A 57,671-nucleotide genomic window follows, 5' to 3' on the forward strand; every position below is an offset into this window, starting at 1 on the left:
CTTTAATGCCTCTTCCACCGGGACACGACTGCTAAGCTTATCCACAATTGCTGATGCAAAAATCAGCAATCCGCCCTGGGTCAATTTTCAATCGGCAGGGTGGGTCAGTTTTCAATCAGCGCCGACACAGCAGAAGTCTATGTCGACGGCATCAGGTTCGATGACACTACGCCAAGTCGCCTTCTGAGCGAGGTTATTGGGGCATGGTTTGTAGATTTCCTCGTCTGTGTTGCAGAACACAAGAACAGTGCCTTCATGCAGTCAACCCAAAGAACGCTCGGACGACTTCGACGCGCGGCGCAGTCGTTAGAGGTAATTACCGGGCAAAAAATCCAAATAAAGCACGGCAACAAATGGGTAGCCATACCCTTTTCACTGCGTGGCTCACTTGTTCTTAATCGTGCATCTGGTCCTGTACTGATAGTCCAAGCTGAACAGGGCACGTTAACACTGGAGCATATTGCGGGAGCTTCGGGCCAGCTTGCAGTTGCTCTAAAGGTGCGAGATTTGGCGCACGGTCTCGACGCTGCTTTGTTACGCCTGGCATCCACGATGCGGAATGAGGACGAAGAGATACCTGATGACACGATTTTAGCGACTGCTCTAGGTATAGAACCGGAAGTAATCCGGCAAACTCGGCTCCTCGCAAGTGGTGATTTGATAGGCATTCTTGATCTTGCGATACCGCTTTCGGCCTGCAACGGTTCCACGCAGACCACCGCCAGGCTACAAGAGCTTTCGACGCAGAGCGAACCTCAGGATGAAGAGCTGCGTGCTGCATTTGAAGCTTTGGCCTTCGAGGTGGGAATCCCGCTTGCGACCCTTGAGGCGCGAATGATTCATCTAGCCGATTTGTTTGATCTGAAGACGGAGTTCCAGCTTCAGATCGGACAACTCAATCTGGCTATTTCTGCTCTTGGAGGTCGCTATAAATTCGTGAGCAACGAGCATATCCATCGCGAGGTCTGGACGCGTCATTTGCGCCTGCAGCAAGCGGCCACCGTTGAGCGGCTGCGAGAGCGCAGTGTTGGTATGTTCGACAGAAAGGAAAGACTGGATGCATACATCGCCGCAAGAGAGGGGATATTTGCTGTTGAGCCGCAGTCATCATGGTTCACAAAGTACGACGAACTACCCTCTGAAATGATGAATGCCCAAATCACTAGATGGATGGAGGGCGTGCTACCTGCTGGAGCTTCGGATGTACCGTTGGACCTTTCGTTGGCTGAATGTCGAGCGTCCAACGGCGCAATTCTCCGCACATTTTTGACACATTACGCACCGATACTTTCTGCCTGGGTACGTGTTGGCGGAGTCGTTGCGACCCCCTTGGTGCGCCAAATTTGGAGCAACCCAGAAACGGCGCGTGAATCCTGCATCTCCCATGCTCGTGACAGTGGCTGGCTCGACTTTCGTTTATTGGACGATGAACAGATCGTGCACTGGTTAACCCAAACCAATATCTGGCCTGTTGGAAAAGTCGCCAGCAAGGATTTGGCATATTGGGGACTATCGGCGGAGAGCATGATCAGCAATGAGGAGCGTGCGAAGGGTATTCGGCTCGAACAGCAGCGTCGGCGTATGCAAGTCGAGTTTAACGGCGTGAGCATGTCCGCGATCTCGGCAGGATATCTCGATATCGCCGCCGCTGTTGTTGCGGCTGCGGCCCAAGCCCCATCGTTGAGTCACGTTTCATCGAAAGAGGCGACCCTGCAAACGATGGATTTTTACCGGGCAAGTACAACCACGGGAGGTGGTGGGACCGTAGGTCTGCCCAAACTACCTGAGACGAGCATGTCTGATGAGCAGAAACTCGCAGTGGGTTTAATGGGGGAGCTATGGGCTCGGGAATGGCTACGCCGCCGGCACAAACTTGAGTCAGTTGACGAAAGCATGTGGGTATCCCGCTATCGTGATGCAGTACTAGACACGAGCGGCGGTTCGGACAGTTTGGGGTACGATTTCATTGTCGCGACGAAGAGCCGCACGTATTACTACGAGGTTAAGGCCAGTACCGGAAACCCGTTGAGATTTGAGATGGGTCCAACCGAAATCTTTGCTGCGCAACGTTATCGTGGAGATATAGAGCATCAGTATCGGATACTATACCTCGCCAATGTAGGCGACCCTTCGAGAATGACCCCTACGCTGCTTTCCAATCCTTTCTCGAATAAGGGGGCTGGAGCGTTTCGAGCGGTGGGGAAGGGAAGTGTGGTGTACGAATTCATTCCAAAATGAAACAACTACCACGGGCGACGTCCTCCACGACTTTTAAACGACGTCACATTGGCGGGTACCCATGTGAACCTCATCAGGTCCTAGGAGTTTTCAGCAACTGCCAACGTATGCTCTTGGGGAATGGCGCATGGAGTAAGTGGCTGACCTATCGCCAACGCCCCAAAGAAATCTGCCGTGTCGATATAACGCATGGCTGATTTCATGTCCTTCCAGCCGACATAAGCCATCAGTGCTTCGATATCCCATCCATTGGCAGCCGCCCAGGTGGCGAATCCTCTACGTAGCGAATGACTGGTGTAGAGATCACCAGACACGCCCGCACGATTGAAAATTCTCCGCACCAGTGGAATCAGGCTGTTGGCATTCAAGCCATCCTCAGCCAGATGCCTCCAACGATTGAGCTTTCTAAAAGATGCGCCATGCGCAATGCCGGCGACAGTAATCTAGTTGATGTATGCCTGGACAGGGCAGAGCTTCTTCAAGGCGGGCGTACGGTAGGTCGTGCGGCGCTGCTGGCGATCACCTTTGCTATGCGGTAGGTAAAAGGTTATGCCCACCCCGGCTTGCGCTTGGGTGTGCTCAACCTGCAAGCGGGATAACTCATCACCCCCGAAAGCCACGCCAGAATCCGATCAGCTCCAAGGCCGTGTCACGCCGACTGCGCAGCAGGGTGGCCAAGTCGTGTCGCGCAGCGGCCTGTTGTGCATCTTGCTCCAGCCACTGCACCGCCTGTTCCAGATACTGCGGTAGCAGAGGGGCCCTTGCTTCTCCTGAGCGGGATGCAAGCCAAGAATGCCCTTGATCATTTGGCGCACGGAGGGTGTCTTGGTGGGGTCAGGGAATCCTGGGTGATGTGTCATTGGGCGAGGGCAGCCAAACGCTGTTTGAGTGGAGTGATGATGTGCTGGTCGGCGTACTCGGTTAGCTAGCGCACCATATACTCGCTTCACGGTGTACCCGTAGCAAATGAGGTAGATAACAAATGGAGAATTCTCAGTGGTGATTTTTTGCGCGGTTGACTGAGATGCCTCTCGGTCAAAAGAGTCTGCCTGGGCGGCAAAGGCTCTGCTGCGTGATTTTACAGTGCCAACGAAAATGAAGGATTTCGCGATTGAGTATTGCCTGCTAGTACGATTGTGGGGAACGGCCACAATGGTCTCATTCTCCAACGCAGGTACAAGTGAGAATGTCCTCAATGCGGATCAGTGTTCCGACCTAGCCGGTAAAACGGCCCCTTGCTCCACGCCGAGACGTTAGTGGGCGATAAGGTGTTGGGAGACAGGGACGCATCCTGCTAAAGTGCACCCCATCGTTGTGTGCACTCGAAAAGATTCCTGGAGCATTATTTGTTTGATTCATTAATCATCGACTCGCCAAAAAGGAAAGTATCGGCTCAGTCAAAACTGAAAGATTTTTTCCCATATTATGCGGGTTTTCCTGAGTCGTTTGCCAAAAGTATAATTGGCTCGACATCGCTTAAAACAGGCGCGGTTGTTTTAGACCCCTGGAATGGAAGCGGTACAACTACAACAGCAGCTTTAAAACTAGGCTTTCACACATGCGGAATTGATATAAATCCAGTGATGGTTATGGTTGCAAGAGCGCGTAACTTGCAAGCGGCTGCTGTTGATCTGTTGGAGGCAGAGGCAAAGAAAATTTTTCAAAAGACATCGAGTATCAACCATCACGTATCGAGTGATGACCCGCTCCTGCAGTGGTTTGACATCGATTCGACATTGGTCATTAGACAAGTTGAACAGAAGGCTAGAACGCTACTTATCAGGGATTGTGGAACTCTCGAAAATATGGAGTTGAATAAGTACTCATGCCTCGCTTCCAATTTATATGTCGCACTCTTCAATGCTTGCCGTGTGTTGACAAAGCCGTTCCGCTCAACCAATCCGACATGGCTAAGACTTCCAAAAGAGAACGAGCATAGGCTCTCTGTAACAAAACTAGAGTTAAAACAGCAGTTTTTTTTCCAGCTTAGCAATGTAGTTGCTTCGCTGCGTGAATCTAATATTTACAGTGACGCATCCACAGAATCAAGCATTATTGTTGGAGACTCCACTACTTTCATAAGGGAAAATTATGCAGATTTAATTTTGACATCGCCGCCATACTGTACTCGAATTGACTATACGGCGGCGACTAGAATTGAACTTGCGTTGATTGCTCCGTTATTGGGTCAGAGTCGAGATGAACTCAGTAGAAAGATGATTGGTTCAATAAAGGTGCCGAAAATAGTGTGCGCACCTGATATTAATTGGGGTGAAACTTGCAATGCATTTATAGATAAGCTGAGAAACCATTCATCAAAAGCCTCGGCGGGGTATTACTACAAGTCGCATATTGACTACTTTAGCAAAATGGCAAGGTCTATGAGAGGTTTGGCCAAAAGTCTTAAAAGCGGAGGTGGTGCGGTACTCGTCGTTCAGGACTCGTACTATAAAGACATTCATAATGATGTGGCTTCAATAGTAACTGAAATGGCTCAATTCCAAGGATTGACTTTGTTTCGCCGGGAAGATTTTGCTCAACGAAACTCAATGAGCGGAATTAATACTAGGTCGAGGAAGTATAATAAGCCGACAGGCTCAGTAGAGTCAGTCATCTGCTTTTTAAAAAAAAATTAAGCTAAGGACGATATATGAAAGCTAACGCGTCGCCAATCTCAGTTGCAGACTACTGTAGCGCAATGCAAGAAAAGAAGATAATCGTAAACTCGGATTATCAGCGCAAAGATGGTCTGTGGAATGCGCCTGCTCGGTCATTCTTTATCGAATCTATTTTACTGGAATACCCTATTCCTAAGATGTTTGTTTATGCTAAATTGGATTTGCTTAGCAGGGCTGTTGTTAAAGAGATTGTAGACGGGCAGCAGCGGAGTCAAGCGCTGATGCTATTTTACGAGAACAAACTCGCTCTTTCGAAAAATATCGAGACTGAAGAGCTGCGAGGAATGAAATATAATAAGCTCTCAGACGAGTGGAAAACGAAATTTCTGTCTTACCAGTTGCCAGTAGATCAGTTCGCGGGTGTACCGGAAGACGAGGTCAGGGAAGCATTTCGACGCATGAACGCTAACAATGTGCCCCTGAACGCTGAGGAACAACGAAACGCTCGCTACCAGGGTGATTTTAAATGGTTTATAAACAGGACTGCCGAGCTGTATAAAGAACGGCTTCTTTCGCTCGGACTGCTTTCTAGACGAGACTTGATCAGAATGACTGATTTGCGCCTTTATGCGGAAATTGCGTTGACTCTTGATGAGGGTTTTATTACCGTTAAAGGTGTTCAGCTTGATAAGCTATATAAAAAATATAATGCAGATTTTGAAGATGCTGCTGTTTTCCAAGAAAAAATCACCTTTGGTGTTGATTTTTTCATAAACACTGACGTTCTACATGAAGATATTCTACTAAGGATGCATGTATTCCAGTCTATCGTGATGGCCGCTATATCTCTAAAGTACGACGAAGAGTACGAAAGGTTGGCGGTGGAGGCTCATACAGACATCGTCGATGCTATAAATCAACATGCTTACACTATCGACACACTAATTTCTGCACTCCGCGAGCCAGATGATTTCCCAGCCTTGGGGATGTTTGTCAAAGCGAACTCTGAAGCGACCAACACTGCCACGGCTCGAGCAATTAGGTTTCTTTATTTTAAGAAAGCTTTAACTCAATTGGTGTAATTACAATGCGCGCATCTATGAATCTAGGAAGATTAAATGACGCGACGCAGTATCGGCTTGAGCGGTTACACCGGCTTCACCGCTCTCTAGGAGCCTTGTCCGTTGACCAGCAGAGTATGCGACTGGCATACATATCAATTGAGTTAGACAACCTCAATATTTGCGCGCTTCGTGAGTTTACAATCAGCACAATGCGAGGAGCGAAGACTACTAAAGGCAACAAAATAACTGTTAATAACGTTCTAGGGGCAGAGGACGAAATTGGTGCTTATATTTTGTCAATTGCTAACAGTGTTAAATACAAAAACATGAAATTTCCAGCACGTGTGAAACGAACGGATGAGCCTACCATTCGTGATCCGAAGGAAACTGAAAAAATACTAGTAGCTTCAGGCGCGAGTAATGTCGTATCGATTCAGAACGCTTTGGCGTTGAACACCAATCTTTTTCGCGATTTGAAACATATACGTCACTTTTACGCTCATCGTTGTAAAGATACCTTTGGGAAGGCGTCGGCTAATGCCGCATCGTATGGTGTCCGAAACCCCAATCACCCGGATGATATACTCCGATACGTTGTAACCGGAAAGCCGCACTCCGTGTTAGAACAGTGGATAGTGGAGGCTAAGTTTTTCTACGATTTACTCATGGAATAACAAGTGGGCTTAAAGCGAATTCCGGAATGTAAGGCGCTCTAGGAACTCTTAACCATCCTGTATTTCAGTGTCATCTAGTCGTCTCGAATCTATGCGGCGGCTAGATCTACATCTCTTGGCTGTTCGCGATCGACGGATGTAAACCTTCCAGTCACGTTAGGTAAGAATCGAGTATTTCATACAGCAATGTAACATTCCCCGCTCGTGTACGGGTCACTCGACAACCAACTCCGCACCTCGCTTGCTGATTTTAGCTAAATCCTAACCTCTGTCCTTGATCCCGAACCCCTTAACTGACTTGGCACGATTCTGATCCAGCGAGTTGTAATAGGTATTCTGAGTTGTCGACATACTCTCGTGGCGTAAGTCCGCTTGGAGATCTTTGATATCGCGAAATGGCGCGTCAAATGTAGCCGCGGTGTGACGCAACCAATGTAGGGATGTCGACCGAAGCTTGTCCATCTCTAAGTCAGTTTGACCGTCGTCCTTCATGCGTTGAAGTGATTTATCGAACACCATCTGAATGAGGGCACGAATATAACGATCTGACAGGCCAGCTCGACCTCTGACCGTTGTGACTAGTGGAGTACTCTCCTTGTGAGACGGCAAGGGCGGAAGGGAGAGGGTGGTCCGATATCGCTTCAAGTAGGCTTCAATGTATTCGTCTCGTGCGCTAATTTTCGCGGCCTTGTTGCCCTTACCGACAACGTTGCACCACCAGTTTTCACCGTCGTACTCGAACGAACCCATTGTAGGCTTCCAGTTGTCCCGACCGACGAGATCATAGACTCGGAGGTAGTCTCGTTTTCACGCATCCCGACTGCCTTCCTGTTTACGATAATCTCAAAAAGCCTTCCTATGTATCAGTTGGTCTGGTAGTACGTCTAGAGTTGCTGACTCAGCATTTCTTTACAGACAAGGTTCGAGGGGTTGGCTCTTTAGAACCAAATGTGGGTCCGTGGCAGGTGAGAAAATGGTCATTTAGTGTCGCAACAATAATGCTGGACGCAGCGGGGCAGATGGATTTCAGAGCAGCTTTAGCCGAAGACTCCGGCTATCTGATAGTGGATGACCGATTTTGGCCGCTTTCTGCCTGTCGCGAAGGACTGAAATCGGCCAGGAGCGGACGGTCAAGCCGGTCAGCAACAACCGCTTCTACGGTGCAAATGCCCGCAGAACTTGCACCTTTAAAATCGGCCGCAAATCCAGACGCGGGGGCTGCTTTCAAGACGCTGGACTCTGAGTAAACCAGCTGGGAATTTAGGTTGTGCACCGGGGTAGGGCAGAGTTCAGGGAGATGGCGATGTATTGCGCTTCGGCTCCAGGACAATCGCGCCATCTACTACCTCGATGGTCAACTCGTCCCCAAGGTCTAAGCCTAATTTCGCAAGCAGTTCTGGCGGCAGATCTACGATGACGTCGCCAGTTCCATCTGCGGCTTCCTGGCATTTGACTGTCCAGCGTTCGCTTTCGCTCATAAACGTTTGACTCTCATTCCATCGTTGGAGACGTTTCATTATGCTCGTGCTGAGTTCTACTCGGACGAATATTACCCGCCGGTCATCGACGGTCGCTGCCTGTCGCGAAAGGTCCAAAGCAAATGCCGAATCAAGAGGGTGCCCTATGTTTGCTGAAATTCTGCGCGAGAATGCCTATGGTGCCTACCGGGTACGGCTGGAAGCACTTCTCTACATCCCTACGGACGCTTCAGATCAGGATATCCATGAACTGATCGAGGCGGGTTTCTCGGCTGGTAGTGTCAAAGCCCTTTGCGACCTTGGCGCAATAAGCTTGCTGGAGCGCGATCAGATCATTCCACTCAAAGCTCTCAAAACGAGGTTGGCGCACGGCCAGCGATTGACAGTCGAGGAGAGCGATCGCCTGTTTCGTGTTGCACACATCATCGCCATGGCCCAGACGCTCTTCGGGGACGACGATAAGGCCAAGCACTGGCTCTCCAAGTCCAAGGATTGCTTTTCGGGTAAAAGCCCAATTGCGATGCTTTCAACCATCCAGGGCACCCGCCGGGTTGAGGAGATGCTGATTCAGTTAGCAGAAGGGTTGGCATTCTGATTCTATGGCGCATTAGCACTTTGCAGATATGACAGGCCGCAGGGAGAGGCTGGTCAACGGCAGGTGACATATCGCCGGAAACCAGTCGCCTACCTGGCCAGCACGCCATCGGGACCATGCTGGAGATTCTCGTATACCTTGAGATTGACTAGGAGACTTCCCCGGAACCCTCAAGTTGCTCAAGGTCGATATGCCTGACTCAGTACGAGACGCCAGACGACGCTCCGCACTAATGCGACATCACCGGCTCCTCTCTAAGAGTTTTGGTCCGTATTGATCTCACGCCGAATACGTTCAAGCAGCGAGTCTAAATCTGTATCCGGATCGAGAAGCAAAAAACTCTCAAGGAGGAGGGTAAGCGGGTGCACACCCATTCTGTCGGCAAGCTCCGATGCCTTTTCCAATGTAACGTTCTTAAGGCCGCGCTCAAGCGTACTGAGATATGTCCTGCTACTGACGATTCCAAAATCTTCTTGGGTCAAGCCCCGGCGAAGCCGTGTGTTACGTAACGCAATGGCGAACGCTTCCTTCAGTTCCATTTTGCTTAATCCACAAAAGGAACGATGAAGCCTTTTTGAACTCTATAGAGCTACAATCTATAGTGTTCATTTTGAGAGAGTTTTATGCCCGCACTTCAGATTAGCGCCCGTCAGTTATCTGCGACGAGTAATGAGCACAGTCCTTCAACCATGCTGATGGTCGCGGTGGCGAACGTTGCTCAGCCGGAGCAGGGGATAGAGATATTCAAACGCTTCTCCGGCCAACATCTGATCGACCTGTTCAACGAAATGGATCGGCCTGATTCAGATAAGGCCATCGTTGGTGTCCTGCTGGCGATTCCTCCAAAACTTAACGGCTCTCCGCGATGGATCGCTGAGAATGTGTTTGATTTTGGCCGAGTCGAGCTAAGGTTAGCGGATGACGCTTGCTTGGATACATACGCCTACCGGCTTGCTTCAAAAGCTGTATTTAGAGACAACGCTAAGGTCGACCCAGCAGATATCCTGGGCTGGAGATCACTCTATGAAACGTCCAACGCGGATGGTGACGTTGATCCAGAGCTTGTCGCCCATCAAACCTGGTTGTCTATCGTCATCACTCGAATGGTCAACGCAGTAAATCTACCTGATGAGGAGGATGCCCCTGAGTAGTTGTCGACTCTCCATTGGTACCGTAGCTCAATCCCAAAGGAGACCTTTTTGTAGATCAAACCGGGGAGGAGGGTACGGATACCTCAGGCTTTCAAACTTATCGACCTCCACGCTAATCATCGCTACCGGCGATAGGCCATGACGAGCGCGACGAAAAAGCACGCTTACCCAACAGTGTTCACGAGAGGCGGCCATGAAAGGAAGACGTAAAGTCAAAACGTCTAAGTGGTTTTTAAAGGCTCAATTTGAGGCCGAAGCCCAGCGCATGATGGCAAATAGATCTAATGAAGCAGCACATAGATTTCTTGATGCGGCATCGCAATTCGGAATAGAACATGAACCTACTGGGCGCCTTGCGGGCGGCTAGCATAACCCTAATCCTCAAGGTGACCGCGGCTGCACACGCCTATTTTCGACCCATTACATGTGGTCAGATGATGCGCCCTGGATGCATAGACAAATCTGAATTGCCTAGCTGACAGCCTAACCCTAATCAAGCGTCCCAGTATTTCTTCCGATATTGAGAGCCCCATGCACAAATCAGATCTTCCAATGCTACTCACTCAGACTATCGAGGTAGTTATCCGCGCGGGGCAGCTACTTATTGCGGAATGGGCGAGGGTAAATGGACCACGAGGGAAGGGCGATAAGGCCATAGTAGACATAGAAATCGAACGCGTTCTACGCCAGCAACTTCTAGGACTTTTTTCTTGTGACTTCTGGGGCGAGGAAACCGGACATAGCCTCACGGGACATTCCTGGTGTTGGGTCGTCGATCCTAACGACGGTACGAGTGATTTTCTCAAAGGTCTCAAAGGGTCTGCCATTTCTGTCGGCCTTCTGCATAAGCAAATTCCGGTATTGGGCGTGGTCTACGCACCAGTCACTGTTGAGGGCTCGCCTGATTGCATCGCCTGGTCTGAGGGACTACCCGATTTGTTACGCAATGGACAGCCAGTAGCAAGAAAGCTTACTGGACTGGCGTTGTCGAGCAGCTCCTACGTGATGGTGAGTGCCGCCGCGATCATCAAGCCAGAGATCAATCGTGAGCTCTGCACCCCCAGCAGTTTTGTTGCGATGCCCTCAATTGCCTATAGGCTTGCAAAAGTCGCCGCAGGAGATGGCGTCTGCGGAGTTTCTCTGTACGCGGTTTCTGCACATGACGTCGTTGCAGGACACGCGTTGTTGCGAGGTGCGGGTGGCATTTTGCTCAATGAAAATGGTGAGTCAATTTACTATTTAACAGAAGCAAACATGCAGACGGTCTCAAGACGCTGCTTCGGGGGATCAGAGATCGCGTGTCGGACATTGGTGGTTCGAGATTGGAATCGTATTTTCACAGCGGATGGGAGCCAGGCTTAAACCGCAATAAGCCTTTGTTGCCATCTGGCAGTAGGCAACCACGCTGGCGCAGGGCGTGGTTGAACAATCACTAGCCGGCCAGCGCCAAGTGCTGGCCGAAGAGCGCGAACAGTTGGCGACCGTTGAAGCCCGGGCCCGACTGGAAGCCGCGCAAGCTCGCCAGCAAACGGCCGAGGCGTTGGCCGCCCGCAAGGCAGCCGAGACTCGACTCTCCGACCTGGAGCAACTGCTGACCCAGCGCTTGACGCAGATCGACGACCTACGTCAGCAGCGTGAGGAACTGCTCGGCCAGCGCGACGAGGTACGCCAGCAGTTGCAGGAAAGCCAGCAGCAGGCTGAGCAGACGCGCCTCGAGCAGCAACGCTACACCCGTGACATTGAGGACCGAGCATTTCGCGAGATCGATCGGGCCCGCGAGGAAAGCAAAGCGGCGAGCGCCCAGCTTAAGGAGGTCAATGGCCGCCTGCTGGTCCTGCAGCAGACATTGCTCGCAAGCCGGCGTGAACTAGCCGAGGCCCGCGAACAGCGCGCCACCGCCCAGACTGAAGGAAGGAGAAAGGAGCATATTAATAACTCAACTAAATAGATGTTTAGTCGAGCTGACCCATTATCCAAGTTAGAGAGCGGTGCGATTGGCAGCGCATCGGTCCGTAGACTATGCCCAATTGTATAAATCATGCATCAGTCTTAATGCTGCTTAGTTTTCGAGCGTTTAGGTCTCATCCACCAGAAAGCCGAAAATGCACACGTGCGTTCAGATTGAGATCGGTCTGTTAGAAGTGTTGTATGAGGAGGGTCGACTACTGCCAAGTCCAATGATGACCATCACGAGTGATAGCAATACGCGCGTTATATTAGATGTACAAATCTGAGGGGGCAACCTCGGACGAGGTCGGTAGCGCCACAAAAGCGCGATTATTTTCCGCTGAATACTGAGCATGATCAGAATTCGACGGAAACCCTTTGGGTGCGAAAATTTCGCTGCCGAAGCGGAACAAGCACCACAAGTAACTAAAAATCAATTCGTTAGCGCAAGACCTCGAATAAGCATTGGTCACTAATCCGTGGAATGCGGGCCAGACCTGGTCGTTATAACGCGGAAAATAGACATTTGAGTCACTGTTTTTCCGCTGATTGATGACTATTGGACGGGTTTCAACGCGGTATCGCTCGGGCATACGCTCAGCTTACCAGGCAGCAATAGACGAATAATCTTATGAAACTCATAGCGTTAGAGTGGTTTTCACTTGAGTGATGGTCATTGTTCGGCAGAAATATGAGCTCGCGCAAAATCGTTATTAAATGGAAAAGCCGAGAACGATGATCAAGAGGCTTGTAGAGAGTGACTTTCCGGCGATCTGTGACCAAACGGCTGGAGGCAAACGTTGGCAGTAAAAAATATAGCCAATTAAAACAGACGGTTACGGCCTAGCGGCGCTTTCCATTTATTAGTGGTTGCTGACACGAGCGCTACAAATCTGACCAACAGAGCCTCTCAAGTCAGTACGCACCATTGCGCATAATGTATATTATGTTAAATTATGTGTCAGACCGGGCCCTCCAAGGCCGGCTATCCAATTCCACCATTCACCGGATTGAATTTCAGCGTTCACCGGTATCCCTACGCATCAACGGCTTATCACAAAGCGGCCCTCGAAGAGCCCTTTTGTACTCAAACAAAAAATCACTTGGTCAGTCAGGACTCAATAGTGACCATCCGTTCAATCCGAACCCGTACCGCTAGGCTGACATCTTTCACGGGGGGCTCGCCCTTACTGGTCTATGCCTATTGACTCACATCGAACGCTTCTCTATCCAACGCCGGTATTGCCGAGTGCGAAATGCCATGGCGATCTGCTGCAAAATCAGCGCGCGCAACGGTGACACGTTCGGATCAGGCTTTTTCACCCGACTCAGTTTGCGCAGTTGAAACTTCACCACTGCCATGTTGGCCAGGGCTGCGATGGCCTTGTTTTTCCATTTGATCGGCGGCAATTGCGGGGAATTGTCCTTGCCCAGCAGCCAGTCACGCGGCAGATGCGGATCGATGGCCAACGCCGTTCCGATGCCCACCATATCCACACCACCTTGCACGACGCTTTCGGCAATCGGAAGGCGACGTATACCGCCAGTGACCATCACCGGCATATTGGCGACGGTCTGGATGTCCCGGGCAAACTCGACGAAATAGGCCTCGCGAGCCAGCGTGCGACCATCGCGCGCCTCCCCCTGCATGGCCGGGACTTCGTAACTGCCTCCGGACAATTCCACCAAATCCACGCCCTGCACGTTGAGCAGTTCAACGACCTTTTTCGCGTCATCGGCTGTAAATCCTCCGCGCTGGAAATCAGCGGAGTTGAGTTTAACCGCCACCGCAAATTCCGCCGAAACCACAGCCCTTACTGCCTTGACGATTTCGAGCAGCAATCGCGCGCGGTTTTCCAGAGAACCGCCCCACTCGTCTGTTCTTTGGTTCGTCAGCGGCGAAAGAAACTGGCTCAACAAATAGCCGTGGGCGGCGTGGATTTCCACGCCGGTGAATCCGGCTTCTTCGCCAAGACGCGCGGTGTGCGCGAAGCGCTGAATGACATCCTCAATCACGTTTTGAGTCATCGCGTGAGGCATAGCGAAACGCTTGGACATTTTGCCCAGCTCCAGCGGCACGGCTGACGGCGCCCAGGTCTTTTGCCCGAGGTTCGCCTGCATCTGACGCCCCGGGTGATTGATCTGCAACCAGAACTGGGCACCGCTGGATCGACCAATCCGCGCCCAGCGCTTGAACTTGTCCAGCTGCCGATCATCCTGCAACACCACGCCACCGGGCCCGGTCATGGCGCGACCGTCGACCATCACGTTGCCAGTGATGATCAGTCCGGCTCCCCCATCGGCCCACACCTGATACAGACGCATCAGTTCTGCGGAGGGTGCCTGGTCGGGGTCCGCCATGTTTTCTTCCATGGCAGCTTTGGCGATTCGGTTCTTGATGGTCGAACCATTGGGCAGCATCAGGGCGTCGAACACATTCACGGGGCAGTCCTCAAGTTGAGATGAGGCCACCATAAGATTGAAGTCAACTTTAAGGTCAATGGCTTTTTTCAAGGTCCTTCAATATTGATTGCATCTGACCCAGGCAAGTGTGTCACCAGATCGGCACCCAACAACCGCGCAGGCGTGTAGGCACCGCCGGGCGGACGCGTCTTCAACAGATACTCGACCACCGCCAACGCAGCGTCGATCGTCAGGCTGTAGACGTTCGCTGTGTGCACGCGGGCGACTTTGCATTCACCGCGAGCGTTACGAGCCTCGCCCCACACATAGGTGCCTTGATCGGCACGTTTTGCCCGATCCGGGCCGATAACCGTCTTGCCGATGCGCGCTTTGAGCAGCCGCTGTACAAACGACAAACCCAGCAACGGCCGAATCAAGTTGGCCAGCCTGGCGCCGCGAATCATCCCCGCCGAGCCGGGTATGAACACCTCGATATTGGCAATGCCGGTGGTGTGCCAAGCGGTAGAAACGTCGCCCCAGGGAATCGTCATCGCCAGTTTCTCTCCGGCACCGAAGTCGATACACCGTACACGATACGCCAGTGGTACCGAGATGATCTTGCCGTTACGACGAATCTTGCCGCCCTGCGCCAGGCCTTCGATAGATGTCTTGGCAGTGCCAGGCGAAAAGCTCGAGTGCGAATCGAAGCCCAGCGCCAGATGCGTCGCATCCGGCAGCGCGTTTTTCAGTGCGGCGGCGACGCAGTCGGTCGGGACGACATCGAAGCCGACGCCGGGGCAAATGACTACGCCCGCTGCCCGCGCCCGCTCATTCAGGGACTGGGCGTGTTCGAATACGGCAATCTCACCGGTGATGTCCAGGTAATGTGCACTGGCCCGCTGGCAGGCTTCGATCATCGGCGCGGCGGTAGCTGAAAACGGCCCTGCGCAATGCAGCACCAATCCGTGGCCCTTGATCTGCGCAAGCAACCGCGCTTCATCATCAAGTCCGAACACCCGGGCTTCAAGGCCCAGTTCCCGGGCCAAAGCCTCGACCTTGTCACGACTGCGCCCGGCCAGCACAGGCTTGAATCCACGCTTTGCAGCATCACGAGCGATCAACTCGCCCGTGTAGCCGTTGGCGCCATAAATCATCCATTTCATCTGGGTATCCGGATTGTCTTGCTGACTCATGCGCTGCTCCTAAATGGATTGATGACGAGCGTTATTGCCCTGCCCAATCAACTTCAGACGCTAGCTTTAAAGTCAGGTTGAGGGTCAAGCAAAAGTCCGGGAGCACCGGCGAAAATTATTTGCAGCAACAGGGTTGACCTTAAAGCGAGGTTTAAGGTGAGCATGCGCTGACTGCTTGAATGATGGAACCCGGATGAAGCTGAAGACCCTAGTTTCCTATGCCCTGGTATTGATAGGTGGTGCTTTCATGACGTTTGCAAATGCTGAGTCGACTGCTACCAGGGATCGCCAGATACTGGTGATCATGACCAATCACGCCAGCTATCCCACACGAACCGATACCACGGGACTGTGGCTTACCGAGTTGACCCACTTCACCGATGTGGTTGAAGCGGCCGGGTACACCACTGTGTTTGCCAGCCCCAAAGGTGGCGCGGTGCCTCTGGACGAACGCAGTCTGGGCTGGTTGTACATGGACAAGGCCGCCCGTGAACATTTGCAGTCCCCTGCCTTCCGCGCTCGCCTGCAAAATACGATACCGATCGCCGATGTCGATCCGTCCCGGTTCAGCGTCATCTACTTCACCGGGGGCCATGGGGTGATGTGGGACTTCCCTAACAATCCCGATCTGCGGCGTGTCGCCGAAACCATCTACAACCAGGGCGGCATCGTCTCCGCCGTGTGCCATGGCGTAGCGGGTCTCCTGGATCTGAGAGATGAAAAAGGCCAGTTGATCATCAAGGGCCGAAACATCACCGGATTCTCTGACCGGGAAGAGCTGTTTTCGGGCATGAAAAAGCAGGTGCCGTTCTACCTTGAGGACAGGTTGGTGAGCCAAGGCGCGCACTACCACAAGGGCTGGCTACCGTTCACTTCATTTGCCGTTACCGATGGAAGGCTGGTGACCGGCCAAAACCCTCAATCGCCCAAGGCCGTGGCTGAAGCCGTGATGGCCGTGCGCTCCGCCGACAACGCAGCTCGCAGCCCCCTCTAGTAGATCCCACCACCCCGGAGAAAGACCAATTGAAACTCGCAAGCGCCGTTTTAACAGGATTGCTATTCAATACGTTTGCCAACGCTGCGTTGGCGGAGACACCTGAAATACCGAGCCCGACCGTCACCACCACAATCGATATCGCAGGTCACCAAGTGCCCGTCGTCAAGGGCGGCCTCTACGACCGTTTTCGCTCCAACCCGCCGTTGTCAGTGATTGCCACCGAAATACCGGGCGTTGATTTGAGCTGGTTCAAGGGCTTGGCGAAGAACAGGGTCGACATTGGCTTTGAGTCGTTTTCGCCCAACTTCTACTATCAGAACAGTCGTGTCACGGCGGTCTATACGGCCGATCTGGATCGCCTCCGGGCGCTGATGCCGCCTGAGGTACTGGCAGCCGTGCAGCCGCTGCAAGTCTGGCCGGGCCGTGGCTTGATCGCGTTCACCGCATACACCTACGAACATTGCGATAACGATGCCTATAACGAAGTAGCCGTATCGATCATCACCAACAAACCGGGCAAAACCAATCTGGGGCCGATCACGTTGATTGGCCAGTCGATGTCAGAAGACTTCTGGGGTTATGTGCTCAAGTTGCCGGTCAACACTGAGCTGGCGCGGGTGCGCGGTGTCGTCGGTTACAACCTGCCGAAATGGCTGACCGGCATAGATCGCAAAGAGGATGCGCAATCGGTGATCTATGACATCACCGACAGTCAGACTGGCAAACTGGATGTGTCCTTCACCGCGAAGAAGCTCGAAAAATTGTCCCGCGACGAGGATATCGTCACCAGCAGTTTCACCAACCTCGATCATCAGGGCCAACTGGCCTACGGGTACGCAGTATCCCGCCAGCTCAGCCACGGCTCCAGCCGGGACGCGGATGCGGCCACGCTCACGCTGGGCAACGGTAGCCTGTCGAATTACCTCCGCTCCCTGAAGTTGGGGAAGATGATGAAATACGAATATGTGCCTGAATTCCAGAGTGCGCTCTATGCGCCAAAACCGCTCGTCACTCTGGTTGGCGAGCGCTGAAAACTATTCCGCCCATCAAGCCCCGAAAGCCTCACGGGCGGTTCTTTTCCTGGCCGCTCCTGCCGCACGCTTGCCAGAAGCAGGAGTCACGCCTTCTTCGCGCAGACGATTGATCAGCAGTTGCGCATTGTCCGCACACGCCATGCCCTCGGGTTTACCCTCGATGCCCTTGATGACCAGCAGCAATTGCTCCTTGTTCTGGGCCAGCCGTTGCTGCAGCACTTCGATTTCCTCAACTTTTTGCTTGAGGCCACTGAGCAACTGGTCGTGCTGCCAGCCACTCGCATTCATCGGCATCAATTGGCGGATTTCCTCCAAAGAGAAACCCGCCGCCTGCGCACCGGTGATGATTTCCAGCACCCACTCAGTGTCGGGGGCGTAATCACGATAACCATTGGCTTTGCGTTCGACCGACTTGATCAAACCGCTCGCCTCATAGAAGCGGATGCGCGACGGCGCTAAGCCGCTGATTTTCGCCAGTTCACCAATTCTCATATCGCGCCCCAAAAAACCTAATGACCTTAAAGTTAACTTTAAACCTAAAGTCATCAACCGGCCAAGCGGCTCAGTTTTAATACGTTGCTCCGCCGTCATGAAGCTCATGGGTACCGAAGCTCACACCTAATGTCGTTCCAGGATTTGGCAATCCCAAGGAGTCCTCTGCAGATAAACCAGAGGCTCCTCATGAACATAAATCTGTGAACATTTGGCTCCATACACCCGGAGAAAACCCGCTAGTGATTGGGGTTTCGATCGCTCATGAACAAAAAGCATCGCCCATAAGTTAAATGATGTGTCAGGCCGGACCCTCCAAGGCCTAACCTCGACCTCCTCCCTGTTCGACGATGCACAGATCGCAAGCTGCCCTGACGATCACAAGTCGCGCATCATGCTGCTGGGCGATCCGCGATCGCTCGCTCAGCCGCCTACTGGTTGAAGAATCCGCACGTCTGCAAGAAAACTTCGGCGCAGCGATCCGAATTTCACCCCCCGGGCTGCCACTGCCCGAATTCGCTTACATCTGGCGCCACTCGCACTCTGGTTCAACATGAGCGCAAATTGCCACCGAGGCCGGCCCCGACTCCTGCCATTCGAGCTCATCAAGAATGAGCCGTCCGGTGAAATCAGGAAACTGCCCCACCATAAGCTCGTTGGGTGGGGCGTTTTCTGACTTTGCTGGCCGGTGTTCCAAGGCCTGGCGCACTGGTGTCTCAGGTTGCCTTCATTGCAGGGGTCAAAGGCACATTTTACTGAACAGGTTTCATGGCTGTGATGCGCCAAACCTTGTTGCCCACGTCATCGGCAACCAACAATGCCCCACGCTGGTCAAGCGCCACGCCCACTGGACGCCCTTGTGCTTCGCCGTCGGCAGTTAGGAAACCAGTCAGAAAGTCCACCGGCAGCCCCGAAGGTTTGCCGTCGCTGAAAGGAATGAACACCACCTTATAGCCGGCCTGGGGATTGCGGTTCCACGAGCCATGCTCGCCGACGAACACGCCATTAGCGAAGCTGGCGGGCATGCCTCGGGCATCGGAGAACGTCAGGCCCAGCGGCGCGACGTGGGTGCCCAACGCGTAGTCCGGCGCGATAGCCTCGGCCACTTTGTCCGGGCGCGGCGGGTCCACGCGAACATCGACGTGGGCGCCGTAGTAACTCCACGGCCAGCCGTAGAACGCGCCGTCCTTCACCGAGGTCAGGTAATCCGGCACCAGGTCGCTGCCGATTTCGTCCCGCTCATTAACCACGGTCCACAATTGGCTCGAACCGGGCTTCCAGGCCAGGCCATTGGGGTTGCGCAGGCCACTGGCGAACAGGCGCTTATTGCCACTTTTGACGTCCACTTCCCAAATTGCCGCGCGCCCTTCTTCCGCCTCCAGGCCGTTCTCGCCGACGTTGCTGTTGGAGCCCACCGTGACGTAGAGCTTGGTGCCCTCGGGGTTGGCGATAACGTTCTTGGTCCAGTGGTGATTGATGCCGGCGGGCAGGTCGGTGACTTTCACCGGTGTGGCGCTGACCTCGGTCTGCCCCGTGTTGTACGGCACTTTGACCAGGGCATCGGCGTTGGCAATAAACAGCTCATTGCCCACCAACGCCATGCCAAACGGTGACGTCAGGTTACTCATGAACACTGTACGCACTTCGGCGCGGCCATCGCCATCGGCATCACGCAGCAGGGTGATGCGATTGGCACTCGGCACATCTGCCCCGACCCGGCCCATCACGAAGCCCATGACCGTGCGCTTGGCCCAGGCAATCGGTCCGCTGCCGCCGCCGGTCGCGCCTTCCGGCATCGGCGGGTGGTTGCTCTCAGCGACCAGCAGGTCGCCATTGGGCAGGGTGTAGACCCAGCGCGGGTGATCCAGATTCTCCGCCAGTGCGGTCACCTTGAAACCGGCGGGCGCCGTGGGCATGGCATTGCCCGGCCAGCCGATGGCCTTAGACACTTTCAACGTGGGGATCAGCGAGGTGGTAGGTTCCGGCAACTGCGGCGCCGGGCCGACACTGGCCTGGGGCGGCAATTTGGAAGACTCGCCACAGGCGCTGAGCAGTGCGGCGGCGGTGATCAGGAGCGCAAGTCGGTTGGACACATTCATTGTTCTAACCTCGCGGTGGCCATCCATGGGCCCGTTATAAGACAGACAAAATCCCGGCGGAGTATCGCGGCGCTGATCCCTGACAAACACCGCGTCTGGCTCAAATCACATTTGCCGTAATTGCACGAATGCGCGATTGCAAACCCCGTCAGTATTCCAACAGCCTCACACCGGGTTCAGCAACGCCTCCCGTAACAGCCGCGCGGCGGGCGAATCCGGGACGTTTTTGCGCGACACCAGCTCATAGGGTTCGCTGCGGGAGGTGATGGGCAGAGGGAGCGTGGTGGTAAAGCCGTAGCCGGAGCAGAACTTGGCCACGTCGGTGGACACCAGCGCGACCAGGGTCGGGTTTTCCTGCAACAGAGACAGGGTGGCGAAGGCCGAAGTGGTTTCCAGCAAGTGCACCGGGAAACGCAGGTCGGCCTCGTGGAACTCGCGCTCCAGCAGCAAGCGCATGGGCATGTTGGCGCGATAGACCACCCAGCGATAATCCACCAGGTCCTTGAGCGAGAGTTGCCGGGCGTAGGCGAATGGATGTTGGGTGCTGGCGATCACCGCCAGGGTTTCTTCGACGAAGGTCGAGCTCTCATACAAGTAAGGCGTGGTGCTGATGGTGGTGCGACAGATCGCCAGGTCCAGGCGTCCGGCGTCGAGTTGGCTGAGCAACGCGGCGCTGGTGTCTTCGACGATCTCGATGGACAGCTTCGGGTGGTCGGCGATGACCCGGCTGATCGCGGTGGTCAGCAGCGGCACGGCGCCCATGATGGTGCCAACGCACACGCGCCCGCCCTCGCCGCTCATGATGCCGATGATCTCTTCGCGCAGGTGTGCGAGGTCGGTCTGGATCAACCGGGCGTAGCGAATCACCGAGCGTCCGGCATCGGTGGGTTCCAACCCGCGGTTAGTGCGGGTGAACAACGAAGTGCCGAAGGTGGTTTCGATTTCCTGCAGGGCTTTGCTGGCCCCGGGTTGGGTCAGCGCAACCTGTTTGGCCGCGCCCAGCAAGGAGCCGTGGTCATCCAGGGCGATCAACAAGCGCAGTTGCTTGATGTGCAGGCGGGACATGATTGAGTTGAGTGAGGGCGTCATCAGGGTTAACTAATAGTTATAGAGGTATCGAAAGTTGTCAGTATCGGGTCGCGCCGCGACGGCCCTATAGTCCACCCCACAACCAGGCAATGCAATGGGTTTGACCCGAGAGCGAGAGCCCTCCTGCCCCGGACCGATTGCAACAATAACAATCCTGTATAACTTGTGGTGAATCATGTCCCTCATCAATTACGTCACCAAGATCCAATTCGGCTACGACAGCCTGGAGCATCTGGCCGCCGAAGCCGAGCGCGCCGGCATCACCCGGCCGCTGATCGTCACTGACATTGGCGTGCGCAATGCCGGCATCGTCGACAAGGTCATCGCGGCCCTGGGCGGCAGCCTGACGCCGACGATTTTCGACGCCACCCCGCCCAATCCCAACGAACATGCGGTGCGTGAAGCCGTCGCGCAATATCGCCTCGGCGATTGCAACGGCATCATCGCCGTGGGCGGTGGTTCGTCCATCGATCTGGCCAAGGGTGTGGCGGTCTGCGCCACCCACGATGGTCCGCTGCAAAGCTTTGCGGTGATTGAAGGTGGGCTGGATCGCATCACCGCCGCCACCGCGCCGTTGATCGCGATTCCGACCACTGCCGGCACCGGCAGCGAAGTCGGCCGCGGCGCGATTTTGATTCTCGACGATGGCCGCAAAGTCGGCGTGATCTCGCCGTATGTGGTGCCCCGCGTGGCGATCTGCGACCCGGAACTGACCCTCGGCCTGCCACCGATGCTCACCGCCGCCACCGGCATGGACGCCATCGCCCATTGCATCGAAACCTTTATGGCCCCGGCCTTCAACCCCGCCGCCGACGGCATTGCCCTCGATGGCCTGTGGCGCGCCTGGGAACACATCGAACGCGCCACCTCCGAGCCCGGTGATCGTGAAGCACGGATGAACATGATGAGCGCGTCGATGCAAGGCGCCCTCGCGTTCCAGAAAGGACTGGGCTGCGTGCACAGCCTGTCCCACGCCTTGGGCGGGATCAATCCGAAGCTACATCATGGCACCTTGAACGCGATCTTCTTGCCGGCCGTCGTCGACTTTAACGCCAACGCCCCGACCGTGCGCAACGAGCAAAAACTCGAACGACTGCGCCACGCCATGGGCCTTGAAGCCGGGGCCGATATCGGCGTCGCCATCGAAGACATGACCCGTCGCCTCGGCCTGCCAACCCGCCTGAGCGAGATCGGGGTCGATGAGAGCTTGTTTGCCAGGATCATCGAGGGCGCCCTGCACGATCACAGCCACAAGACCAACCCTCGGGAAGCCTCGCCGGCGGACTACCGGTCGATGCTCGAACAATCGCTGTAAGCAAGCGCTATCCAACAACAATAAATCAGGAGGCAACCGCGTTCTCGGCCCAGCTGAGGACAGCGGAACAATCATGAAGCCCACCGTCCTTATCGAACGGCAAGCCGCCATTGCCATCGTCACCCTCAGCCACCCAGGGAAAATGAACGCCCTGACCCTGTCCATGTGGCAGGACCTGAGGGACGTCATGACCGAACTGTCCGCTGACACCAGCGTGCGTTGCGTGATATTGCGCGGCGCCGGCGAGCAAGCCTTTGCCGCTGGCGCCGATGTCAGCGAGTTCCCCAGCGTGCGCGCCAATCAGGCCCAAGCTCGCCACTATGCCGAAATCACTTCGGCGGCCATGCGCGCCGTCGTCGAATGCCCGCACCCGGTGATCGCCATGATTCACGGCGTGTGCGTCGGTGGCGGCCTGGAAATCGCCGCGTTGTGCGACCTGCGCATCTGCGGCAGCTCCAGCCGTTTTGGCGCACCCGTGGGCAAGCTGGGCCTGGTCATGTCATACGACGAAATGGCCGGTCTGGTGGCGCTGGCCGGGCGCTCGACGACCCTGGAGATTCTGCTGGAGGGTCGCATTCTCGACGCCAACGACGCCTACGTGAAAAACCTCGTGACCCGGGTCGTGCCGGATGCCGAAGTCGAATCCGAAACCCTCGCCACCGCCAAACGCATTACCCAGGGCGCGCCGCTGGTCGCCCGCTGGCATCGCCATGCTGCGTTGCAGCTTGAGGCCGGCGTGGCACCCACCGCCGAGCAGATCGACGCGAGTTATTCCTGCTACGACACCGCAGATTTTCAGACTGGCCTGAACGCATTCATCGCCAAAGCCAAACCACACTTCGAGGGTAAATGATATGGGACCGCTGACAGGTATGCGCGTGGTAGAACTGGCTCACATCATGTCTGGGCCGGTGTGCGGGATGATGCTGGCCGACATGGGTGCCGACGTGGTGAAGGTTGAGAAAGTGCCCGACGGTGACGACTCGCGGCGCTTCTCGCCGATCATGGCCAGCGGCGAATCCGCCTCGTTCATGGTGGTCAACCGCAACAAACGCGGCATTGGCTTGAACCTGAAGACCGACGGCGGCCGCGATGTGTTGCGCCGGCTGTTGCTGGATGCCGATGTGGTCACGGAAAACTACCGCGCCGGCACCATGGAAAAATTCGGCCTGGGTTATGACACCCTGAAAACCATCAACCCGGGCCTGATCTACTGCGCCATCTCCGGCTACGGCCGCAGCGGCCCGTTTGGTGAGAAAGGTGGCTTCGACCTGATCGCCCAAGGCATGAGCGGCATGATGAGCATGACCGGTGAAGCCGGGCGTGAACCGGTCAAGGCCGGCTCGCCGGTGGCGGACATCAACTCCGGCATCCTCGCTGCTCTAGGCATCTGCGCCGCCTACGCCGCGAAGCAGAAAACCGGTCTTGGGCAAATGGTCGACACCTCGCTGTTCGAGGCTGGCCTGCAACAGATGTACTGGCCGGCAGCGGCGTTTTTCGCCGACGGCACCATCCTGCCGAAAATGGGTTCGGCCAACTCCACCAGCGCGCCGTACCAGGTGTTCCGCACCGCCGATGGCTGGATCAACATCGGCGCCGCCAACCAGGCCAACTACGAGCGTCTGGTCGAAGCCCTGGCCGTGCCGCAACTCAAAGCCGACCCGCGCTTCGCCAGCAACGCCTTGCGCATGGAACATCGCCTGGCCCTGGTGGACATCCTCAACGAAGTGCTGGTGGCGCGCACTACCGATGAATGGATGGTGTTGTTCGACAGCCTCGGCCTGCCCGCCGGACCGGTGCTGGACATCGCCGCCGCCCTCGCCCACCCGCAAACCATCGCGCGCGGCATGGTGGTGGAAACCGAACACCCCACCGAAGGCCGGGTGCGCGGAATGGGCCTGCCGATTCACTTCTCCGACATGGACAACGCCGCGCCACCGACTAGCCGCCATGCGCCGCTGCTGGGTGAGCACACCCGCGAGGTGCTGAAGGAAAGCGGTTATGCGGACGCTGAAATCGATGAGCTGATCAAAAGCAAAGCCGTGGTGGCACTGGCCTGACACAACGCCCCTGTGAGCGCGGTTTTTCAGAACAACTACAAAAACAATGAGGTGAACATCATGAGCCGTATCTTGACCGAGGCCGTTAGCCGCCGATCATTTCTGCAATCTGCCGGCATCACCGTCGGTGGCGCCTTCGCCGCCAACCTGCTGCCTTCCAGCGTTTTCGCCGCGACCAAACCCATCGTGTTGCGCTACACCAGCAGCTTGCCCGACACCCATCCGCTGAACAAACAGATGAAGGCCGCGTCCGAAGCGATCAAGGCTGAAACCAACGGTGCTGTGGACTTGCAGGTGTACGCCAACGGCGCCATGGGCGGCGATACCGACATGCTGTCCCAGGTGCGCGCCGGGGCCATCGATTTCATTCCATTGCCCGGGGCGATTCTCTCGACCCTGGTGCCGGCCATGTCCATCGAAAGCATGCCGTTCGCGTTCAAGGACTACGACAGTGTCTGGGCTGCGCTGGACGGCAAACTCGGCGAGTACGTGCGGGCCAAGACCGAGAAGGTCGGCCTGATCCCGATGGAAAAAGTCTGGAACAACGGATTCCGTCAGATCACCAGTTCGACCCGCCCGATCAACACGCCGCAAGACCTCGCCGGCTTCAAGTTGCGGGTGCTGGTCAGCCCGTTGTGGACCTCCATGTTCAGCGCCCTGGGCGCCTCCCCTACCGGCATCAGCATCAACGAAACCTATTCGGCGCTGCAGACCAAAGTGGTCGACGGCCAGGAAAACCCGTTGGTGGTGGTCGAGTCCGCACGCTTCTATGAAGTGCAGAAGTACTGCTCGATGACCGACCACATCTGGGGCGGTTTCTGGATCGTCGCCTCGGGCAAGACCTTCCCGAAACTGCCGGCGGACGTGCAGGAAATCGTTTCCCGGCAGATCAACGCCGCCGCGCTGGTTCAGCGTCAACAGGTGATCGATCTCAACTCCAGCCTGGAACCGTCCCTGATCGCCCATGGCATCACCTTCAACAAAGTCGACCGTTCATTGTTCAGGACCGACCTGCAATCGAAAGGCTTCTACACCCAATGGAAAGAAAAGTACGGCACCGAAGCCTGGAGCTTGCTCGAGCAGTACGCGGGTCAATTGTCCTAAGCCGGAGACCGGGTCATGAAAAACGAACTACGAATGACGGACGTTTCCCCTGCTGACGGACGCAGCCCACGGCAAACCACTTTGCGCCTCGGCCGCGCCCTGGACACCGGCCTGCGCTGGCTGACCGAGGGCAGCGCGGCGTTGCTGGTGGTGGTCGAAGTCACCCTGCTGTTCTGCAACGTGTTCTCCCGATATGTGCTGAATCAGCCGATTGTCTGGGGCGATGAACTGGCCTCGCTGCTGTTCCTGTGGCTGGCGATGCTCGGTTCGGTGGTGGCGATGCGGCGCGGCGAACACATGCGCCTCACCTCGTTTATCGGGCGTTTGCCTGCGGAGAAACGCGCCTTTATCGACACTTTGGGCGCGGTGATCGTTATCGCGTTTATCGGGCTGCTGTTCACCCCGGCCTGGGAGTACGTCAGCGACGAGTGGATCATCACCACCGCCGCCCTGGAAATCCCCAACGCCTTCCGCGTGTCTGCCATTGCGGTCGGCCTGAGCCTGATGTTGATGACCTGCGTCGCGCGCCTGCTGACCAGCGCCCGGCTGATCGACTTCACGGTGTCGGTGGCGATGCTGGCCTCCATGGCGGCGTTGTTATGGGTCAGCGAAGGCCTGCTGTTGCTGATGGGCAACTGGAACCTGATCGTGTTCTTCATGATCGGGGTGATGGCGATGATCATCATCGGCGTGCCGATTATGGTCGCGTTCGGCCTGGCCACCGTGGCGTACCTGTCGACCATGACCGCCACGCCGCTGACCCTGGTAGTTGGGCGCATGGACGAAGGCATGGCGAGCCTGATTCTGCTGGCGATTCCGCTGTTCGTGTTTTTGGGCGCATTGATCGAAGCCATGGGCATGGCCCGGGCGATGATCCGTTTCCTGTGCTCGCTGATCGGCCATGTGCGCGGCGGCTTGTCGTATGTGCTGATTGGTGCCATCTACCTGATTTCCGGCATTTCCGGGTCCAAGGCCGCCGACATGGCCGCCATCGCCCCAGCGCTGTTTCCGGAAATGAAGAAACGCGGCGAGGACGAAAACGAACTGGTAGCGATGCTCAATGCCTCCGGCGCGATGTCGGAAACCATTCCCCCAAGCCTGGTACTGATCACCATCGGCTCGGTGACCGGGGTGTCGATTTCGGCCCTGTTCACCGGAGGGTTCATGCCGGCAGTGGTGGGCGCCATCGCGATGGCGGCGGTGATCTGGTGGAAAAACCGCAAGGGCGAAGCCTCCACCGGCAAACGCGCCTCAGCCAAGGAAATCGGGCATTCACTGCTGGTGGCTTTACCGGCCCTGGCCCTGCCCTTCGTGATTCGCACCGCGGTGGTCGAAGGCGTGGCCACGGCCACCGAAGTGGCGGCGATTGGCGTGGCCTACACCTTTATCGTCGGGTTGCTGTGCTATCGCTGCTTTGACTGGCGCCGCCTCTATCCGATCCTGGTCAGCACCGCCTCCTTGTCCGGCGCGATTCTGATCATTATCGGCAGCGCCACCGCCATGGCCTGGGCGCTGACCCAATCGGGCTTTTCCCATCAACTGGCGCAAGTGATGTCGACGGTGCCCGGGGGGGCGATGGGCTTCCTGATCATCTCGGCGGTGGCCTTCATTCTGCTGGGCAGCTTCCTCGAAGGCATTCCGGCCATCGTGTTGTTCGGGCCGTTGCTGTTTCCCATCTCCAAGACCATGGGCATCAACGACGTGCATTACGCGATGGTCGCGATCTTTGCCATGGGCCTGGGCTTGTTCGCGCCGCCGTTTGGCGTCGGTTTCTACGCGGCGTGCGCCATCGCCAAGGTCGACCCCAGTGGCGCCATGCGCCGGGTCTGGCCGTACCTCGGCGCACTGGTCGTGGCCCTCGGCGTACTGATTGCCGTGCCGTGGATATCCATCGGTTTCCTGCCCAACATCTGATCACTCCTTTGATAGCCCGAGGTTGCTTATGAATTTCTCAACGCTGGAAGCAGGCACCACCACCGAGCGCCGCCTGACCGTCGATCAGCAACGCACCATTTCGTTTTTGGGTGAGGATCTGCGCATCTACGCCACACCACGATTGGTCGACGACATCGAACAGACCTGCCTCGATTACTTGCTGACCTTCCTCAATGAAGGTGAAAACACCGTCGGTGCGGCGGTCGATATCCGTCATGTCGGGGCCACGCTGCAGGGTATGTCGGTCAGTATCGTCGCCACGGTCACCCGCATCGAAGGGCGCAGTGTGACCTTCAACGTCGAGGTACGTGACGAGGTCGAACTGGTGGCCACGGCAGCGCATACCCGCGTGGTGGTGAACGTCGCGAAGCTGCGCAGCCGTGTGCAATCCAAGGCCGAGGCTGCCGCCGCTGGCGAAGTCGAAGACGGCCTGCTCAACCGTTCCCAATTCGCCGCGTCGCGCTGAGCAAGGGCTGCCGTCATGATCACGCTGCATGAACGCAATGGCCTGCCCAACCTGGCACCCGAGGACGCCTTGCCGATTGTTGATGCCCACCATCACCTGTGGGACCTCGGCAACGGGCGCTATCCGTGGTTGCAGGACGAGTATCACGAGGAATTTTTTCTCGGTGACTATCACAGCCTGTGCCGGGATTTTTTGCCGGAACACTTCCTGGCCCTGACGCAAAACCAGCGCTTGGTCGGCACGGTACACGTCGAGGCCGAACGGGCTCGGGATGAGCAAGTCGCCGAAACCCTTTGGCTGGAACAGGTGAACGCACGCTTCGGCTTCCCGAACGCCATCGTCGCCCATGCCTGGTTTGATCGCGACGACAGCGCCGAGATACTTGCGGCCCAGGCGACCCGGCCATTGGTTCGGGGGATTCGCTCGAAACCGGTGACGTCGGTTTCACCGCTGGAGTCAGTGGCCGGGGCCAAGGGCACCATGCAAGACCCGAAATGGCTGGAAGGCTTTTCGCGCCTGGCCGAACACGGTTTGTCCTGGGATTTGCGTGTGCCGCCGTGGCACTTGGCCGAGGCTGCGGAAGTGGCGGCGATGTTTCCCCGGATTCAGATCGCCTTGAACCACACGGGTTTCGCCTGGGATCGCAGCCCGTCGGGTATGGCGCGCTGGCGCAAAGGCCTGGAGGCACTGGCCTTGCAACCCAACGTGCATATCAAGCTGTCGGAATTCGGCCTCAAGGATTCGCACTGGAATTACGACGACAACCGAGTGGTGGTGCTGGCCGCCCTGGAGATCTTCGGCTCCGAGCGTTGCATGTTCGCCAGCAACTTTCCGGTCGCCGGGTTGCGCGCGTCCTACGACACGATTGCCGATGGCATGGCCACGATGCTCGCGCCGCTGGGGCGTGCGGTGCAGGAAGCGGTTTTCGCCGGCAATGCGCAGCGCTTCTATCGCCTGGAGCCACAGCATGGATAACTGGCGCGAACGCTTTCTGGCCAGCGGCGACGACGCGGATTTACCCATCGTCGACGCCCACCAGCATTACTTCGATATCGAGGCCCATTACTACCCGTGGCTGAACGACCGGCCATTGCGCCCATTCCGTTACGGCGATTACTCGTCGATCTGCCGCACCTTTTTGCCCGAGGACTATAAGCGGCTGACGGGCCGGCATCGCATCGTGCAGACCGTGGTGATCGAGGGTGAATGGGACCCGGCGACACCGGCCGACGAAGTGCGTTTTATCGAGTCCCTGACGGAGCACGAACCGTCCTTGGCGGCCATGGTCGGCCAGGCCTGGCTGGATCGCGAGGACGCACCTGAGCTGCTGCGCCTGTACCGCGAACATCCGCTGGTCCGCGGCGTGCGCCACAAACCGACGGTCACGCGCCGTGAAGAATGGCGCGAAGACTTTTCCGCGCCCGGCTCCATGCGCGATCCGCGCTGGCGCGACGGCTACGCCCGACTGGCGCAAAACGGTCTGCATTTCGAGTTGCAAGCACCGTGGTGGCATCTGCCGGAAGCCGCCGAACTGGCCCGGGACTTTCCCGACGTGACCCTCGTGGTCAATCACACCGCGCTGCCGGCGGATCGCTCGCCGCAAGGTCTGGCCGGCTGGCGCGACAACCTGGCGCTGCTGGCTCGCGAGCCCAACGTCGCGCTAAAGATTTCCGGCATTTGCATCCCAGGCCAGGCCTGGCCCGTGGAAGCCAACCGCGAGGTGGTGAACGACGCGATATCGATTTTCGACGTCAGTCGCTGCGCCTTTGCCAGCAACTACCCGGTCGATGGTGTGGTGAACAGCCTCAGCGAAGTGTTCGACGGTTTCAAAACCATCGTCCGCGACCGTTCCCGCGTTGATCGACTGGCGCTGTTTCATGACAACGCCCGACGTATTTATCGGCTCACTTGATCCCTATTTGAACAGCCCTTAAGGAGCTCCCATGTTTGAAGTTTCAGGCCACAACTACATTGCCGGCGCTCGTTCGGCCAAAGGTTCGAACACCCTGCAAAGCCACGACGCCAGCACCGGCGAAGCGCTGCCGTTCCGGTTCCATCAGGCAACTGAGGAGGAAGTGAATACGGCCGCAGAAGCGGCGGCCACGGCTTACCCGGTTTTCCGTAACCTGTCGGCCGCCCGCCGTGCCGACTTCCTTGACGCCATCGCCACAGAACTCGACGCGTTGGACGAGTCATTTATCGCCCTCGTCTGCCGCGAAACCGCCCTTCCCGCCGGGCGCATTCAGGGTGAGCGCGCCCGCACCAGCGGCCAGATGCGTTTGTTCGCCACGGCGCTGCGTCGGGGCGATTTCTACGGGGCGCGCATCGACCGCGCCCTGCCGGAGCGCAAGCCGCTGCCCCGTCCAGACCTGCGCCAATACCGCACCGGCCTCGGCCCGGTTGCCGTCTTCGGTGCCAGCAACTTTCCGCTGGCGTTTTCCACGGCGGGTGGTGACACCGCGTCCGCCCTCGCCGCTGGTTGCCCGGTGGTGTTCAAAGCCCACAGTGGCCACATGGCGACCGCCGATTACGTCGCTGACGCCATCACCCGCGCCGCCCGCCAGACCGGCATGCCCGACGGTGTGTTCAGCATGGTCTACGGCAGCGTCGGTGAAGCGCTGGTCAAGCACCCGGCAATTCAAGCTGTCGGGTTTACCGGGTCGTTGCGCGGTGGCCGGGCCTTGTGTGACATGGCGGCGGCACGGCCGCAGCCGATCCCGGTGTTCGCCGAGATGAGCAGCATCAACCCGGTGTTGCTGATGCCTGAAGCGCTAAAAGCACGGGGTGAAAAGATCGCCACCGAACTGGCCGCGTCCGTGGTCCTCGGTGCAGGTCAGTTCTGCACCAACCCCGGTTTGGTGTTGGGCATTCGCTCGCCGGAATTCACCGCGTTTCTTGAACGTTTTGCCGGGCTGATGGGCGAGCAATCTGCGCAAACCATGCTCAATAGCGGCGCGTTGAAAAGCTATTGCCACGGCCTCGACAACCTGCGCGCCCACTCGGGCATCACGCACCTGGCCGGCAACGCACAACAGGGCAATCAGGCGCGGCCGCAGTTGTTCAAGGCGGATGTCAGCCTGTTGATTGACGGTGACGAGTTACTGCAAGAGGAAGTTTTCGGGCCTACCACCATCGTGGTCGAAGTCGCCGATCACGCCGAGTTGCTCCAGGCCCTGCACGGCCTGCGCGGTCAGTTGACCGCCACCCTGATTGTCGAGGATTCGGAACTCACCACCCTCAACGAAGTGTTGGCCCTGCTGGAACAGAAAGTCGGGCGCGTGCTGTTCAACGGTTATCCGACTGGCGTTGAAGTAAGCGATGCCATGGTGCATGGCGGGCCTTACCCCGCGACGTCGGATGCGCGCGGCACCTCGGTGGGAACGCTGGCGATTGATCGTTTCCTGCGGCCGGTGTGCTTCCAGAACTGCCCCGACAGTCTGTTGCCGGACGCCCTGAAAAACTTCAATCCGCTGGGCATCGCCCGGTTGATTGACGGGGTCAGCAGCCGCAACGGGCTGTAAGCCTCAGCGTTACCACCCGCTGTTAGCCATAACTCCCACGCCTGTGAACAACAGGCGTCGGATTCGCTCGTCCAGAAAACTGCTGTACCCCACAACAACAAAAACAGAGGAAGTCCCATGCACGTTCAACTTCACCCGAAACAACGCCTGTGCAAATTGATGTTGGCTGTTACTGCCGCCCTTCTGCTTAACACTGCGGCCACACAATTGGCCGTTGCCGAGACTTCAACCACTGCGACGCCGCCGCCCATGCAATGTGCCACTGAAACCACCCCGCGCTACACCAAGACCCCCACCGGTTACCTGATGGTGCTGCGCATGGGCGACAACGCCTTCAAGGAGCTGACCAAACTGGCCATCGCCGAGAAGATCCCAAGCGCATCCATCAGCGGCATCGGCTTCGGCAACGTGAAGTTCGGCTTCTGGAACAAGGACAAGAAGGACTTCGACGCCAAAGTTTTCAGCAATGTCGAGATGGCGAGCATCACCGGCTCGATGGCCTGGAAGAACGACCAGCCGTCGATCCACATGCACGGCGTCGCGGGTGATGCCACGTTCCAGGCCTATGGCGGCCATATCCTCGACTTCGACGTGACCACCGGTTCCATGGAAATCACCGTTGTCGTCCACCAGCGTCGTCTGGAGCGCGGGATCGATCCGTGCATCGGCGCCAACGTGTTGGGTATCTGATACGAGTTTCAGGCTCCCGCCGATAGCGGGAGCCACCCTCCTGAATTCGAATTACAAAAAAATAGGGGCGATTGAGATGAGCAACAAGAACACGGTGGTTACCCTTGCGCTGGGCGCCCTTGCACTGAGCACCCAGGCGCAGGCTGACTTTCTGAGCGACAGCAAGGCCACGTTGGGCCTGCGCAATTTCTACTTCAACAACGACAACCGCGACGGCACCGCCACGCCGTCGAAAACCGAAGAATGGGCCCAGGGATTCATGCTCGACTTCAAGTCGGGCTACACCAACGGCGTGGTGGGTTTTGGCATCGATGCCCTGGGCCTGACGGGGATCACCCTGGACAGCGGCAAAGGCCGGCATGTCGGCGGTTCGATGATTCCGTCGGACAGTGACGGCAGCGCGGTCGATTCGTGGAGCCGGTTGGGGTTGACCGGCAAGGTCAAGGTCTCGAAGACCGAACTGCGCCTCGGCACGCTGATGCCGAAGCTGCCGATCCTGGTGTCCAACGACGGTCGCCTGCTGCCCCAGACTTTCGAAGGTGGGCAGATCACGTCGGGCGAGTTCAAGGACCTGACCTTTACCGGTGGCCGGATCGGACATGCGACGGGCCGAGGCTCCAGCGACCAGACCGGATTGGCCGCCGTCGGCGGCACCCGTGAAAGCAACGCGTTCGACTTCGCCGGTGGCGACTGGAAAGTCACCAAAGACCTGACGGCGCAGTATTACTACGCCAACCTCGAGGACTACTACACTCAGCAGTTTTTCGGCCTGATACACACCCTGACGATCTCGGACAACCAATCCCTGAAAACCGACCTGCGTTACTTCAAGACCAACTCGTCCGGCGCCAACAGCTCCGGTACCTCGGGCTACAAGATCAGCGGCTACACCCGGGATGGCGATGGCGAAATTGACAACAAAACCTGGAGCGCGGCGCTGATCTACTCCCTGGGTGCCCATGCAGTCACTGCGGGTTATCAAAGCGTTTCCAGCGGTAGCGGTTTCACCCAACTCAACCAGGGCGGCCTCGCGGACAAAGGTGCGGGCGGGGTCAGTCTGTACCTGTACACCGATCGCCTGATCCAGACTTTCACTCGCGCTGGCGAACGCACCACTTTCGGCCAGTATGCGTATGACTTCGCAGGCCTGGGTGTGCCAGGCCTGAAGGCGTCGGTCATGTACCTCAGTGGCGACAACATCAAGACCACGTCCGGTGATAACCAGAAGGAATGGGAGCGGGATATCAGCCTCGACTACGTGCTGCAGTCCGGAGCGCTGAAAGGGGTGGGCTTTGGGTGGCGCAATGGCAAGTCGAACAGCGAGGCATCGCGCAATCAGGATCAGAATCGGTTGATCGTGAGTTACAGCATCCCTTTGCTCTGACATCAATACCACGCTAACGCGCGTTTCGAGGATGCCCTGGTTGCATTGCCTCAGCGCTGACATCGTGTCAGCGCTTTTCTTCTTTTATTATTTTCGAAGCAATGTCTCGTACCTTACTTAACTGAAAGTATAAAAAACTTGGGAAGTTGACTCGGCATCAATCCGCCAACCTCTGAGCATCATCAAAAAAGGACAAAGCCCAAGAACTCTTTATTTGAACAATGACAAGCTAGCGAACTGACACTGCACAATCGCATCGCGATGGCGCCGTTTTCGCATAATTGCACATAAAACTATTTTATTAGAATCATCCACCCGAACATCATGCTGCATTCAGCGTAAAATCGATTTTTCTGTCGTTTTCCGCTCGCTTCATGTGGAGCCTGGCTCTAGCGATGCGTTTGTCGTGACGCCCTCCTCCAATCCAAAAACCAACGAGCAGCAATGGGCTGCAAAATTCGCCCACTTAGCTATCCCCTTGCTTAGCGCCGCCCCATCATTTTGCAGTTCATCTTGCTATCGAAAAATCGGATTTGACCCGTACGCTTCTTAACCACGTTCGGTAGAGACTCGCCAATTTTTTCTCGATTGCATCTCAAAGAACCAGCGAAACCGACTGCTTTGCCGGGAGTGATTAAGCGTTCAAAAATGATGGAAAACCCATCTTTACGTTTCCTTTTTATCTTTTTCAAGAAGCAATCCCCATAACCATCTGGTTTTTATACAATTTTCTTTTATCTTTTTTAGCTATCGGTCACACGGCCTAAATGAATCACGTCCACCCTCTCTACATCTCTTATCTTGAAATTCTCTGACCGTATTAACGCGCTTAAATGTTGGCTGCATCGTTTCTTTGTGAATGTATAAATCCACGTTCACGTCAAATATCAGGGAACGGACTGGAAAATCGAACGCTTAACCTGCTCAGCCAACTCTTCAATGAACACCAGAACCCCGAACGTGCGCCCGAGCATGCACGCGGTCAGCATCGCCGATTCGCCATGGCCCACTACTGGAATATCCAGCAGGCGCAGCGCCGTTGATCTTTTTAGCTAGCCCATTCCCCAATACCGAGCATCATTGGCAATGACCTCATGCCGGGCAAAAAGCCCGGGCAACTCAGCCTTGAGAAAGTCCACCCAGGTCCTCACCTTGGCATCCAGAAAACGCTTGGAAGGATAGAGCGCATAGACGTTTCGCTCCCTGAGCCGGTGATCGCCCAGCACGCGCAGCAAGGTGCCCTCGCGCAGCGAACGGGTGGCGGTGTAGAACGGCAGCAGGCTGATGCCCATCCCGGCCTCCGACGCATTGACCATCGCCTCGGGAACGTTGCTCTGGAAGGTTTTACCGGGCACCACTGAAACCTCACCCTGCTCGTCACGGAAGACCCACTCATCGCTGTACAACGGGTCGATCATGCGCAGGCAGCTATGTTCATTCAGTTGTTCGGGGTGACCGGGCAGGCCCCGACGCGCAATGTACCCGGGCGATGCGCATGGGATGCTGAAGATACGCCCTACCGCTTGGGCAACGAATTGTGAATCCGCCAGTTCCTGGGCGATGGAGATCACCACGTCGTGCCCGTCCTCAAGGGGGTCGGGATTGCGTTGTGACAAGGTCAACTCAACCACCACGTCCGGGTAGAGCTCGCAGTAGCGGGCAATGAGTGGCGTCATCAGCACGCCCAACCCGGTCAAACAATGCAGACGCAAACGGCCATTGGGCTCCAGGTGAGCGCCACGCGCTTCTGCGGTGGCCTCCGCCATGTCGTCCAGTATTTGCCGCGCCCGCAACAGGAAGCGTTCGCCGGCTTCGGTCAGGCTCAAACGGCGGGTGGTGCGCTGCAGCAGACGTGCCTGCACATGCTGCTCAAGATCCGCCACCAGCCGAGACACTTGCGCCGTGGAAAAGTCCAGCGCCTGTGCAGCCGTGGTAAAGCTGCCTGCGTCGGCCACACGCACAAATACCCGCAGGCTGTTAAGCAGGTCCATGAACCCTCCAGTGGTAACGACTGTTGCATCTGATGTAACGCTGCATCATGTACAGACCTCTTTATCCCTATCGGCAGAAGAATAGAATTGACTCATCGAAACACCACGGAGCAAAAACCATGAAGACCTTGTTGAGCGTACTGTTGGCCCTGACCACCACCGCCGTTATGGCCGCCGAAAGCAACCCGACCGCAACTCCTCCATCCCTGGATATCGCGAAAGTCATCTCGGTAACCGATACCTCGACTGCGTGCGATGTCGTACCGGCGACCATGGTTTACATCGACCATCAGGGTGAAAGTCACACGTTGACCTACCGGGTGATGGGCAGTTGCTCGGGCGTTTGAGAGGCCGAAACAGCAGGTTGTTCAGACCGCGATCCGGGTTGCCTGCAGGGCCAACTCGTGCAAACTGGCCAACCGTTGCATGACGCGCTCGACCACTTCCAGCCTGGCCACCGCGCCACTGCGTAACTCCCCCATCGATTGCAACGCAACCTCAGCCTTGTCCAGGCCCAAACGCGTCGAATCGGTAAGCTGTTCAAGTCCCTGACGGGCATCCTCTGCCGACTTTTCCAGACCAGTGGCGATCTGCCGGATCTGCGCACTGGAGTCCGCTGCCTGGCGCGACAGATTGCGCACCTCGTCCGCCACCACAGCAAAACCCCGGCCATGGTCACCAGCCCGAGCGGCCTCGATCGCGGCATTGAGCGCCAGCAGGTTGGTCTGCCGAGCGATGTCCTGGATGCTGCCGACAATCGCACCGATGCGTACCGACTGGCTGCCCAGTTCATCGAACACCTGATCCAGGCGCTGCAGATACTGATCCAGATCCCCCAGCACGGCAGCCGAAGACTGCATGCTCACGGCACTGGCCTGTACCCGTTCGCCCGCGCCACGCGCCAGCTGGTTGGCAAAGCGCATGTCGTCTTCGGTTTGTTGCACCACTCTCGTCAAGTGTTCAAGTGCCTCCTTTACCTCGGCGCCCGGCCAAGCGGGCTCGAACACCGGCAACGACGGTAGCGGGACCGGCGCACTGGACACCACGGGATCCGGCTCCCGTTGCACGAGCACTTCGACTACCCGTATTGGCTGACGCTGAAAAAGCACCGCCGCCGCCAGCAGCAACAGATTGATGATGCCGGCATACATCAGGTGCATGCCGTTGCCGAAAGCGAGCAGCACAACTGCGCCGCCCGCTGTAACCAGGGCCAATCGTGCCCAGACTTTATTGCTCATACTCGCCTCACTCACAGCAACGTCCAGGTGTAGCTCAGGATCAGCCGGTTCTCGTCAATATCGCTGCGGTAATTGGAGCGCGCCATGGCATTGCGCACCCGGATGCCAAGCCCCGCGAAAGTCCCGCTCTGCACGACGTAACCGAGGTCCAGGTCGCGCTCGCGGTCCTTGCCTTCGAAGCCCTTGCCGGTGTCGACGTTGTTGCCGGTGATGTAGCGCACGGTGCTGGTCAGCCCCGGCACGCCGAGGGCGGCGAAGTCGTAGTCGTAGCGCGCCTGCCAGGATCGCTCGTCGGTGGAGGCGAATTCATAGGTCGGCACTTCGTTGCCCAGCGGCGAGATGTTGGCGAATACCCGAGGGAACGCGCTTTCACCGTACATGCCCTGGTAGCCGACGTAGAAGGTATGGCCGCCGTACTTGGCCGACAGCAGGGAGAAGAACGCCTGGTTGTCGATATTGCCCAACAGCTTCTTGCCATCCTCCTTCGCGTCGAAATAGCCGAGGTTGGCGCCCAGGGTCCAACTGCCCAGGGGCTGGCTGTGTTTCAGCCCCAGGAAGCCTTGCTGGTAGATGTCTTCCAGTTGCCCGTACCAGGCACTGACGCTGGTGTGTTTGTCGTTGAAGGCGTAATCGCCGCCACCGTAGTTGAACGCGTCACTGCTGGCCTGGCGCTGGGGCACGTAGCTGAGCATCGCCTGCATCTTCTCGTCGCCGGCCTCGTTGCGCAGATGAGTGGAACTCAGATGGCCACCTTGCAACGTCAGGCCATTGATCTCGGCGGAAGTGAAGCTCGCCCCTTGGTAACTGGGCGGCAGCAGGCGGATGTCACTGAAAACCAGCACCGGCACGTTTGGTTGTAGCTCGCCGACGCGCAGTTCGGTCTTCGAGTAGCGCAGCTTTAGCGTGCCTTCCAGGCGGCTGTACTCATCGGCCGCGCGGCCATCGCTCTGTACCGGCAACAGGCCGGTGTTGACCCGGTCCGGGCTGCTGTCGAGCTTGAGCCCGAGCAGGCCGATGACATCGACGCCAACGCCGATAGGCCCTTGGGTGTAACCGGACTTGGCGTTGAGGATAAAGCCCTGGGCCCACTCCTCGGCCTTCGACTGCCGGTTAGCGCCGACAATGTCTGAGTAGTCGCGGCTGAAGTAATAATTGCGAGCCTGCAAGGTGGCGGTGGCATCCTCGATAAAACCGCCCTGCGATGCCATCAATTGGCTGGAACAACCCAAGGCGACAGCCATGGACAATAGCGTACGAGTTGCATGAATGGTTGACTTCATCGGTGTGCTCTTATTGTTGTTATGAAAAGTAAGGCGTGGCGGATACAGGTCAGCGCGCCACCTCCCGGGCGCTGCTGGAGGTGGCAAGGGGCGGCCGCCGCGCACCCGACAGCAGGTGCGCGGTCATGCCGAAAATCAGCCCCCAGAACGCGGCGGACAAGCCGAACAGCGACATGCCCGAGGCGGTGGTGAGGAACGTCACCAGCGCCGCTTCGCGGTCATTGGGTACGGCCATCGCGTTGGCCAGGGCGCCGGCAATGGCAGCGAACAGGGCCAGTCCCGCCAGGGCGGCGATCAGCTCTTTTGGGAAGGCGGCGAATAACGACACCAGGGTCGCCCCAAAGATGCCCAAGACCAGGTAACAGAGGCCGCCGACCACACCGGCGACATAGCGTTTGCCCGGATCTTCATGGGCCTCGCGGCCCGTGCAAATGGCGGCAGTGATCGCCGCCAGGTTGAGGCCGTGGCAGCCAAACGGCGCCAACAGCGCCGTGCCCAGCGCACTACAGGCAATGATCGGTCTGGCCGGCGTGGCGTAACCCGAGGCGCGCAACACCGCCATGCCCGGCACGAACTGCCCGGTCAGCGCCACCATCACCAATGGCAAGGCAACGTTCAAGGTTGCTCCCAGGCTGAACTGCGGGGTGACCCAAACCGGCGTCGCCAGGCCGATCACCAGGGCTTCGCGGTGCAATTGGCCGGTGAGCATGGCGATGGCACAGCCCACCACCAGTACCGCCATCACTGCGTAACGCGGCAGCAGCCGTTTGCACACCAGGTAGGTGGCGAACATCGCCAGCACCAACCCGGGCTGGCCTTGCAATGACACGAACAGGCCAGTGCCGAAACGCAACAGAATCCCCGCCAGCATCGCCGCTGCGATGGCCCCGGGCAGCTTGCCGATAACGCGGTCGAAGGCGCCCGAAATGCCGACCAGAAAGATCATCAGACTGCTCAGCAAATAGGCACCGACGGCCTCGTTCATCGAGATGCCCGGCAGCAACGCCACCAGCAGGGCCGAGCCCGGTGCTGACCAGGCAATGATGATCGGCACGCGGTAACGCAGGCTCAGGCCGATGCCCAGCAGCGCACTGCCAATGGAGATCGCCCAGACCCAGGACGACAACAGCTCGCGAGACAGGTGCGCGGCGTCCGCCGCCTGGAAAATGATCACCAGTGGGCCCGCATACGAGATCACCGTGGCAATAAAGCCCGCAACCGCAGCGGACAGCGAAAAGTCACGCATCAAGCCTTTCATCAAACAGCTCCTTACGCACTCAAGCCTTGGCCGCCGACAGCGGCGCGGTCACGTTGGAGGCGTTTCGCTGGCTGCTGATGGCATACAGGGTCATGGCGAGAGCGGCCACCGCACCCGGCAGGGCGAACGCCATGAAATTGAGTTGCAGCGGCAAATTGATTCCCAGCAATGCGCCGCCTAACAGCGGGCCGACAATGGCACCGTTACGGCCGATCCCCGACGCCCAGCCAAGCCCGGTGGAACGAATGGCCATGGAATAGAACTGCGCGGCACAGGCATACAGCAGGATTTGCGAACCGATGGTGGTGGCGCCGGCGATGGCGATCAGCAGGTACAACACCGGGGTCGGACTTTTGAATCCGAGCAAGGTGATCGACACCGCGGCAATCGCGAAGAACACCGCCAGCACCCTTGGCAGGTTGAGCTTGTCGCCCAGTACGCCCCCACCCACCGCACCGAAAATCGCGCCGAAGTTCAACGCCAGCAGGAAGGACAAGCTTGAGCCCAGGCTGTAACCGGCGTTGGCCATGAGTTTCGGCAGCCAGGAACTCAAGGCGTAGACCATCAACAGGCAGCAGAAAAACGCCAGCCAAAGCATCAGCGTGCGCATGGCGCGGCCTTCGCGGAACAGCTGCAGTACCGGCGTGCCGGTGCCCTTCACTTCTGCCATGTGCAGGGTGTCGCTGACTTGGGCGACATAGGCCGGGTCAACGCGTTGCAAGACAGCGCGTGCTTGCTCGTTGCGGCCTTGGCGCAGCATGAAACCCACCGATTCCGGCAGGAAATACATGATCAATGGCAGCAGCAACAGCGGCAGCCCCGCGATGTAGAACACCGCCTGCCAACCGAAGCTGGGAATAAGCACGATCCCCAGGCCCGCCGAGAGCATGCCACCCACCGAATAACCGCTGAACATGATGGCGACCAGGGTGCTGCGAATTTTCTTTGGCGCGTACTCGTTCATCAGCGCCACCACATTGGGCATGACGCCGCCGATGCCAAGGCCGGCAATGAACCGGCAGATGCCAAAGGTCGTGGGGCTCGTGGCAAAGCCGTTGAGCACGGTAAAACCGCTGAAGAGCATCACGCAAAGGGTGATGGTTTTCTTGCGCCCGATCTTGTCCGACAGCGGACCGAAAAACAGCGCACCGAACATCATGCCAAACAGCGCATAACTGCCCAGCGCACCGGCCTCCAGCGGGCTCAGTCCCCACTCTTTCATCAACGTCGGCAAGACCACCCCGTAGATCACCAGGTCGTAGCCGTCGAAGATGATGATCAGCGCGCACCAGAACAACACCATCCAGTGAAAGCGGTTGAAGCGTGCGTTGTCGATCACCTCGTGTACATCGATTTTTCGCATGACATCGGTCTCTTGTTGTTATTTTTTATTGTTCGTTTGGGCGCTCAGCCGCCTGCTGCAGGCAACGCACGCAACGCTCCACCGATGGCGGCCGCATTGTTACGTGTCATGCACAGGACTGTTACGCAGGATGCAAATGAAGGGTATTGAGACCGGCAGCGGGGCAATATCCGCTCTGCGCAGATCGCTATCCGTTTTGTGCAGAGGGTGATATTCGAGTGTTGCAGCGGTGGCAGGCGTATTTCCTGGCTGCAAGGCTTCAGACTCGACTTCGTCTCAGGTTTCACCGACGGGCCGGTAAAGTTCGGACTGGATCTTTCGACCTTCTCGGCAGTGGCGCTGGAGCGACTACCTGTCTGTCGGTGGCTGGCGCAGCAGCGCCCATGTCTCTCGATTTAAAGGGCGAAATCGCCGCAAGGTGTGCAACATGCCTTGCGGCGCATCCTTCAGGGTAGGACTCATAGGGCGTCCCCTCCCACGAGGCGCTCTCCTTTAATGCAACTTTTGCTCAGCGGCGTGTGTGACCGAAAAACAGCTTCCTGTTTCAGAGGTGGCTGCGCGATTGGGCGTGTTCGCCCTGCTAAAAGGACAGAGCGAATACCAATCAAAAGCGGGTTGAGGGCATTTCCTCAACCATAGAATCTCCCACCCTCGGCTAACTCACTGCGGCAGGGTGACTACCTGCGAACGGATCCTGACTCAATTCACCGTGACAGCCGCATTCAACATCAACACCACAATCAAACCGACCACGGCTACGATGGATTGAACCACCGAAATGGTCTTGGTGGCTTCGCCCATAGTCATGCCGAAGGATTCCTTCACCATCCAGAAGCCCGCATGGTTCGCATAGTTGAAGAACAGCGAGCCACAGCCTATGGACAAGGCAAGCAGAGGCAGGTTGAGGCCGGGATCTGCACCTGCAAGCGGCGCCAGCAAGCCAGCAGCACCAACGATACCTACAGTGGCAGAACCGGTGGATACCGAGAGCAACATCGCGATCAACCAACCCAAGATCAGCGGAGGGAACGCAGACTGCTGGATCAGGTGCACAATGGCATCGCCCACCTTGGCGCTGGTCAGCAGCTCCTGAAAGGCACCACCGCCGGCGATGATCATGATGATTGAGGCGATTGGCTTGAGGCTCTTGCCCAGGGATTCGCGCAATTGCCCCGCATCGCCGCCCCGCGCGAGTACCAGACTTGCCCCGGCGAACAGCACGCCCAGGAGCATGGCTATCAGGGGATTGCCCAAGAAACCAGCTATTTTCAGGATCGCACTGCCCTTGGGTAATACCATCTCAGCGACGGCATGAATCAGCATCAGGATCGCCGGTAGCAAGGCTGCCAGCACGCCAAGCCATACGCTGGTGCTTGGTTGATCGTCGGCTTTTTCAGCCAGGGTGAACTGATCCAGCAAAACCTGATCGGGCCGAGTGCTCATGCGCGGAGAAATGAACGCGCCATAAAGCGGGCCGCCTAAAATCATTGCAGGAATAGCCGCAAGGAAGCCATAGAGCATGGTGGGCCCAACCGAGGTTTTGAGCGCGGCGATAGCCGTCAAGGGGCCAGGGTGCGGCGGTACCATCCCGTGCATGGCTGCAAGTGCCGCAATCACCGGAACCCCCACATACACATACGCTGAACCTTTGAAGCGAGCCTGGCTTTCCAGCTTGCGAGCCACGCTGAATATCAGCGGCAGCATGATCACCAGGCCCACCTCGAAAAACATGGGAATGCCTATTACAAATGCAACCATCATCATGGCCCAAGGAATCATCCGATCCGATGTTCGCTTGAGGATGACCTCGGCGATCTGCTCTGTGACGCCTGCGTCAGCAAGAATTTTGCCTAGCATCGCTCCAAGCGCGATGACGACCCCTACTGCCCCCAGTGTCTTTCCGGCGCCGGTGATCAAGTGGGAGACGATGGTGTCTGGCTCCATACTGGTTGCAAAGCCAACGCCAACGGAAACGACTAGCAAGGCCAGGAGCGGGTGCATTTTGAGACGCGACACGATGAGCGCCACCAGCACCAGGACGCTCACCAATGCGGTCAGCAAGAGGTCTATATCTAAGGGAGTCATAAAAGGATCTCGGTTGGGCTGGCGTTCAAACTGCACTCAGATTTGAAAGAGAAGTTTGAAACCGTAACGCCTGTCGGCGCACACGATAAACCAAACAGCGTTTGGGTGCTTTCAACTTCGGCATTGGATGACGTGTTCATGGAATCTACTCTTGTAATTGGAATATGCTGCTGTTACACAGAATTTCTCGATGCGGCACGATAGGTTTTACTGCAACGTCGCACTTCGAACGTTCTGTATGTATTCGTTTAAATGGGTGAGTTGAATGGTCATCTGCAAATGCAGGCGCAAGTTTCAGCTTTCGCCTTTTGCAAAACCGAATAACCTTCGAGGCGCTTGCACCAGCAACGAATCGCTAACCTGCGTCGAACACTCCAGGGCTTGCAACTGATCGACTACGGTGCCGAAACCGACACTTTGCTCATGCTGCGTATGCGGCCAGTCGCTGCCCCACACCAACTGGTGGAGGCCGAAACTTTGTTCCAACAGCGGTAATGCCTTTCGAGCGAAATTGATGTTCTGTTGCGGCGTACCTCCCAAACGATAGATTCCCGATACCTTCATCCAGATCGAACCTTTCGATCCCAACTCCAGTAACTCGCAAAACCCGGGCTGATCGACGCCCGAATTGGCATCCGGCCGACCAAAGTGATCAACCACCAACTTCAAACCGAACGGCATCAATTGATGGATCAGTCCCGGCAGGTCTATTACCTCCCGATGCAACTCGACATGCCAGTCAAGATCAGCAATGTGGCTGAAAAACTCTCTCCAGGCACTGTTACGAAAATCAGGTAACGCCTTACCCATCAGGTTCAAGCGAACGCCGACCACGCGCAGGTGATCCATGTCATTCAACGTGGCGCGACTGACGCCTGGTTCCAGCACAACCACGCCTCGCAATTGCTCCGGCGCCTGCCTCAACGCCGCCAGCAAGTAGCTATTGTCGGTGCCGAGAAAGCTCGGTTGCACCAATACGCCATGACTCAGACCATGAGCGTGCAAGTGCGTCAGATACTGCTCAAGCGTGGCGTCGTAATCAGGCGTATAGCGCCGTGCACCGACCAGATTCAGATCACGGCTAAACACATGAGCATGGGAGTCGATGCCGGTGATCGGCGTAGAACTGGTGTCAGTCATAGCGTTCATCTATAGAAGGTAAAGGGCATCAGGCCCGGGCGCTCTCGTTGCCATTGACCGTTGCTGGCACCGATGAACTCGAAGCTTCGAGGCTGCGTCCACGGGTTTCCGGCAGGCAAAGTGCCGCGACTACCGCCACGCCATAGGCAATCCCGGCGTCGATACCAATCGCAGACCCCAGGGACATGGAGTCGCTCATGTGACCGACCAGGAAAGGGAACACCGCGGAGAGCACCCGGCCAAAGTTGTAGCAGAAGCCCACACCGGCACCGCGTACATCCGCCGGGTACAGCTCGTTGAACAGTGCGCCAAGGCTCGCGGGAATACCGGCCGCGAAAAAACCGAGCGGGAAACCAAGGAACAACATCTGGGTATTGGTCAGGGGCATGAACACATAACACTGCACAGTGACGACACAGCACAGCGCGAACAGGACGATGTTTTTACGACGGCCAATACGGTCGATCAGAAACCCGCTGACCACGCATCCACACCAAAAGGCCAGGATGATCACCGCCAGGTAGCCGCCAGAGTTGAGTACCGACAGGTTGCGTTCGGTCTTGAGAAACGTCGGCAGCCAGGTCATCACCGCGTGGTAACCACCGTGCGCCCCCAGGCCCAACAGACCACCGAACAACGTCACGCGGATCAGTTCGGGGCGGAAAATACCGGCCAGGGATTTGAAGAAGCTTTGCGGAATCGCGTTTTGCTTTTGCAGGCGCTGGAAACTGTCAGGTTCCTCGACATTACGCCGTACCCAGATGATCAGGAACGACGGCAGCAGGCCCACGATAAACATCACACGCCAGGCCATGTCTTGCGGGACGAAAGAATAAATCAGCGCAAACACGCCGACGGCCAGCCCCCAACCCACGGCCCAGGCACTCTGCACGGTGCCCATCACTTTGCCGCGATATTGAGGGTTGATGGTTTCAGCCATCAGCACCGCGCCGGCCGCCCACTCGCCACCGATGCCGAAGCCTTGCAGTGCCTTGACGATCAACAGCTGATGAAAGCCCGTGACGAACGCGGACAGAAAGGTGAAGACCGAGAACCACACAATCATCCATTGCAGTGTGCGTACCCGGCCATAGCGGTCGGACAATGTCCCCCCTACCCAGCCGCCGATGGCCGAAGTGACCAGCGTGACCCCGCTGATCAGCCCTGCATCACCCTTGGTCAAGGCAAACGCGGCGATCAACGCCGGAATCGCCAGGCCGAACATTTGTACTTCCAGCGCGTCGAGCGACCATCCGCCGAAGCAGGCCCAAAACGTTTTGCGCTCCCGAGGAGTGACTTGGCGATACCAGCTGAACATGATTCTTATCCTTATAGGTGGAACGTGAGGCAGCCGAGAGCGAACCGCGCCGCTACGGGGCCAGTCATGAACACAAAACAATGAAGCCAGCGGCGAGCGTCTCGCCGCTTGACGATCCGCTACCCAGGCACGGGTTAACGAATCTCCACGCTGTAACGGAAGTGCTCGGCATGCCCGCGAGAACGGCGCCACTCCAGCGGCGTGCCCGCGTAATCACGCGCCAGACGCTCAATAACCACCACCGGGCTGTTGACCGGGACCTGCAGCAATCGCGCGTGCACGTCATTCACCGATTCGGCGGTCAGCGTTTCTTCGGCCGATGCGACAACCTGACCGCAGACCTCTTCATAGATCGGATACAGCAGCGGCCCTTTCAGACTCAGGTCGATCTCCAACAGTGGTTGGAAGCGGTCGCGTGGCAGCCAGATTTCTTCGGCGAGCACCGGCTTAACATCAAGCAGTCGCACGCGGACGATGCGAATGACTGGCGCTTCGGGAGGCAGCCCCAAGGCCTGTGCCACCGCCGAGGGCGCAGGCACCGGTTCAATCGACAGGATGCGACTTTCCGGTACCTGGCGTTCGCCGGCAGCGGTTTGAAAACGGAAGAATCGGAATAGCGAAGACTGGAATTGTGGTCGCCGAATAAAGGTACCTCGACCTTGTTGCCGCTCCAGAATGCCCTCACTGACCAAGGCATCGACCGCTTTGCGCACGGTCCCCGTGGACAATTGGTATTCGGCCGAAAGCGCGGCTTCGGTGGGAATGGCTTCCCCTGGACGCCAGCGATTATTGGCGATCTGTTCAGCCAATTGATCACGCAAGCGTTGGTAAAGCGGCAGGCGGACATCACTGGAGAGAGCATTCATCGACTTTATTCACCTTGTTATCTAGTCATATATATGAATATTGGTGCGAGTATTTCCCCAGATCACTTGCCTGTCAAGGAGCGGCAAGGCACCTTGCAGACGAATGGCGGGGTGACACCGAGGGAAGTCGAATTAAGTCTTGGTCATGGATGCAGACGTTCGATCCTGCTAACGATCTAAACCTTGGCTAGCTCAACCGCATCAAGACCGGCGCAGTGGATTTCATCTACCGGGCACCCAAGGACTTTATAGATCTCAGAAATCACCTGCATCGTTGCGTCTTCGATCGTGCCTTCATTACGGCATAGAACCCAGCCGTGATCCGCCATCGCACGTTCGAACGCGTTGGTACAAGCGACCTGTTCTTCCAGCTTATGGATGACCGTACTGCTCAACCCACGCTGTCGTGCCGCAGCCCTGGCCCATGAAATATCAGGGTCGGTGACAACCCCGACATGCAGGTCTGGCACTCGCACGTTTCGATCAATGTTTAACTGCAGGATCTCTGCAAACGGGATTATCCGGCGAAACGCCGCATCTGACGGGTACCAGCGATCGATCAGGATGATGCTGCCCGGTGGCTGTTTAGTCAGCACATGCAGGGAAATCCAGTTGCGGCTATCAGCAAGGCGCTCACAAACCGCCCACTCCAGATCCCGAGCGGGATTTCTGACGAGCTTGTTAACGAGGGCCATTGTTTCACCCCTATAGGGATCGCTTTTTTTCTCGCAAAGTCGGATCACCATTTTGTTGTCGGCGCGCAGCACTTTCGTAACGGCCTCCAACAGCGTGGTTTTGCCGGTGCCCTTGGGCCCATCGAGTGAAACAAACAGCGGACGATTCATTCTTCAAATAACGATTGGTATACGTTTTTTTGCCCGGTTCGTTCGCTGTAACCGCTTGGCGCGACGTTGCGAATCAAGTGGAGGGACCTTATGAACTGACATTAGATGAGCACTCTAACCCGGATTCTGGCTAATAGTTCTCAGAACCAGGTTCTCTTCCAACCAGCCTAACCTGCGTTCGATGATGTTGCGCCGGTCGCAATGGCGTCGCAGGCGCTCAGCGTCCTAGCCCTTGTCCGCCAGCGACCAGCCTGGTTCATCGCCCGATTGAGCCGTTTCAGACTCGACCGGGAGACACGATGATTTTGACGTTGTGCTCCTTGTTGTTCACCAGCTCCTCGAAGCCCTGCCCCACGATCTGCTCCAACTGAATGCGCCCCGTCACCAGCGGCGTGATATCCAGGCGGCCATCCGCGATAAAAGCGATCACATCCGCGAACTCACCGTTATAGGCCAGCGCACCCAGCACTTGTTTTTCGGTCGCCACCAGCTCGAAAAAGTTGAACTCGCTGGGCTCCTCGAAGATCCCCACCAGTACGCACTTGCCGGCTTTGCGGATCAGATCGATCGCGAGCTTGGCCGTGTGTTTGTTGCCGATGCATTCGAAGCTGACATCCGCCCCGAGCCCACCCGTCAGGCGCCGCACTTCAGCCAAGGCATCGCACTCCTTGGGATCAAGCACATGGGTCGCCCCCACTTCCAGGGCCTTGGCCTTGCGCGCCCCAGACATTTCCAGAGCGATCACCTGAGCCGCACCGGCAGCCTTGGCGCACATGATGGTGCATAAGCCAATGGTGCCCGCACCCACGACGACAACGTTCTGCCCGAGCAGGCTCCCGGCTTTTTTCACCGCGTGCATGCCCACCGCCAGTGGCTCGATCAGGGCCCCGGCTTCCGCAGGAAAATTCGCCGGCAACTTGTACAACAGATTCGCCGGCACGTTGACCCGTTCGGCGAAGGCACCATTATTCATCAGTCCGGTGAAGGCCAGGTTCTCGCAGATGTTGTACAGCCCGTGGGTGCAGTAATAGCAGGTACCGCAGTGTTGGCAGGCATCGGCCGCCACCGGTTCGCCGACGCTGAAACCCTCGACACCGGCACCGAGCTCGACGATTTCGCCACAAAACTCGTGACCGAGAATGCACTGGCCCTTGATTCCGGTCAGTGGGTGCGGCGCATCAACCGGTATGAACACCGGCCCGGCCACGTACTCATGCAGATCGGAACCACAAATTCCGCACCATTGCACACGGATCTGCACCCAACCGGCCGGTGGCGCCATTGGCAGCGGAACGTCTTCGACACGAATATCGTGGCGGCCGTGCCAGACAGCGGCACGCATACTGCGTTGAGGATTGCTCGGAAGGCTCATAGCGACATCTCCTTGAAATAGTGACTCCTGGCAGCCCGCGAGAGGCCGCCAGGAGGGGCGTCAGTGCTGTTGCACAAACTTCAGAATCAATTGGTTGACTTGTTCGGCCGCTTCCATCTGCACCATGTGTGCCTGACCTGGCAGGACCTCGACCTGGGCCTTCAGCCCGGCACTATGGTTCGCTGGAATAATCGCGTCGTCACTGCCCCAGATCAGCAATACCGGCTGCTCGCCGTCCTGCACCACGCCCCGAAGATCGAGCTGCTGAGATCCTTCCTTGAACAAGCCTGATACCAGCAGGCGCAGGGCCGTGCCCACGCCCTCCAGGCGCTTGTACTTGAGCATGTCTTCGAGCATCTGCCGGTTGACCAGATCAGGATTGGAGAACAGTTTCACCAACTGTGTCTTGAGGGCATTGCGGTTGGCCGCCTCGACAAAACCTTCCAGGTAATCGCCGTTGATGCCCTCCCCCAGACCTGCGCTGCCGATCAAGGTCAAGCTCCGTACCCGCTTCGGTTCCAGACGCGCAACGTTCAGCGACACCGCTCCGCCCATGGAATGACCCACCAGATGCGCTGCCGGAATGTCCAGGTGATCCAGCAGCGTCAGCACTGCGCTGCTCAGCTCATCCAGGTCTCCGCGCTCCAGTTGTTTGGTCGACTCGCCATGGCCTGGCAGGTCCAGAGCAACCACCCGACGCCCGGCAGCCAATGCTTCATGATTGAACATCCAGTTGTTCAGGTCACCGCCAAAGCCGTGCACCAGTACCAATGGCACCCCGCCTTCGCCGCGCTCGAAGTAACGGATCAACCGCCCGTCCAGCTCGACCTTTTGCGGCGTCGGCCCCTGGTCTTCCTCAGCGCTGCCCCCAGGCACGAACGTGGCCTGAAACTGCTCGATAACCGCGTCGATCTCGACCTCGCTCGCCTCGCCATCGACCACGATGCCGAGTAGCGCACCCACCGCGAGGGTTTCGTCCTGGCGGGCGATCTGCCGACGAAGCACCCCCGAAAAAGGCGCCTCGACACTGCTGGAGATTTTGTCGGTTTCGACGTCCAGCACTTCGTCGCCCTTGGCGATGGCCTCGCCTTCTTCCTTGAGCCAGACATCGACCCGGCCCTCCGTCATGGACAGGCCCCACTTGGGCATGGTCAAGGTATGGATCTGGCTCATGAACGCTTGCTCCACTCGATCAGTTTGAGCACGGCGTTCTCGATCTTCGCCGCGTCGGGAATGTAGAGGTCTTCCAGGGCGTCAGAGAACGGTACCGGCGTATGCGGTGCAGTGACCATCTCGATCGGCGCCTTGAGCGAGGCGAATGCTTTTTGCGCCACCAAAGCCGAAATATCAGTGGCCATGGAGCAACGCGGGTTGGCTTCGTCGATGACCACCAGGCGTCCGGTCTTCTCCACACTTTCCAAAATACTGTCTTCGTCCAGCGGGCTGGTGGTGCGCAAGTCGATTACCTCGCAATCGATGCCGCGCGCGGCCAGATTGCGGGCAGCGTCCATCGCGGTGTTGACCGTGCGGCCATAGGAGACCAGCGTCACATCCTTGCCATCACGCAGGAAATTGGCTTCGCCGAAGGGGATGGTATAGAGCTCTTGCGGTACTTCACCCTGCATGCTGTAGAGCAATTTGTGTTCACAGAAGATCACCGGATCGTTGTCGCGGATCGCCTGGATAAGCAACCCTTTGGCGTCATAAGGTGACGACGGGCAGACCACTTTCAGCCCTGGAATGTGAGTCCACAATGAGGTCAGCATCTGCGAGTGCTGGGCGGCGGCCCGCAACCCGGCACCGACCATCGTGCGGATTACCAGTGGCGTGGACGCCTTGCCGCCGAACATGTAGCGAAACTTGGCCGCCTGATTGAGGATCTGGTCCAGGCAGCAACCGGCGAAGTCGACGAACATCAACTCACACACCGGGCGCACGCCGCAGGTCGCGGCGCCCACGGCAGCACCGACATAGCCCAACTCCGACAATGGCGTGTCCAGCACTCGCCCCGGGAATTGGTGATAGAGGCCCTTGGTCACGCCCAGCACCCCGCCCCAGGCATCGTTTTCACCGGGGGCACCGGCACCGCCGGCGACGTCCTCCCCCATGATGAACACGCTGGGATCGCGGCGCATTTCCTGGGCCAGCGCTTCGTTGATTGCCTGCTGATAACTGATTTTTCTCGCCATGATGAAGGTCTCGATTCTTGTTATGGGGGCGTTCAGGGATAGGAAACGTAGACGTCGGAAAGCAGGTCGGCCGCGCTTGGCTTGGGGTCGGACTTGGCCTTGCGCACGGCGTTCTCGATCAGCAGGTCCACCTCGCTGTCGATCTGGTCCAACTGGCTGGCCTGCACCCGCCCGGCGCGGATGACGCGATCGTGGAACTGCATCAAACAATCGTTGTGCTCGCGGAAATGCTTGACCTCGTCCGGCGCCCGATAGGTCTGGGCATCGCCTTCAAAGTGACCGTAATAGCGAGTCAGTTTGACCTCGATCAGCGACGGCCCCTCCCCGGCCCTGGCCCGTTTCACGGCGGCACCGGCGGCTTCGTGAACGGCGAAGAAGTCGAAACCGTCCACCGTGACGCCGGGCATGCCGAAACCGGCTGCGCGGTCGGCGATGTGATCGCAGGCCACCGACCAGTTGGAGGCCGTGGCTTCGGCGTAACCGTTGTTCTCGGCAATGAAAAGGCACGGCAGATTCCACACCGAGGCCATGTTCATCGCTTCGAACACCGCCCCTTCGTTGGAACCACCGTCGCCAAAGAACACCACCGCAACACTGTCAGTGCCCTTGAGTTTCGCAGCCAGCGCCGCGCCCACGACCAGCGGCGCACCGGCCCCCACAATGCCATTGGCACCGAGCATGCCCTTCTCGAAATCGGCGATGTGCATGGAGCCGCCTTTGCCTTGGCAGACCCCGGTTTTCTTGCCGTAGATCTCGGCCATCATCCCGTACACATCGACGCCTTTGGCGATGCAGTGGCCGTGACCACGGTGGTTGGAGGCAATGCAATCGTCATCCCCCAAGTGGGCCATGACCCCGGCGGCCGAGGCCTCTTCGCCGGCATACAGATGGACAAAACCGGGAATCTCACCGGTGGCAAATTCCACGTGCAGGCGCTCTTCAAAGACGCGGATGGTGCGCATCACCTGATAGGCATGCAGCAATTGATCAGCGGTCAGCTGTGTCGACATTTTTATTCTCCAGGGTGTCTTGTGATTCAAGGTTCAGAGGGTGTTGCGGGTGCTCGCTACCGATGGCCAGTAGTCGCTGTTGCGCGGCATGGGCCAGGGTCGCATTGACATCGATGCTCAGCGGACCGCCGGCATCGAGAGTGACCGTGGGCCGGTCATGGGCGTTGAATTCGATCTCGCGCTCGCCATCCAGAGCGAGGGTTCCGCTGACCAGGCACAGACGATGGGCGACCCCGGGTTCAAGGCTTCCGGCCGCGAGCACACCGCAGCCTTGCAGCAGGCCTGGAGCCAGAGGCACCAACAGCGCTTCGGGCGATCGCGCATCGAGTCGCATCCAGGCTCCGCCAGGCGCGTGGCGTGACACGGGAAACCACAAGCCGCAAAGAGCCGAGATGCCAATGGACTGAGGTTCGGCAAAGGTCACAAAGACCTCGGCCAGATCGGCCCCGCGACTGATGGCCCGTGCGCCGACAAAGGGCAGCGAGGACACCGCCACGTCCACCAGGGCCATCTCGCACAGGCCACGACTCGGTTCGCGCACCAGCAAGCGTTTGTTGCGGCGCAAGGCGATCTCGGGCGGGATCCGCCCACTGACAAACAGCCCGCCGGCCAACCCGGCGCTGGTGGCTTCACGTAATTCCGGAAAGGCGTTATTGGTGCCGGTGGACAGCGTCAGCAGCGGAATGTCGCCCACTTCAGCGGCCACCGCCTTGTGAGTGCCGTCACCGCCCAGCACCGCAATCAGCGCAACACCGCGTTCAGCCATCCAGCGTGCCGCGAGGCGGGTGTCCTCGACGCTTTGGCGCAGGGTCAGGTCGAGAAACTCAAGGGCCGGCCAGTGGCTGCTGCGCGCCTGGCGGCCGTGGCTGTTTTTCAGCACGGCGGCGGCAATCCCGGTCATGTCCGTGGGCATCAGCACCCGTTCGACACCCGTGGCGCCAAAGGCCGCCAGCAAGCGCTGGATCACCGAGACCTTGTCGGTGCTGGAAAACAACCCGGCGTTGGCGGTCAGTCGCCGCACGTCGCGGCCGGAGGCCGGGTTGGCAATGATGCCTACGGTCAGCGGCGCACGACTCATGACGCCACCATCGGCAGATCAAGGAAAGGGTTTCGGCAGGACATCGGGCACCTCTTTTTATTATTGGGTGGCCAGTCGGGCTGGTTGCCAGAGCTAGAGCAAGGCCGGTGCCAGGTCTGCAAAAACGCCTGAAAAAGCCCGCCGTAGAGCGTTCCGATGGTCACCCATGGGTGGCCCGAATCCATTCCGAATGAGACGCGTCATGTCAGGCTGCACGAGGTGGCGGCGAGACGGTGAGACGTCGCGTCTCACCGCCGGCCCCGCTTGCCTCGACACTTGTCTGTGACCCATGAACGGCGCTTAATAGCCGCACAACTAAAAGAAGATGGAACCGGAGGCCTTAATGCTTTCCGCACACTCAAAGGCGCATGTGGATTGCGTCAGCCGTGTTTTGAAAAATGCCGGACATTTGCCGCAGCTGCCTGTGTCGGACCTGATTCTCGACTCCTGGCGCCGCTCCATGGAGCAACACCACCTGGATCCCGGCTCGCTACAAGGACCACGGATCCTCTCGCAGAACGTGCTGCAGGAATGCCGCGAGCGCTCCGAGCTGTTCTTGCGCATCGCCAGTGAAGAAGTCGCCCGCCTCCACGGTCGGGTCCGCGATGCCGACTACTGCGTCCTGCTCACCGACGCTCAGGGCCAGACCATCGATTACCGTGTCGAATCCTCCATCCGCAATGACTGCCGCAAGGCCGGTCTTTACCTCGGCACTTGCTGGTCGGAGGGTGAGGAAGGTACGTGTGGCGTGGCGGCGGTACTGACTGCGCGAACGCCGGTCACCGTCCACAAACGCGATCATTTTCGCGCCGCCTTCATCGGACTCACCTGCTCGGCCGCGCCGGTCTTCGACCCCAAGGGGGAACTGCTCGGGGTGCTCGATGTGTCGGCGGTGCGCTCACCCGACGACCGCCGCTCCCAACACCTGATCCGGCAGATGGTGGTGCAGAGCGCGCGTGAAATCGAACAGGCATTTTTCATGAGCAGCGCCCAGGGCTATTGGGTGCTGCGAGCCCACAGCAGCCCAGGCTACGTCGACAGCCAACCCGATTACTTGCTCGCCTGGGACGACGACGGCTGCCTGCAGGCGTTGAACCCTGCTGCGCGCCAATGGCTGTTGCACAGTTTTGGTCAACTGCCGGAACACATTGGCCAAGTGTTCGATCAGCAGTTGCTGCATCGGATCAGAGACGAGTCGCTGTGCCTGTTGCACAGCCAGGATGGCCACACGCAAGTGCACGGTCGTCTTAACGTGCCACGGCGGGTGAAGCGCAACGCTTCGCGACTGGCACTGACACCCGCCGAACTCGACCCGCGACTGGAAGAAAGCCTGCGTCTTGCCGTGCGGGTTAAAGACCGCAACCTGCCGGTGCTGATCCAGGGCGAAACCGGTTCCGGCAAGGAAGTCTTCGCCCGTCAGTTGCACCAAGCCAGCCAGCGCCGCGAGCGGCCGTTCGTTGCGGTGAACTGCGCGGCGATCCCCGAGAACCTGATCGAAAGCGAATTATTTGGCTATGTCGCCGGTGCCTTCACAGGTGCCTCGAGCAAGGGCATGCAAGGGCTGCTGGAACAGGCCGATGGCGGCACTCTGTTTCTCGATGAAATCGGCGACATGCCCCTGCCCTTGCAAACACGGCTGCTGCGGGTTCTTGCAGAGGGTGAAGTGGCGCCTCTGGGAGCTTCACGCAGCAGAGCGATCGACCTTCAGGTCGTCTGCGCAAGCCACCGCGATCTGGAAGGACTGGTCGCCTCGGGTGAGTTTCGGGAAGACCTCTACTTTCGTTTGAATGGTGCGCGCTTCCAGTTACCGCCGTTGCGCGAGCGTAGTGACCGGTTGGCGCTGATCAACCGGATTCTCGATGAGGAATCGACGCTTTGCGCGGAACCGATGCAACTGGGAGGTGCGGCTCTGGAATGCCTGCTCGGCTACCGCTGGCCAGGTAACGTACGTCAGTTACGGCATGTGCTGCGTTATGCCTGCGCGGTGTGCGATTCAAACCTGATTCAGGTCAGCCATTTGCCCGAGCAGTTGCAAGATCACCGACTTGATGGACCAACCATCGATGGCTGTGCGAGCCCGGAACGTCAGGCCCTACTCGATGCCTTGGTGCGCCACCGCTGGAAACCCACCGCCGCTGCCAAGGCATTGGGTATCTCACGGGCAACCCTGTATCGGCGGGTGCATCAGCACGGGATCGACATGCCTGGCAGAAGCCAGGTGTAAGCCTGTCACGACACGTGGATTGAAAGTAGCCGGCGCCTCGGCGGCCTGATCGCGATTCCATCGACTCGATTTTCCGATTTGCCCCGAATAGTTCTTGGAATGTGCGGGAGGTTTTTCGCTTTTTCAGCTTGCTGAAACGTTTCATCAAGTCTATAAAAATGGCACAACTCCAAGAAAGGCTGCTGCCATGACCCCGCTCAAACTCTTTGTTGCCCTCAGCGCACTGTCCGCTGCCTCCCACGCCATGGCCTGGGATTACGTTCTTCTAGACACCGACAAAGCCGCCCAGGACTGGCAGATCACCAGCCAGCAACTCGGCGTAAAAACCGACAAACCCTTCAGTGTCACCCTGCGCACCTTGCACGGCGGTCGGCAGGAAGGCGTCAGCATCGTCGACATCGATAACGGCACGATGAAACTCTCGGTCGTGCCGACTCGTGGAATGAACGTCTTGCACGCCTCGGTCGGCAATGTGCGCATGGGCTGGGATTCGCCGGTCAAGGAAGTGGTCAATCCGGCCTTTATCGAACTCAATGGCCGTGGTGGTCTGGGCTGGCTGGAAGGATTCAATGAGCTGGTCACCCGCTGCGGATACGAATGGGTCGGCCACCCCGGTGTCGACAACGGCGAACTGCTGACCCTGCACGGTCGGGCCGCCAACATTCCTGCGAACACCGTCACCCTGCACATCGATGAAAAACCACCGTACGCCATCACCCTGCGCGGCGAATTGAAAGAACAGGCGTTCAAGAAGGTCGACTTCTCTGTGGCGACCGAACTGGTCACCGAACCCGGCAGCGTGGTGTTCGCCCTCAACGACACCCTGACCAATAACGGTGACTATCCGAAGGAATACCAGGCGCTGTATCACAGTAACTTAAGCACCCCGTTCCTGGAGCAAGGCGCTCGTTTCTCCGCACCGGTGAAACAGGTGTCACCGTTCAACGACAAGGCCAAGGGCGACCTGCCCGACTGGCAAACCTACCGCGCACCGACCAAGGACTACGACGAAACGGTTTATAACGTGGTGCCGTATGCCGATGCCAAGGGCGATACGTTGACCGTGTTACATAACAAGGCCGGCAGCCTGGGTGTTTCGGTCGGTTTCAACACGCAGACACTGCCCGTGTTTTCTCTGTGGAAAAACACCGATACCCAAGGCCAGGGCTATGTCACGGGGCTGGAGCCGGGGACAAGTTTTTCCTATAACCGCCGTTATCAGCGGCCACTGAACCTGGTACCGACCATTGGGCCGAAGGAACACAAGCAGTTCCGCATCAGCTACAGCTTGTTGGCGGATAAGGCGGCCGTGGATAAGGCCTTGAAGCAGGTGAGCGAGATTCAGGGGGGGCGCGAGACTGAGGTGCGGCAGACGCCGCTGGTTGATCTGACCAAGGGGTGACACCGGCTAGTTCATTGTCGGCCGATATCGCCGCGCCTCGGCCAAATGTTCGCGCCTGATCCACTCGGCATGCTCAAGGTCCACCCGTGTGTGCGACCTTGAGCGGTCGATGGGCTGCTTGCAACGACACTGTTAAACGCTCCACACGAATGCTGCCTGTTCATTCTGTGATGGCCTATTGAGCGGCCACCCGGTGTAATATCCAGTACCCCGTACACCGGGCTGACAACAACAAAACGAGATGACGTGGCCCTGTCGCTGCTTGTCGCAGAGCACGTCACTGATGCAGTTGAGGAGCGGTAATGATGGCGAAACTCCAGGCGGCCAGGCCCCCTGCAGGACGTTCGACGAATGAACAACGGCCGGTGAAAACCGTCGGCTTTCTGGTCATCCCCAACTTCACCACCATCGGCTTCGCCTCGGCCGTGGAAACCCTGCGCATGGCCAATCTGGCGGCGCGCCAGACGATGTTCCGCACGGTCATCATCGCCGCCAGTCTGGACCCGGTGACGGCCAGCAACGGCATGCGCATCCTGCCTGACTACACCATCGCCGATGCGCCCAGGCTCGACATGCTGTTCGTGGTCGGATCAAACCCGATCGTCTCCAATCACAGCAGCCGACCGCTCATCAACTGGTTGCGCAAACTGGCGCACGATCAGGTGCCGCTGGGCGGGATTTGCACCGGCAGCCACCTGCTGGCTCGCGCCGACTTGCTCAAAGGCTATCGCTGCACGATTCACTGGGAAGACATCGAAGCCCTGAAGGAGCGTTTCCCGGGGATCATTATTTCCAACCAGTTGTTCGAGCTCGACCGTGATCGCTACACCTGTTCCGGTGGCGTGGCGTCCATGGACATGACCCTGCAATTGATTGCCCGCGAACCGGGTGGTCGTGAAATTGCGGCCCATGCGGCCGAGTTGCTGTTGTGCGATCGGGTACGAGGGGCTCAGGAGCAACAGCGTGTTCCATTGCGGCAAAAGCTGGGCACTTCGCAGCCCAAGCTCAGCCAGATGGTGGCGATCATGGAGGCCAACCTTGAGGAGCCGGTAGGCCTGGAGGAACTGGCGCGGTTGAACGAGGTATCGGTCCGCCAACTGGAGCGTCTGTTCCACAAGCATCTGCAACGCACACCGAGTCAGTACTACCTGGAACTGCGCCTTTCACGGGCACGACAATTACTGCTTCGCAGCGAATCGCAGGTTCGTGACATTGCCCTCGCCTGCGGCTTCGTTTCCCCGGCGCACTTCTCCAAGTGCTACAGCCGTTTCTTCGGTGTATCGCCCATTGGTGAGCGTAAACAAGTCGCTGCCGCACATTAGTGCGGCAAACGATGCAATTGCTCGCGAAGCCGCGCTGCCGCTAAAGAGTGATGTGGGTGTGACTGGGCTCTTCGCGAGCAAGCTCGCTCCCGCATTTGATCTTTGTGAACATCGATTCGACATCCACTGAAGATCCCCTGTGG

Annotated in this window: 50 protein-coding genes and 3 pseudogenes; 27 read left to right on the forward strand and 26 right to left on the reverse strand. The window is 57.8% G+C overall.

Annotation, left to right across the window (positions count from 1 at the left end):
• The coding region (locus F7R06_RS30895; protein WP_151149651.1) for a hypothetical protein at nt 1-187 on the forward strand (187 nt) is incomplete at its 5' end.
• 68 nt (nt 188-255) lie between these two features.
• On the forward strand, nt 256-2,238 hold the full coding sequence (locus F7R06_RS05435) for a protein NO VEIN domain-containing protein (protein ID WP_090321775.1): 1,983 nt from the start codon (nt 256-258) through the stop codon (nt 2,236-2,238).
• An 80-nt stretch (nt 2,239-2,318) separates the two neighbouring features.
• On the opposite strand, the gene F7R06_RS05440 is transcribed toward F7R06_RS05435, so the two are convergent.
• Nucleotides 2,319-2,606: a tyrosine-type recombinase/integrase gene (locus F7R06_RS05440; RefSeq protein ID WP_159437794.1), complete on the reverse strand. Its 288-nt coding sequence runs from the start codon at nt 2,604-2,606 to the stop codon at nt 2,319-2,321.
• Between the two features lie 978 nt (nt 2,607-3,584).
• Between F7R06_RS05440 and F7R06_RS05445 the strand changes: the two genes are divergently transcribed.
• Genes F7R06_RS05445 through F7R06_RS05455 form a run of 3 tightly spaced genes read left to right on the forward strand, consistent with a single transcriptional unit; the run spans nt 3,585 to nt 6,594 of the window.
• Nucleotides 3,585-4,874 carry a DNA methyltransferase gene (locus F7R06_RS05445; protein WP_159437792.1) on the forward strand — a complete coding sequence of 430 codons (1,290 nt, stop codon included), beginning with the start codon at nt 3,585-3,587 and terminating at the stop codon, nt 4,872-4,874.
• Nucleotides 4,875-4,888: 14 nt separating this feature from the next.
• Nucleotides 4,889-5,938, forward strand: coding sequence for a DUF262 domain-containing protein (locus F7R06_RS05450; RefSeq protein ID WP_090321769.1), 1,050 nt, complete (start codon nt 4,889-4,891; stop codon nt 5,936-5,938).
• A gap of 5 nt (nt 5,939-5,943) precedes the next feature.
• Nucleotides 5,944-6,594 (forward strand): hypothetical protein, encoded by a 651-nt coding sequence (locus F7R06_RS05455; protein ID WP_139204783.1) that lies wholly within the window; start codon nt 5,944-5,946, stop codon nt 6,592-6,594.
• A gap of 261 nt (nt 6,595-6,855) precedes the next feature.
• Here the strand turns inward: F7R06_RS05455 and F7R06_RS31005 are convergent.
• Both F7R06_RS31005 and F7R06_RS05465 read right to left on the reverse strand, forming a co-directional pair.
• Nucleotides 6,856-7,392 (reverse strand): annotated as a pseudogene (locus tag F7R06_RS31005) (site-specific integrase); the annotation flags it as partial.
• A gap of 491 nt (nt 7,393-7,883) precedes the next feature.
• A complete protein-coding gene (locus F7R06_RS05465; RefSeq protein ID WP_342671289.1) occupies nt 7,884-8,111 on the reverse strand; it encodes an AbrB/MazE/SpoVT family DNA-binding domain-containing protein in 228 nt (75 codons plus the stop codon).
• A 106-nt stretch (nt 8,112-8,217) separates the two neighbouring features.
• Between F7R06_RS05465 and F7R06_RS05470 the strand changes: the two genes are divergently transcribed.
• Entirely contained in the window at nt 8,218-8,667 is a 450-nt protein-coding gene (locus tag F7R06_RS05470) for an antitoxin Xre/MbcA/ParS toxin-binding domain-containing protein (protein ID WP_090321760.1), read from the forward strand.
• Nucleotides 8,668-8,921: 254 nt separating this feature from the next.
• Here the strand turns inward: F7R06_RS05470 and F7R06_RS05475 are convergent, their stop codons facing one another.
• Entirely contained in the window at nt 8,922-9,206 is a 285-nt protein-coding gene (locus tag F7R06_RS05475; RefSeq protein WP_019649822.1) for a helix-turn-helix domain-containing protein, read from the reverse strand.
• Between the two features lie 84 nt (nt 9,207-9,290).
• Between F7R06_RS05475 and F7R06_RS05480 the strand changes: the two genes are divergently transcribed.
• The 3 genes from F7R06_RS05480 to F7R06_RS05490 all read left to right on the forward strand — a co-directional run bounded on the left by F7R06_RS05480 (nt 9,291) and on the right by F7R06_RS05490 (nt 11,766).
• On the forward strand, nt 9,291-9,818 hold the full coding sequence (locus F7R06_RS05480; protein ID WP_245706685.1) for a hypothetical protein: 528 nt from the start codon (nt 9,291-9,293) through the stop codon (nt 9,816-9,818).
• Nucleotides 9,819-10,349: 531 nt separating this feature from the next.
• On the forward strand, nt 10,350-11,180 hold the full coding sequence (locus tag F7R06_RS05485; protein ID WP_090321754.1) for an inositol monophosphatase family protein: 831 nt from the start codon (nt 10,350-10,352) through the stop codon (nt 11,178-11,180).
• 55 nt (nt 11,181-11,235) lie between these two features.
• Nucleotides 11,236-11,766 carry a hypothetical protein gene (locus F7R06_RS05490; RefSeq protein ID WP_090321751.1) on the forward strand — a complete coding sequence of 177 codons (531 nt, stop codon included), beginning with the start codon at nt 11,236-11,238 and terminating at the stop codon, nt 11,764-11,766.
• A 1,208-nt stretch (nt 11,767-12,974) separates the two neighbouring features.
• On the opposite strand, the gene F7R06_RS05495 is transcribed toward F7R06_RS05490, so the two are convergent.
• Nucleotides 12,975-14,207, reverse strand: coding sequence for an NADH:flavin oxidoreductase/NADH oxidase family protein (locus tag F7R06_RS05495; RefSeq protein WP_090321748.1), 1,233 nt, complete (start codon nt 14,205-14,207; stop codon nt 12,975-12,977).
• 68 nt (nt 14,208-14,275) lie between these two features.
• A complete protein-coding gene (locus tag F7R06_RS05500; RefSeq protein WP_090321746.1) occupies nt 14,276-15,361 on the reverse strand; it encodes a saccharopine dehydrogenase family protein in 1,086 nt (361 codons plus the stop codon).
• A gap of 193 nt (nt 15,362-15,554) precedes the next feature.
• On the opposite strand from F7R06_RS05500, the gene F7R06_RS05505 reads away from it, so the two are divergent.
• Entirely contained in the window at nt 15,555-16,355 is an 801-nt protein-coding gene (locus F7R06_RS05505; RefSeq protein ID WP_090321743.1) for a type 1 glutamine amidotransferase domain-containing protein, read from the forward strand.
• Between the two features lie 29 nt (nt 16,356-16,384).
• Entirely contained in the window at nt 16,385-17,389 is a 1,005-nt protein-coding gene (locus F7R06_RS05510) for an acetoacetate decarboxylase (ADC) (RefSeq protein WP_090321740.1), read from the forward strand.
• Between the two features lie 15 nt (nt 17,390-17,404).
• On the opposite strand, the gene F7R06_RS05515 is transcribed toward F7R06_RS05510, so the two are convergent.
• The 3 genes from F7R06_RS05515 to F7R06_RS05525 all read right to left on the reverse strand — a co-directional run bounded on the left by F7R06_RS05515 (nt 17,405) and on the right by F7R06_RS05525 (nt 21,072).
• Nucleotides 17,405-17,884 (reverse strand): MerR family transcriptional regulator, encoded by a 480-nt coding sequence (locus F7R06_RS05515; RefSeq protein ID WP_090321737.1) that lies wholly within the window; start codon nt 17,882-17,884, stop codon nt 17,405-17,407.
• A gap of 752 nt (nt 17,885-18,636) precedes the next feature.
• Entirely contained in the window at nt 18,637-19,983 is a 1,347-nt protein-coding gene (locus F7R06_RS05520) for a PQQ-dependent sugar dehydrogenase (protein ID WP_090321734.1), read from the reverse strand.
• 165 nt (nt 19,984-20,148) lie between these two features.
• Nucleotides 20,149-21,072: a LysR family transcriptional regulator gene (locus tag F7R06_RS05525; protein ID WP_090321731.1), complete on the reverse strand. Its 924-nt coding sequence runs from the start codon at nt 21,070-21,072 to the stop codon at nt 20,149-20,151.
• A 175-nt stretch (nt 21,073-21,247) separates the two neighbouring features.
• Here F7R06_RS05525 and F7R06_RS05530 point away from each other — a divergent pair, with 175 nt between their 5' ends.
• The 11 genes from F7R06_RS05530 (at nt 21,248) to F7R06_RS05580 (ending at nt 33,547) form a co-directional block, all read left to right on the forward strand.
• Nucleotides 21,248-22,387 (forward strand): iron-containing alcohol dehydrogenase, encoded by a 1,140-nt coding sequence (locus tag F7R06_RS05530; RefSeq protein WP_090321729.1) that lies wholly within the window; start codon nt 21,248-21,250, stop codon nt 22,385-22,387.
• Nucleotides 22,388-22,460: 73 nt separating this feature from the next.
• On the forward strand, nt 22,461-23,240 hold the full coding sequence (locus tag F7R06_RS05535; protein WP_090321726.1) for an enoyl-CoA hydratase-related protein: 780 nt from the start codon (nt 22,461-22,463) through the stop codon (nt 23,238-23,240).
• Nucleotide 23,241: 1 nt separating this feature from the next.
• Nucleotides 23,242-24,447 carry a CaiB/BaiF CoA transferase family protein gene (locus F7R06_RS05540; protein ID WP_090321724.1) on the forward strand — a complete coding sequence of 402 codons (1,206 nt, stop codon included), beginning with the start codon at nt 23,242-23,244 and terminating at the stop codon, nt 24,445-24,447.
• Nucleotides 24,448-24,507: 60 nt separating this feature from the next.
• Nucleotides 24,508-25,551, forward strand: coding sequence for a TRAP transporter substrate-binding protein (locus tag F7R06_RS05545; protein ID WP_090327306.1), 1,044 nt, complete (start codon nt 24,508-24,510; stop codon nt 25,549-25,551).
• 15 nt (nt 25,552-25,566) lie between these two features.
• Nucleotides 25,567-27,465 carry a TRAP transporter large permease gene (locus tag F7R06_RS05550; protein ID WP_090321721.1) on the forward strand — a complete coding sequence of 633 codons (1,899 nt, stop codon included), beginning with the start codon at nt 25,567-25,569 and terminating at the stop codon, nt 27,463-27,465.
• A gap of 28 nt (nt 27,466-27,493) precedes the next feature.
• Nucleotides 27,494-27,952 carry a thioesterase family protein gene (locus F7R06_RS05555; protein WP_090321719.1) on the forward strand — a complete coding sequence of 153 codons (459 nt, stop codon included), beginning with the start codon at nt 27,494-27,496 and terminating at the stop codon, nt 27,950-27,952.
• 15 nt (nt 27,953-27,967) lie between these two features.
• Nucleotides 27,968-28,927 carry an amidohydrolase family protein gene (locus tag F7R06_RS05560; protein ID WP_090321715.1) on the forward strand — a complete coding sequence of 320 codons (960 nt, stop codon included), beginning with the start codon at nt 27,968-27,970 and terminating at the stop codon, nt 28,925-28,927.
• Nucleotides 28,920-29,864 (forward strand): amidohydrolase family protein, encoded by a 945-nt coding sequence (locus tag F7R06_RS05565; RefSeq protein WP_090321712.1) that lies wholly within the window; start codon nt 28,920-28,922, stop codon nt 29,862-29,864. Before F7R06_RS05560 ends, F7R06_RS05565 begins: the two co-directional genes overlap by 8 nt.
• A 31-nt stretch (nt 29,865-29,895) precedes the next feature.
• Nucleotides 29,896-31,473, forward strand: coding sequence for an aldehyde dehydrogenase (NADP(+)) (locus tag F7R06_RS05570; RefSeq protein WP_090321710.1), 1,578 nt, complete (start codon nt 29,896-29,898; stop codon nt 31,471-31,473).
• A gap of 117 nt (nt 31,474-31,590) precedes the next feature.
• Complete coding sequence (locus F7R06_RS05575; RefSeq protein ID WP_090321707.1) at nt 31,591-32,163, forward strand: PPC domain-containing DNA-binding protein; 573 nt, start codon at nt 31,591-31,593, stop codon at nt 32,161-32,163.
• Between the two features lie 76 nt (nt 32,164-32,239).
• Nucleotides 32,240-33,547, forward strand: coding sequence for an OprD family porin (locus F7R06_RS05580; protein WP_090321704.1), 1,308 nt, complete (start codon nt 32,240-32,242; stop codon nt 33,545-33,547).
• Nucleotides 33,548-34,434: 887 nt separating this feature from the next.
• Here F7R06_RS05580 and F7R06_RS31215 read toward each other — a convergent pair.
• The gene (locus F7R06_RS31215) at nt 34,435-34,557 is read right to left on the reverse strand and encodes a hypothetical protein (RefSeq protein WP_281198232.1); all 123 of its coding nucleotides are present in this window, start codon (nt 34,555-34,557) and stop codon (nt 34,435-34,437) included.
• A 42-nt stretch (nt 34,558-34,599) separates the two neighbouring features.
• On the reverse strand, nt 34,600-35,538 hold the full coding sequence (locus F7R06_RS05590; RefSeq protein ID WP_090321700.1) for a LysR family transcriptional regulator: 939 nt from the start codon (nt 35,536-35,538) through the stop codon (nt 34,600-34,602).
• Nucleotides 35,539-35,657: 119 nt separating this feature from the next.
• Here F7R06_RS05590 and F7R06_RS05595 point away from each other — a divergent pair, with 119 nt between their 5' ends.
• Nucleotides 35,658-35,885: a DUF2790 domain-containing protein gene (locus F7R06_RS05595; RefSeq protein WP_090321697.1), complete on the forward strand. Its 228-nt coding sequence runs from the start codon at nt 35,658-35,660 to the stop codon at nt 35,883-35,885.
• Nucleotides 35,886-35,906: 21 nt separating this feature from the next.
• Here F7R06_RS05595 and F7R06_RS31360 read toward each other — a convergent pair.
• From F7R06_RS31360 to F7R06_RS05615, 4 genes and pseudogenes are all read right to left on the reverse strand, one after another.
• A pseudogene (locus F7R06_RS31360) lies at nt 35,907-36,299 on the reverse strand (methyl-accepting chemotaxis protein); the annotation flags it as partial.
• Between the two features lie 488 nt (nt 36,300-36,787).
• Complete coding sequence (locus tag F7R06_RS05605; protein WP_090321692.1) at nt 36,788-38,056, reverse strand: OprD family porin; 1,269 nt, start codon at nt 38,054-38,056, stop codon at nt 36,788-36,790.
• Nucleotides 38,057-38,105: 49 nt separating this feature from the next.
• Nucleotides 38,106-39,314 (reverse strand): benzoate/H(+) symporter BenE family transporter, encoded by a 1,209-nt coding sequence (locus F7R06_RS05610; protein ID WP_090321689.1) that lies wholly within the window; start codon nt 39,312-39,314, stop codon nt 38,106-38,108.
• A gap of 19 nt (nt 39,315-39,333) precedes the next feature.
• On the reverse strand, nt 39,334-40,677 hold the full coding sequence (locus F7R06_RS05615) for an MFS transporter (protein ID WP_090321687.1): 1,344 nt from the start codon (nt 40,675-40,677) through the stop codon (nt 39,334-39,336).
• Nucleotides 40,678-40,884: 207 nt separating this feature from the next.
• Here F7R06_RS05615 and F7R06_RS05620 point away from each other — a divergent pair, with 207 nt between their 5' ends.
• On the forward strand, nt 40,885-41,076 hold the full coding sequence (locus tag F7R06_RS05620; protein WP_245706684.1) for an OprD family outer membrane porin: 192 nt from the start codon (nt 40,885-40,887) through the stop codon (nt 41,074-41,076).
• A 300-nt stretch (nt 41,077-41,376) separates the two neighbouring features.
• On the opposite strand, the gene F7R06_RS05625 is transcribed toward F7R06_RS05620, so the two are convergent.
• From F7R06_RS05625 to F7R06_RS05670, 10 genes are all read right to left on the reverse strand, one after another.
• On the reverse strand, nt 41,377-42,762 hold the full coding sequence (locus F7R06_RS05625) for a GntP family permease (protein WP_090321685.1): 1,386 nt from the start codon (nt 42,760-42,762) through the stop codon (nt 41,377-41,379).
• A gap of 294 nt (nt 42,763-43,056) precedes the next feature.
• On the reverse strand, nt 43,057-43,902 hold the full coding sequence (locus F7R06_RS05630; protein ID WP_090321683.1) for an amidohydrolase family protein: 846 nt from the start codon (nt 43,900-43,902) through the stop codon (nt 43,057-43,059).
• Between the two features lie 28 nt (nt 43,903-43,930).
• On the reverse strand, nt 43,931-45,220 hold the full coding sequence (locus F7R06_RS05635; protein WP_090321681.1) for an MFS transporter: 1,290 nt from the start codon (nt 45,218-45,220) through the stop codon (nt 43,931-43,933).
• A gap of 134 nt (nt 45,221-45,354) precedes the next feature.
• Entirely contained in the window at nt 45,355-46,086 is a 732-nt protein-coding gene (locus F7R06_RS05640) for a GntR family transcriptional regulator (RefSeq protein ID WP_090321679.1), read from the reverse strand.
• A 176-nt stretch (nt 46,087-46,262) separates the two neighbouring features.
• Entirely contained in the window at nt 46,263-46,931 is a 669-nt protein-coding gene (locus F7R06_RS05645) for a dTMP kinase (protein WP_090321676.1), read from the reverse strand.
• 277 nt (nt 46,932-47,208) lie between these two features.
• Entirely contained in the window at nt 47,209-48,273 is a 1,065-nt protein-coding gene (locus F7R06_RS05650) for a 2,3-butanediol dehydrogenase (protein WP_245706734.1), read from the reverse strand.
• A 90-nt stretch (nt 48,274-48,363) separates the two neighbouring features.
• Nucleotides 48,364-49,476, reverse strand: coding sequence for an acetoin dehydrogenase dihydrolipoyllysine-residue acetyltransferase subunit (locus F7R06_RS05655; RefSeq protein ID WP_090321671.1), 1,113 nt, complete (start codon nt 49,474-49,476; stop codon nt 48,364-48,366).
• A complete protein-coding gene (locus F7R06_RS05660; RefSeq protein WP_090321669.1) occupies nt 49,473-50,492 on the reverse strand; it encodes an alpha-ketoacid dehydrogenase subunit beta in 1,020 nt (339 codons plus the stop codon). Before F7R06_RS05660 ends, F7R06_RS05655 begins: the two co-directional genes overlap by 4 nt.
• A 32-nt stretch (nt 50,493-50,524) precedes the next feature.
• Entirely contained in the window at nt 50,525-51,502 is a 978-nt protein-coding gene (locus F7R06_RS05665) for a thiamine pyrophosphate-dependent dehydrogenase E1 component subunit alpha (protein WP_090321666.1), read from the reverse strand.
• Nucleotides 51,480-52,580, reverse strand: a complete 1,101-nt coding sequence (locus F7R06_RS05670) for an ATP-NAD kinase family protein (RefSeq protein ID WP_090321663.1) — start codon at nt 52,578-52,580, stop codon at nt 51,480-51,482. The genes F7R06_RS05665 and F7R06_RS05670 overlap by 23 nt, the downstream gene beginning before the upstream one ends.
• A 343-nt stretch (nt 52,581-52,923) precedes the next feature.
• Here F7R06_RS05670 and F7R06_RS05675 point away from each other — a divergent pair, with 343 nt between their 5' ends.
• Nucleotides 52,924-54,804, forward strand: a complete 1,881-nt coding sequence (locus F7R06_RS05675) for a sigma-54-dependent Fis family transcriptional regulator (protein WP_090321661.1) — start codon at nt 52,924-52,926, stop codon at nt 54,802-54,804.
• Between the two features lie 187 nt (nt 54,805-54,991).
• The gene (locus F7R06_RS05680) at nt 54,992-56,206 is read left to right on the forward strand and encodes an aldose 1-epimerase family protein (protein ID WP_090321658.1); all 1,215 of its coding nucleotides are present in this window, start codon (nt 54,992-54,994) and stop codon (nt 56,204-56,206) included.
• A gap of 6 nt (nt 56,207-56,212) precedes the next feature.
• On the opposite strand, the pseudogene F7R06_RS31015 reads toward F7R06_RS05680, so the two are convergent.
• A pseudogene (locus F7R06_RS31015) lies at nt 56,213-56,348 on the reverse strand (magnesium chelatase subunit ChlI family protein); the annotation flags it as partial.
• A gap of 163 nt (nt 56,349-56,511) precedes the next feature.
• Here F7R06_RS31015 and F7R06_RS05690 point away from each other — a divergent pair.
• A complete protein-coding gene (locus F7R06_RS05690) occupies nt 56,512-57,528 on the forward strand; it encodes a GlxA family transcriptional regulator (protein ID WP_090327303.1) in 1,017 nt (338 codons plus the stop codon).
• The last annotated feature ends 143 nt before the right edge of the window (nt 57,529-57,671 follow it).

It is taken from the genome of Pseudomonas moorei (genome assembly GCF_008801475.1).
In the GTDB taxonomy this organism is placed as follows: Bacteria; Pseudomonadota; Gammaproteobacteria; order Pseudomonadales; family Pseudomonadaceae; genus Aquipseudomonas; species Aquipseudomonas moorei.

Coding starts and splice junctions, on each gene's coding strand:
- F7R06_RS05520 (WP_090321734.1), bottom strand. CDS start 19,983: ATGAATGTGTCCAACCGACTTGCGCTCCTGATCACCGCCGCCGCACTG.
- F7R06_RS05525 (WP_090321731.1), bottom strand. CDS start 21,072: ATGACGCCCTCACTCAACTCAATCATGTCCCGCCTGCACATCAAGCAA.
- F7R06_RS05515 (WP_090321737.1), bottom strand. CDS start 17,884: ATGAGAATTGGTGAACTGGCGAAAATCAGCGGCTTAGCGCCGTCGCGC.
- F7R06_RS05480 (WP_245706685.1), top strand. CDS start 9,291: ATGCCCGCACTTCAGATTAGCGCCCGTCAGTTATCTGCGACGAGTAAT.
- F7R06_RS05565 (WP_090321712.1), top strand. CDS start 28,920: ATGGATAACTGGCGCGAACGCTTTCTGGCCAGCGGCGACGACGCGGAT.
- F7R06_RS05570 (WP_090321710.1), top strand. CDS start 29,896: ATGTTTGAAGTTTCAGGCCACAACTACATTGCCGGCGCTCGTTCGGCC.
- F7R06_RS05470 (WP_090321760.1), top strand. CDS start 8,218: ATGTTTGCTGAAATTCTGCGCGAGAATGCCTATGGTGCCTACCGGGTA.
- F7R06_RS05605 (WP_090321692.1), bottom strand. CDS start 38,056: ATGAAGTCAACCATTCATGCAACTCGTACGCTATTGTCCATGGCTGTC.
- F7R06_RS05590 (WP_090321700.1), bottom strand. CDS start 35,538: ATGGACCTGCTTAACAGCCTGCGGGTATTTGTGCGTGTGGCCGACGCA.
- F7R06_RS05485 (WP_090321754.1), top strand. CDS start 10,350: ATGCACAAATCAGATCTTCCAATGCTACTCACTCAGACTATCGAGGTA.
- F7R06_RS05625 (WP_090321685.1), bottom strand. CDS start 42,762: ATGACTCCCTTAGATATAGACCTCTTGCTGACCGCATTGGTGAGCGTC.
- F7R06_RS05450 (WP_090321769.1), top strand. CDS start 4,889: ATGAAAGCTAACGCGTCGCCAATCTCAGTTGCAGACTACTGTAGCGCA.
- F7R06_RS05435 (WP_090321775.1), top strand. CDS start 256: ATGCAGTCAACCCAAAGAACGCTCGGACGACTTCGACGCGCGGCGCAG.
- F7R06_RS05465 (WP_342671289.1), bottom strand. CDS start 8,111: ATGAAACGTCTCCAACGATGGAATGAGAGTCAAACGTTTATGAGCGAA.
- F7R06_RS05635 (WP_090321681.1), bottom strand. CDS start 45,220: ATGTTCAGCTGGTATCGCCAAGTCACTCCTCGGGAGCGCAAAACGTTT.
- F7R06_RS05680 (WP_090321658.1), top strand. CDS start 54,992: ATGACCCCGCTCAAACTCTTTGTTGCCCTCAGCGCACTGTCCGCTGCC.
- F7R06_RS05690 (WP_090327303.1), top strand. CDS start 56,512: ATGGCGAAACTCCAGGCGGCCAGGCCCCCTGCAGGACGTTCGACGAAT.
- F7R06_RS05615 (WP_090321687.1), bottom strand. CDS start 40,677: ATGCGAAAAATCGATGTACACGAGGTGATCGACAACGCACGCTTCAAC.
- F7R06_RS05665 (WP_090321666.1), bottom strand. CDS start 51,502: ATGTCGACACAGCTGACCGCTGATCAATTGCTGCATGCCTATCAGGTG.
- F7R06_RS05660 (WP_090321669.1), bottom strand. CDS start 50,492: ATGGCGAGAAAAATCAGTTATCAGCAGGCAATCAACGAAGCGCTGGCC.
- F7R06_RS05455 (WP_139204783.1), top strand. CDS start 5,944: ATGCGCGCATCTATGAATCTAGGAAGATTAAATGACGCGACGCAGTAT.
- F7R06_RS05575 (WP_090321707.1), top strand. CDS start 31,591: ATGCACGTTCAACTTCACCCGAAACAACGCCTGTGCAAATTGATGTTG.
- F7R06_RS05560 (WP_090321715.1), top strand. CDS start 27,968: ATGATCACGCTGCATGAACGCAATGGCCTGCCCAACCTGGCACCCGAG.
- F7R06_RS05475 (WP_019649822.1), bottom strand. CDS start 9,206: ATGGAACTGAAGGAAGCGTTCGCCATTGCGTTACGTAACACACGGCTT.
- F7R06_RS05540 (WP_090321724.1), top strand. CDS start 23,242: ATGGGACCGCTGACAGGTATGCGCGTGGTAGAACTGGCTCACATCATG.
- F7R06_RS05550 (WP_090321721.1), top strand. CDS start 25,567: ATGAAAAACGAACTACGAATGACGGACGTTTCCCCTGCTGACGGACGC.
- F7R06_RS05555 (WP_090321719.1), top strand. CDS start 27,494: ATGAATTTCTCAACGCTGGAAGCAGGCACCACCACCGAGCGCCGCCTG.
- F7R06_RS05580 (WP_090321704.1), top strand. CDS start 32,240: ATGAGCAACAAGAACACGGTGGTTACCCTTGCGCTGGGCGCCCTTGCA.
- F7R06_RS05500 (WP_090321746.1), bottom strand. CDS start 15,361: ATGAGTCAGCAAGACAATCCGGATACCCAGATGAAATGGATGATTTAT.
- F7R06_RS05595 (WP_090321697.1), top strand. CDS start 35,658: ATGAAGACCTTGTTGAGCGTACTGTTGGCCCTGACCACCACCGCCGTT.
- F7R06_RS05675 (WP_090321661.1), top strand. CDS start 52,924: ATGCTTTCCGCACACTCAAAGGCGCATGTGGATTGCGTCAGCCGTGTT.
- F7R06_RS05645 (WP_090321676.1), bottom strand. CDS start 46,931: ATGAATCGTCCGCTGTTTGTTTCACTCGATGGGCCCAAGGGCACCGGC.
- F7R06_RS05535 (WP_090321726.1), top strand. CDS start 22,461: ATGAAGCCCACCGTCCTTATCGAACGGCAAGCCGCCATTGCCATCGTC.
- F7R06_RS05610 (WP_090321689.1), bottom strand. CDS start 39,314: ATGAAAGGCTTGATGCGTGACTTTTCGCTGTCCGCTGCGGTTGCGGGC.
- F7R06_RS05670 (WP_090321663.1), bottom strand. CDS start 52,580: ATGAGTCGTGCGCCGCTGACCGTAGGCATCATTGCCAACCCGGCCTCC.
- F7R06_RS05545 (WP_090327306.1), top strand. CDS start 24,508: ATGAGCCGTATCTTGACCGAGGCCGTTAGCCGCCGATCATTTCTGCAA.
- F7R06_RS05505 (WP_090321743.1), top strand. CDS start 15,555: ATGAAGCTGAAGACCCTAGTTTCCTATGCCCTGGTATTGATAGGTGGT.
- F7R06_RS05530 (WP_090321729.1), top strand. CDS start 21,248: ATGTCCCTCATCAATTACGTCACCAAGATCCAATTCGGCTACGACAGC.
- F7R06_RS05650 (WP_245706734.1), bottom strand. CDS start 48,273: ATGCGTGCCGCTGTCTGGCACGGCCGCCACGATATTCGTGTCGAAGAC.
- F7R06_RS05640 (WP_090321679.1), bottom strand. CDS start 46,086: ATGAATGCTCTCTCCAGTGATGTCCGCCTGCCGCTTTACCAACGCTTG.
- F7R06_RS05655 (WP_090321671.1), bottom strand. CDS start 49,476: ATGAGCCAGATCCATACCTTGACCATGCCCAAGTGGGGCCTGTCCATG.
- F7R06_RS05630 (WP_090321683.1), bottom strand. CDS start 43,902: ATGACTGACACCAGTTCTACGCCGATCACCGGCATCGACTCCCATGCT.